Genomic DNA, 57,671 nt, shown 5'->3' on the forward strand with positions numbered 1-57,671 from the left:
ATGTCTGATTTTACCGAAGACTCCAACGAATTTTCTTTATCTTTGAAAGATGCAGATCCAGTAACTTTGAAATCTATCCTAGAGATTCATTGGGAGCGGATTTGTGGTCGTTTAAAAATAGAGGTGGGCGAGGTAGAGTATCGTACATGGTTACAACAAATTACGTTGGGTGGAATTGAAGAAGACGAATTAACCCTTTATTTGCCGACACGTTTTTTAAGGGACTGGGTGCGCTCACAATATAACAGCAAGCTAAATCAACTTTGGAGCAATGAATTATCCCAAATTCGTCGCGTTGAATTGGCATTAACACCACCTGGTAATACCATAAGTCAAACTCCTGTAGCTGATCCAAATGACACATTGACACAAGCCCCATTAAACGCAAATATTTCACCTCCACCAGCACAGAAAACAATAATTTCACAATCTCTTACGCCAACAATTGAGGTCAAAGAAGACGATAGTAAGTTACCTTTACAAACGCAGTTAGATCCTCGCTTCACATTTGATAATTTTATCGTCGGTAAGCCCAATGAATTTGCGTATGCTTGTTCCAGACGCGTTGCGGAACGTCCATCTAGCCCAGGATTTAATCCGTTATTCTTGTATGGTGGCGTTGGGCTGGGTAAAACGCATTTGATGCATGCTATTGGATTTGAGTTGGCAAAAGCTGGAAATATTTCTGTATCCTATATGTCTGCAGAAAAATTCATGTATCGGTTTATTGCCTCTATTCGCTCTCAATCAACGATCGAATTCAAGGAAGAACTTCGCTCTGTTGATGTGTTAATGATTGATGATTTGCAATTCCTGATTGGTAAAGATAATACGCAAGAAGAATTCTTTCACACATTCAACGCGCTTATCGATGCAGGGAGGCAAATTATTGTTTCTGCGGATAAATCCCCATCTGATCTTTCAGGGCTAGAAGACCGCCTTCGTACACGTCTTGGATGTGGGATGGTGGCTGATATTCACGCAACAACTTATGAGTTACGTATTTCAATTTTGGAAGCAAAAGCAGCCTCAGCCAATGTGGTCATTTCACCCAAAGTAATGGAGTTTCTGGCACATAAAATTACAACCAATGTTCGTGAGCTAGAAGGCGCTTTAAATCGCTTAATTGCACATGCTAATCTTTTTGGACGTCCTATTACTTTGGAAGCAACCCAAGAGGTTTTACATGATATTTTAAAATCGCATGAACGTCGAGTTACGATCGAAGAAATCCAAAGGAAAGTTGCAGAACATTGCAATATTCGCCAAACTGACATGACTTCTGCACGCAGGGCAAGGGCTGTTGCCAGACCAAGGCAAATTGCAATGTATTTAGCCAAACAATTAACCAGTCGTTCCTTGCCTGAGATTGGTCGTAAATTTGGAAATAGAGACCACACTACTGTTATGCACGCAATCAGCAGAATTTCTGAATTGATTGAAAAAGATAGTGCCTTTGCTGAAGATGTAGAGTTATTACGCAGAATGTTAGAGAGTTAATCATTTTTTAGTGGAAATGTGACTACATTCCTGATAGTAAGTATAGATTCACAGCATATATAAACATGTTTACATATTACAGATAGGTCATAGTCAATGAAGCTGAAGGTTGAGCGTACTATTTTACTTAAGGCACTGGCACATATTCAAAGTGTTGCAGAAAAACGCAATACAATCCCCATTCTTGCCAATGTTTTAATCGAAGCACAAAATGGGCACATGACACTAACTGCAACGGATATGGAAATTGCAATCGTTGAGAGCATTCCTGCCGAAGCCTTAGAAAATGGCTCTGTAACTGCACCAGCATCTGTTTTATATGAGATTGTCCGTAAGCTCCCTGATACCGCACAAATTGAATTAACCCATACCCATGAAGATATGCCTCTATCTTTGCGTGCAGGAAAATATGCAACCAGCCTTAATGTATTAAATGTTGATGAATTTCCATCTATGACTTCTGGAGATTTTCCACATCAATTCAATATTCCTACTGAAACGTTAAAAAAGCTGATTGAACAAACGCGCTTTGCGATTTCAACAGAAGAAACACGTTATTATCTCAATGGCATTTATTTGCATATTATGGAAACAAGTGAAGGATCAAAAAAACTATGTGCCGCTGCAACTGATGGGCATCGTTTAGCTAGAGTTGAAAGTGCCATGCCAGAAGGATCTGAAAATATTCCTGGTATTATTATTCCTCGTAAAACTGTTTATGAAGTCTATAAACTGCTTGAAGAGGCCAACGATATTATCAAACTCTCTGTTTCAGATACACGTATACAATTTAAATTTGGGGATATTACCTTAACCTCTAAATTAATCGATGGCACGTTCCCAGAATATGAACGGGTTATTCCTAAAAATAACACAAAGATCTTACGTGTTGGCAAACAAGATTTTGCAACAGCGGTTGCTCGCGTAGCTGCTATCAGCATGGAACGTTCCAAACCTGTCAAATTATCTTTAGATAATAATTCGTTAATTTTATCTGCAAGTAGTGTCGATCAAGGGAATGCAAAAGAAGAACTTGATGAAACACAAGTGCAATATGATGGTGGTCCGTTAGAAATTGGATTTCAAGCACGCTATTTGAACGATATTACCGATCAAATTGATAGCCAAGTGGAATTTATATTAGCGGATAACTCAGCACCAACTATTGTCAGAGACGTTGATGATATGTCTGCGTTATATGTTTTAATGCCAATGCGAGTATAATGTATAATTTTTTAATCAGATAAACGTTAAGGATGACCTTTCTTCTTCGTCTTACCTTAACCAACTTTCGAAACTATAAAAGATTGGTTTGGTCACCGGAATCCCAAAAAACCGTAGTTTACGGAGCGAATGCTAGTGGCAAAACCAATCTTTTAGAAGCCTTGTCCCTGTTGGTTCCAGGTCGAGGGCTCAGGAAAAGTCGCGTTGATGATTTCGCTATGACAGGGCGTCAAAATCAAGGATGGGGCGTTGTGGGGCAGTTTTCCCATCCTATAATGGATGATTTTGAAATTGCCACTGGGGGCGTTGCTAATTCAAATAAAAAACAATTTCGTTTAAATGGTCTTCCTGTCCGTAGCCAACATGAAATATCTCAATATTTGTCTGCTGTTTGGTTAACCCCACAAATGGATAGATTATTTTCCGAAAATGCAGGCGGGCGCAGGCGCTTTCTAGATCGTTTAATTATCAGTTTGGAACATTTTCATACTAAAGAAGTGTTCGCATATGAGAAGTCAATGAGTCAACGCAACAAACTCTTGGCGCTTAATAATTTCGATCCTGATTGGTTGAACGCTATTGAAGAATCAATGGCGAGGCATGCTGTAGCCATTACAGCCACCCGTAATTTATTTATTCAACAAATGAACGAAATGATGATTGTCGAAGGAAATTTTCCTGAGGCACTATTAAAGTTACATTGTTCAATCGCTGATCATTTATCCAAAGAACCCGCTTTGGTGGTCGAAGATTTTTTACGTCAACAATGGAAAAAAGATCGTGTATTAGACGCAGAACATAAATCTACACAGTTTGGTGTACATCGAACAGATGTGTTATTTATCGAAAAGAAAACTCAAATACCAGCTAATTTGGCAAGTACAGGTCAACAAAAAGCATTGCTGATTGGTATTATTCTTAAATTAACCGAACTTATCAAAAGTCAAAACATCAATTTACCAATCTTATTACTTGATGAACCTTTGGTTCATTTGGATGAAAATCACCGCAAAACATTGCTTGCAACCTTGTTAAATCTCGAGAGTTTCACGATATTAACCGGCACAGATCGTGCTTCTTTTGAACAATGTGCGGGAAAAGCCGAATTCTTAGAAATTAATCATGGAAATATCGTGTGAATATTTCCTTTTTCATAGAAAATCTGCTATGATTTTTGTAAATTTTCAGTTTCTCTATTTTATCTAATAAAGATAGCTACAGCGTTATCATCGGAGCCTTATCGATTATGGTCACCCCTCAAAACCTTTCACAAGATTTGTTCAACAATACAGCCAATAATGACGACTATGGTGCATCTTCTATTTCTGTTTTAAAGGGACTAGAAGCGGTCAAGAAAAGACCTGGTATGTATATTGGGGATACAGATGATGGATCTGGTCTGCATCATATGGTTTTTGAAATTGTTGATAATGCGGTTGATGAAGCACAAGCTGGCTTTGCAGATCAATGCACATTAACCTTAAATGCAGATGGCAGCATTACCGTTAGAGATAATGGACGCGGTATTCCAACAGATATTCATCAAGAAGAAGGCATCAGTGCTGCTGAGGTTGTTTTAACAAAGCTCCATGCAGGGGGTAAATTTAACCAAAATTCTTATAAAGTATCTGGTGGACTACACGGGGTTGGTGCAGCAGTTGTAAATGCTTTGTCTGAATGGATGGAAGTGCGTATCTGGCGGAATAGCAAAGAGCATTTTATCCGCTTCGAAAATGGAGACACAGTTTGTCCATTGAAAGAAATTGGACAAAGTGATGAAGCAACAGGTACAGAGGTTACTTTCAAAGCAAGCCAAGAGATTTTTACCCATGTTACTTTTGAATTGGGAATATTAACACGGCGTTTGCGCGAGCTAGCATTTTTAAATTCTGGTCTTAAGATTACCGTTACTGATGCGAGAGAAGAAGAAATCATAACAGAGAATTTTCACTATGATGGTGGGCTTGAGGAATTTGTTAAATGGATGACAAGATCAAAAAATAATCTCATTGAACCTATTAATGGTAATGTTTTTCACGAAAAAAGTAATATTAAAGTTGAATGCTCATTGGTATGGAATGATAGTTATACCGAAAATGTTATCTGTTTTACCAATAATATTCCTCAGAAAGATGGCGGAACACATCTTGCAGGATTCAGGCAAGCCCTAACGCGTGTGGTTACAAAATATGCTGAAGGAGTAATGAATAAAAAAGAAACTTTGGCGTTAACAGGCGATGATATGCGAGAAGGTTTGACAGCTATTCTGTCAGTCAAAGTACCTGATCCAAAATTTTCTTCTCAAACCAAAGATAAACTCGTTTCTTCTGAAGTCCAACCCGTTGTGCAAGGGTGTATTGCAGATTCATTAGGGCATTGGTTTGAAACTCATCCCAAAGAAGCAAAAATTATTGTTTCAAAAGCGCTTGACGCAGCCTCTGCGCGAGAAGCTGCACGTAAGGCAAGAGAATTAACACGCCGTAAAGGTGTATTGGATATTTCTTCTTTACCTGGAAAGCTTGCCGATTGCCAAGAAAGAGACCCTTCAAAATCCGAAATCTTTATTGTTGAGGGGGATTCTGCTGGTGGAACAGCTAAACAGGGTAGGGATCGCCGTTTTCAAGCCATTTTACCTTTAAAAGGTAAAATCCTTAATGTAGAGCGTGCTCGCTTTGATCGTATGCTTAATTCTGCTGAAATCGGCACCTTAATTACAGCTCTTGGCACTGGAATTGGTCGAGGAGAAATCGATCAAGGTGGTTTTTCAATTGATAAATTACGGTATCATAAAATCGTTATCATGACTGATGCTGATGTGGATGGCTCTCATATTCGCACATTGTTATTAACATTCTTCTTTCGTCAAATGCCTGAATTAATTGAAAAAGGATATATTTATATCGCTCAACCTCCTTTATATCGTGCAAAGAGAGGCAATGATGAACGTTATCTTAAAAATGACAAAGCGTTAGAGGAATATCTGCTCAGTAAAGCAATTCAAAATGCGTCTTTGACATTTTCCAATGGTAATAGTGTTTCTGGAGAGGCTTTGACTGCTGAAGTTCTTGAATACGCGAAAATAACTCAAAAACTTCAATCTTTGGAAAAATATGCTCCTTTATGGATTTTAGAACAAGCCGTTATCAGTAAATTTTTACATGCTGATCCCGTTGAATCTCAACCTTATTTAGTCGATTTTCAAAATAGATTAAATGCTCTTTCATTGCCTAACGAGCAAGGATGGAAAGTTATCAGTGATAACACGGGTATTAGTATAAGCCGCTCTGTCAGAGGTGTTGGTGAGAATTACTTTATTCCCGTGTCTGTGTTAAAGGGCAGAAACATTCAATCGATTAATGCACATCAAGACGCAATGGCTCGTAATTTTTACGATAATGCTATTTTAACCATTGATAATAAAGAAGAAAATATTAGTGGTCCAAGTGGTGTCTACGAAAAATTATTTAATTATGGTAAAAAGGGTTTGACTATTAATCGCTTTAAAGGTCTTGGTGAAATGAATGATGATCAATTATGGAGCACAACTTTAGACCCTGCAACGAGAACATTATTACAAGTTAAAGTAGGAGAAAGTGAAGAAGCCGATCAAGTTTTCACAACATTGATGGGTGATGTTGTTGAACCAAGAAAAGAATTTATTGTCAATAACGCGTTAAAAGTAGCAAATTTAGATATTTAAGTTTTTACATCACGTCACAAAATAGTAAAAAAAAGGATCAAACTTTTTAGTATATACAGTTTGATCCAAAAATATGGTTGATTAATTTTTAAATATCAACTGCCAATTCATTCTGTTAATTAGGTCAAAATAATTGGGCCACGAAACCATCAATGCAATGTTGATTATTTAAGTTAAGCAAATTTGTATTTAAAATATCAAATAGAAATAAATAATGTTAATTATCTTTATATAATATTTATTTAATTCTTTTTTTAAAAAATAAGGCTTGTAATTATTCATTTATTCTCCCATTAATTATTTAAATTCATACAAAATAAAAAAGGTTTATTAATGTTTTGCCCCTTTTGTGGAAATGAAGATACCATGGTAAAAGATAGCCGTTCTACAGAAGATGGGACAGCTATACGCAGAAGACGTGTTTGTACAAAATGTAACGAAAGATTTACAACGCTTGAACGTGTGCAAACGCGTGAATTGATGGTATTAAAACGAAGTGGGCAAAGGGTTCCTTTTGAAAAAGAAAAGTTAATTAGATCTATTGATCTTGCGACGCGTAAACGCCCAATATCTGCTGATCAAATTGATCAAATTGCAAATAAATTAGAAAAGCAATTTGTTGATTCTGGTGAAAATGTTATTACATCAGAAAGCATTGGTAAAACAACGATGGAACTTCTCAAGGATATCGATAAAGTGGCGTATGTTCGATTTGCCAGTGTTTATTCGGACTTTAAAAATGTCAAAGATTTTGCAGAAATTTTGCAAACAATGGAACTTTACGATAAATAGTTAATTACTATTGCATAAATAAAATGAATCATACTCTAGGTTAATAATGAATACTCAAACGGTAAAACGCCCCAGAACTTTAACTCGAATAGCAGCTGTTCAGGCTTTATTTCAGTGGGAACAAGGAACAGTCAAGGCGGCTAATTTAATTATTGAACAATTTTTACTGTATCGCATTGATCCACAATGTAACGAAGAAATTTACAATGATGGTAAGGCTTATATTCCTAATATCAATTTATTCAAAAATATAATTGAACAATTTGTGCATCAATATTCGGAAATTGATATTATCTTAACAAAATCACTCCCCAAAGATTGGTCATTAAACCGTCTTGACCCAATTATCAGAGCGATATTAAGAGCAGCAATCACAGAATTGTTAAATGATAACAATGATCCACCTACCAAAGTCATTATTAATGAATATATTGATGTAACCCGTGCTTTTTGTGATGGAGATGAACCCTCGTTAATCAACGGTATTCTAGATAATATTAGCCGTCAATTACGCCCACAAACAGCGACATTTCCCAAAGAATCCTGATATATACTCATGGAAAATTCTCTTGTTCCTGAATTTCAATTCATTCGTAAATATATTAAAAAGTTGGCAGGAAAGGGAGCTTTAGATTTAACAGATGATGCTGCATTGATATCTGTCAATCCAGCATATGAATTGGTATTAACTGCTGATGCTATGGTAGAGAATGTTCATTTTTTTACCAATGATCCTGTCGATCTTATCGCTCGTAAATTACTTCGTTGTAATTTGTCAGACCTTGCAGGAATGGGGGCAGAACCCGTTGGATATTTATTAACCGTATCTTTACCAAAACATTGCTTTAACGCAGAATGGTTCGAACAATTTACAAATGGTTTAGAAAAAGATCAAAAATTATTTAATATTTCATTATTAGGTGGCGATACCACATATAATCCATATAATATGGTCTTTTCATTGACTGCGCTTGGAAAAGTAAAAAAAAACAAAGCATTAAGACGAAATAATGCAAAACCAGGGGACGGTATTTGGGTTACTGGAACAATTGGCGACGCAGCCCTTGGTTTGTTGTCTTTGCAGAATAAAATTTCTGACTTTGATGGTTTTTTAACACGACGTTACCATTTGCCTCAACCAAGATTAGGGCTACAATTAACGGATATTGCAAATGCTGGAATGGATATATCCGATGGCTTAATCCAAGATTTGGGGCATTTAGCCAGAGAAAGTCAAATTGGAGCCGTGATATTTGCAGATCAAGTTCCATTATCATTACAAGCAAAAAAAATTGGAATTTCTTATTTAGAAAACTGTTTAACGGGTGGTGATGATTATGAACTGTTATTAACCATACCATCTGAAAAAGAACATCTAGCCAAAATCGAAAGTCAAAAAGCAAATATTCCATTAACGAAAATTGGTTATTGTACTGACCAAGCAAATTCGTTAATTTGTTATGATAAAAACAAAAACTGTATGACTTTTAAACAAACTGGATGGAGCCATATTTAATTAGAATATCTTGCCAATGTTTTAAATTAATATTAGTTGGCATAATATATATTATACGTTTTTGTTAATCATAAAAATATGATTCTTGATGCAATGACAATAATAATCAATCTATGTTAAACTCTGACATACACTCTAATTTATTTTCAAAGGAAATTTGATGACTTATCTTTATGATCGCGTATTGTTAACTAATGATGACGGTATCGAAGCTCCAGGAATAAAACTCCTTGAAAATATAGCCTCTAAAATTGCCAAAGAAGTTTGGGTTGTTGCACCGGAACGAGATCAAAGCGGAACCTCTCAATCAATATCGATCCACCACCCTCTTCGCGCGATTGAAAAAAGTGAGCGTCATTTTGCTGTTACTGGCACACCAGGAGATTGTGTGGTGATGGGATTAAGGCAATTAATGCCTCAAAAACCGGATCTTATTTTATCCGGCGTTAATCGTGGAAGTAATCTTGGTTTAGAAACTATTTTTTCTGGAACTGTTGGTGCCGCGATGACTGGATGTTTATTGAATATTCCATCAATTGCTTTTAGTCAAAATTTTAAAGATGGTCATGACATCTATTGGGAGACTGCCTATCATCATGGACCAGAAATATTACAAAAATTATCTCAAATATCTTGGCAACATCCCAGAACATGCTTAAATATCAACTTTCCAGACTGCCCTTATGATGAAGTAAAATCAATTGAATTTACAGAGCAAGGCATTGGTTATATTGAAGATATTAATATCGTTTCTAAAACAGATATGCGCCAAACACCTTATTATTGGTTAAATTTTGATCGACCTATCAAAGAAGATATGGAACGCACAGAAACACAAGCAATTAATAATAATTCTATTTCTATTACACCCCTCTCCTTTGAACGCACGCATATAGAACTCTTACAAAAACTCAAATCATAATATATAAAAATAAGGGGAAAATTATCCCCTTCTAATTAAAAGAATAACTTCAAAATAATATTCAGGATTATCTTCACCCAAAACGGACCAATATTCAATAATATCTTGGTGCTCTGCTTTATTATTTCGCAATAAACCTAAAACCTGTTGAATAATAGGTGTCTCTGGATCGATATGTTCTAATAAATAATCGTTAATAATATCCAACATTAAATCCATTAAGAAATGTCGCCATTAATCGAAAGGCTCGATTATGGATTACTCAATAATAAATTTATTCAACCATGCTTTTGTAAGAAATTCCTCTGGTAACTCATACGCCCAATCTTGAGTATACTCATTTCCTAAGGGTAAGTTCAAATCCTCACATAACTTTTCGATCACATTTTTCATTATTTTGTAGAGAGATTACCACTACCAAAAATATAATTGCTAATTTGCTGTTCAATACTGGTGTAAGGTAGTGTATTACTTACAAAACTATCGGGTTTTAAATATTCTTTTGATTTGCCAGGACGAACCATAATAGAACCACTATCCATCATCCCCACTGATCCAACACTAAAAATACTATCTTCTGGCAAATGAATAGCTTTATTAATTTCTAGCCTCACATCAGCCATAAAGGTTTTATTATTCAAGGTTATAGAACGTACAACCCCCACAGGAACCCCTGAAAGAATGACAGAGCTTCCAGGTTCTAGGGTGTTTGCAGAATAAAATTGTGCTGTAACAGGATATTTGTCCCCTTTTACGCCAAACATCGTCATCCTTGAATAAGAGTAAAAGCCAATAGCAACGACCAATACAAATCCACTTGCTATATATGCGCTAACTGCCTTGTTTTTCACTCAATTATTCCTATTTTCCTATAGAATTTTATAGTTAAGATTATATTCATATTTAATAAAATACGATATAGTCAATTTATTATTTATTCTTTTAGAATATTAATATAAAAAACACAAAAATAAAAATTTTTACAGCAAAAATTAGGTATCCATGTCGTTCTTTCAGGCTATTTTTATTGCAATTTTACAAGGCGCAACCGAGCTGTTCCCAGTCAGCAGCCTTGGTCACGCTGTTATTATCCCCGCTCTTTTAGGATGGGTTATCAGCCCACAAGATGCCACGTTTTTACCTTTTATTGTTATGTTACATTTTGGTACAATGTTTGCCTTATTGATATTCTTTTGGAAAGATTGGTATGCTTTGGGGCGTGGAGTCTTGGGAAAAGACGGTCAAGCTATTCGTGAACAAAGCATTTATATTGTTATGTTGCTTGTTATTGCTACATTGCCTGCAATTCTTATTGGTGCAATCTTAGAGAGCTTTATTCGACAGCTTTTTTCAACCCCAGGAATGGTCTCAATTTTTCTGATTTTAAATGGAGTTATGCTCTTTTCGACTGAAAAACTCAGAAATAGATCAGCACAAGAATCAAGCAATTCAATAGCAGAGTTAACCCCCAAAGACGCTTTGATTATTGGTTGCTTTCAATGTTTAGCGTTTTTCCCTGGTTTATCTCGTTCAGGTGCCACGATGGTTGGCGGAGTAATGCGCAAATTATCTTATGAGAATTCTGCTCGTTTCTCTTTTTTGCTTGCTTTACCTGTTATTTTTGCAGCAACTATTCATCAATCTTGGAAAATATATCACCATAATATCCCTATTGAAAATATGGGGGCGATATTTATTGCAACGATTGTTGGTGGGCTTACTGCTTTGATAAGCACGGCAATCCTAATGAAATATTTTCGAAATCATGAAACCATGGCTCTAACGCCTTTTAGTTTCTATTGTATTGCTTTAGGATGTGTCAGCTTGATTATTTTCCTATTTTAATTCAAACAAAAAGAGTTTTTATAAAAAGAAACTCTTAAGCAACGCTTTGAATTTAAATAAAATAATCACTTATTTTTTACACTAAAAATATTTTTTTTCAATATACTTATCTAGATAACATGGTAGGTATATATTATGCAAAATAACTCCCCTAATCATACACAAAATAATTTATCCTCTTCTTACAATATTATCATGGTTGGCTTTCTAGCTTCCTTGGCTGGGTTGATGTTCGGTCTTGATATTGGTGTCATGTCAGGAGCAAATGAATTTATTAAAAAAGAATTTTCAGCAACAGATCACAACATTGAAACCATCGTAAGCAGCATGATGTTTGGTGCTGCTTTGGGTGCATTAGGATGTGGTTGGGCATCTGCCAAATTTGGGCGTAACCGTTGTTTAATTCTTAGCGCATTAATCTTTATTATTTCCGCTATTGGTTGTGCGTTAGCCAAGAGTATTTTTGACCTCGTCGTGTGGCGTTTTATTTTAGGAATTGCCATTGGTATTGCGAGTACTACAGCCCCACTTTATATTGCTGAAATCGCACCCGAAGAAAAAAGAGGTTCAATGATTTCAACTTACCAGCTAATGGTTACCGTTGGGATATTTCTTGCTTTTATCTCAGATACTATTTTAGGATATTATGGTGCTTGGCGATGGATGCTAGGAATTATTGCTGTTCCAGCAATCTTATTCTTGATCGGATTATTTTCTTTGCCAGATAGCCCAAGATGGCTTGTTATGCGCAACAGAAAACAAGAAGCATTTAATATCTTATTAAGTTTACGTGATGGCGATAAACAAGCCGTTCACAATGAAGTCAAAGAAATTGAAGATCAAATTAAAAGCTCTAAAAAAGGCTTTAGTTTATTTATGAGCAATCGTAATTTCAGACGTTCTGTTGCTTTGGGAGTTACCCTTCAAATTGTCCAACAATTCACTGGTATGAATGTCGTTATGTACTATGCACCACGTATTTTCCAAGATATGGGATATACAGGCAGTGCCACATTATGGTTCACAGCACTTGTTGGTTTAGTCAATGTTGCAGCAACTTTTATTGCTATTGGGACTGTAGATAAATATGGGCGCAAACCCACGTTATATGCAGGTTTTACAGTAATGGCGATCGGGCTTGGTATTATCAGTTTTCTAATGAAAGACGGACATATTGCAAATCCAACCATGCAGATCTTTTGTGTTGCAATGCTTTTATTATTTATTGTTGGTTTTGCAATGTCTGCAGGTCCATTAATTTGGACATTATGTTCTGAGATCCAACCTTTACAAGGCAGAGATTTTGGTGTTGCGGCTTCTACTGTCACAAATTGGTTGGCCAATTTTGTTGTCGGTTATACTTTCTTAAGCCTTAATAATAGCCTTGGCTCTTCTAAAACCTTTCTTCTTTATATGGTTTTAAACATCATCTTTATTGGCGTAACTTTCTGGTTTGTTCCCGAAACCTCCAAAGTCAGTCTTGAAAAAATCGAAGAAAACTTGATGGAAGGCAAACCTTTACGGCAAATTGGACGTTAATTTTAAAACTATAAAAGCCGATCCAGAAATACTCTGAATCGGCTTTTTTTTTAATTAAGTTTCAAGCCTACTAAGCAAATATTTCATAAACTGCAACAGATACTGCAATAAGCCCCATAATCGTTACGAACACATTACTTGGTTTGCCTTTATATTTTGCCAATGCTGGCACTGTGTGAATAGCATACATAGGCATTAAAAATAAAAAAACCGCAAAGACTGGACCGCTAATTGATTCAATCAATGTTAAAACATTAGGATTATAAATTGAAACCAACCATGCAGTAATAAAAATAAAAATAATCGTACAAATATGTAATATTTTACCTTCTTGAATATCGATATTTACAAATTTACTTGTTTTAATAACAACACCATGAATGCCCTCTTTTGCACCCAAATAATGTCCTAAAAAAGATTTGCACATTGCAACAAATGCAACAATAGGCGCAACCCAGCTAAGAAAAGGGGTTTGAAAATGATTGGCTAGATAAGAAAGTATCGATACATTTTGGATTTTTGCCTCGTGTAAATTTTCTGGTGTTAAACATAGTGAACAACTAAATACAAAAAACAAAACAGTTACAACCATTAAAATATTACTATATTTGATGATTTGAGAGCATTTTTGTTCGGCAAGCCCTTCACCATATTCTTCAGTTTTTGCCACTGCCAAAGAGGATATAATTGGAAAATGATTGAAAGCATAAACTGTAACAGGAATTAACAACCATAACGTTAATAATAAGCCATTCCCCCCTTGATGCACAGTCCCTGAAAGGCTAACATTTTTGAAAATATCGCCTGTCCACTGGGGAATAAGCGACAATGAAATAATCATCAAAATTGCAATAAAAGGATAAACTAGTGCGGACATAATATTAACAATCAACATTTTACCACATTGAACAATCAACATTAAAAATGCCACCAATATAAATGCAATCAAAACTCTTGATGGAGGAGGAAAGTGAAGTTGATACTGAATAAAACTTTCAATTGTATTGGTTAAACTAACACTATACATCAGTAAAATTGGATAAAGTGCAAAACTATAAAGCAAGGTAATTAAATATCCTAGAAATTGACCGAATTGCTTCTCTACAACAATGGTAATATCTCTTCCCTTACCACTTAAAACAAATCGGCACAAAGCTCTATGGGAAAAAAAAGTCATTGGAAAAGCTAAAACAGACATAACCAACAAAGGAATTAAGCCCCCTGATGCAGCATTGATTGGCAAAAATAAAACTCCTGCACCAATCGCAGTTCCATACAAACTTAACATCCAAATTGTATCAGTAGAGCCCCATTTAGGCATAACACCAGAACTATTTTTTTCCATTAGAAATAATCACTTTGTTCATTATAATAAAATTATATTTTTCTTAAAAACGCGATAATATTATTTCAAATAAACAAGAATGAAAACTATTTATCTCAAGAAAATAGTAAAAAATATATTCACTGTGACTGACTTTATCTTATAATGAAAGCATTACATAAGGTTTTTGATATTCTTGATGTTGTATAATTTGCAAGTCAGCACCATACCAAGTTTTTAAAATTTCCTCGGTCAAAACTTCTTGTACATTTCCTTGAGCAACGATTACCCCTTTATTTAATAAATAGATCTGATCTGACCACAAAGAAGCAAGATTTAAATCATGTAAAATCATACACACAGACAAAGGAAACTGTTGGACTAGACTTTTCAACAATCGTAGCATTTGTTGTTGATGATATAAATCTAATGCAGAAGTTGGTTCATCTAAAAATAGCCAACCTGATGGACCTTGTTCCCTCCAAAGTTGCACCAATACTCGAGCTAATTGAATACGTTGTTGCTCACCTCCAGATAAAAAAGCATACTCTTTATTAATTAACTCTTGGCACTCTGTCATTTCGATCACATCATCAATCATTGCTTTATTAATTGGCTCCGTCCAAGGCGAACGCCCTAATTTGATAATATCAATCGCAGACAATGAGAACGTAATATGACTTTGCTGCTTCATCACAGCACGTGTCCTCGCCAATTCCTTTTTACGCCAATCATGTAGATTTTTACCTTTTAAACAACATTCCCCCATGGTTGGTAGGTAAAATCCCGTCAATACCTTAAACAAAGACGATTTCCCAGCACCATTTGGTCCAATTAAGGTCACAAACTGACCTTGATGAAGCGTAATAGAAACATCTGATAAAATAGATTGATTATTTTTAATCAAATGAATATTTTTGCCCTCAAGACAATAATCCAATTGATAGCTCATGATCTACGTTTCCATTGCTCTTTTAAAATTAACCAAAAAAACCAAGGACCACCCAATAAGCTGGTTAGTAATCCAACAGGCATTTCAGCAGGCTGCACCATCGTTCGTGCTATCGTATCCGCAACCAGTAATAAAATCGCACCGCTAAGGGCTGAAGCAGGCAATAATATTTTATGATTATTCCCAAATATCAAGCGCATGGCATTAGGTATAACCAGTCCTAAAAATCCAATAATTCCACTGATTGAAACAGCTGTTCCTACCAATAATGCACTAAGAATTAATAATTGTTTCTGAGTTTTATGCACATTAATCCCAAGATAATGGGCATCTTCTTCACCCAATTGTAGTAAATTAAGTTGTTTTGCATAACATTGAATTAAAATCACTGTTGGGACAATTAGACACAAAGCAATAATAATCAATGACCATTGTGTTTGCCCCAGACTACCCATACCCCATAATGAAAGCTGCCTTAATTGTTGGTCATTACTGACCCATGATAAAATACCAACAGCGGCCCCACTAAGTGCGTTAATTGCTATTCCTATCAATAACAAACTGGATAAATTCCCTTTGGTTAAACCACTTAATTGATAAATTAAAATAGTTACCACAAGGCTCCCTATAAAAGCAGCAACCACAGGCACCCATAATGATAAGAACGCAGGTAACCCCAAGGGAGTAACCAATGCGATTGCTACAGCCAATCCAGCCCCACTGCTGATCCCCAACAAACCAGGATCAGCCAGAGGATTACGAAATAGACCTTGCATCACAGTTCCAGATACAGATAAAGCAATCCCAATAACGACAGCCAACAAAACTCTAGGCAATCGTATATTCGTCCAGATTTGAAAGTCCAACTCTTTTGGATCGGCATTCCATAGTGAAGACCATGATAAATGCACAGCACCGATATTTGCTGCCCCTATTATTGATCCAAATAGGATCAATAATAGGATAGCAAGATAAACACTATACCGTTTATCCATGAGGTAATGCTTCAGCCTTTACACGTAACTCTTTGATCGCTTCGGGTGTTCTGAGCCCAAAGCCTAATAATGCCATTTGATCGATAATAATAAGATTATGATGTTTCCCCGCTGGAGTCATCGCAACACCAGGAAGTTTCCATAAATTATCCGCTCCACCAATTGTTTTAATAGCATCACTGTCGGTCATGATAATATCAGGAGCAGCAGCAATAATCCCTTCTTGTGACATGGGTTGATAATGAAGGCTATTGCCCATCCCATTTTGTAAACCCGCATCTTTAATCGCTGCATCAGCTGCTGTATCACGTCCTGCAACTAAGTTACTCATACCACCATGTGCCATGATATAAATGACCTTCACAGGCAACTGTTTTGAGGACAACGACGTGATGATTTGATTCATTTTATCCTGTAAATTCTTTGCTTCTTTTTCGCGATGTAATGCTTTGGCAATCACTTCGACTTTTTGAGGGATCACTTTTAATGAATGCTTTCCCGAAACATAAACCACAGGAATACCAACTTTCTTAATTTGCTCTAACACCGCAGAAGGCTGAGCAAGGTCACTAGTAATGACCATTGTTGGCTTCAAAGACAATATGCCTTCTGTATTCAATTGACGCATATAACCAATATCTTTGACATTTTTTACATTAGCAGGTTGGTTGCTGGTCGTATCGCGACCGACTAACTCATCCTGAGCACCCAAAGCATAAATAATTTCCGTAACATCTCCACCAATTGAAATAATTCTTTCTTTGGCTTGTGCAGAAACAGTTATAACGAGTAAAGATAACGTTGCAAAACAAAGATAAGCTAATTTCATGCTACTTTTTCTTTCATAGCAATCTCATTAATTTGATTACGCCAGACTTCTTGCTCCAAATCCCCTTCAGTTCTTTGTCCATAAAGTTGAGCAATTTGCGTGCCATCTTTGGCAAAAAGTTCAAGGCTGGTCACATAACCTTCTTTCGTTGGTTTACGAGTAACCCATGTTTCAGCAATGTGATCTTCCATTAAATGCATGGTAAATTTTGGATTAAAAATATTCAACCAATTATCTTTAGGCATTAATTTTTCAACCACACCTGTAAAGATTTGCACACAACCAGGATTTCCGATGAAAATCATGATTTCATTTTTATCATTTAACGCCATATCAAGAATTTGAGAAAGCGCATTATTCTCTACTTTACATGCCAGATTATTACTTACGGAAGAAAATGCTTGTTGGCGCGTCACATTATGACGTGTTAGCAAGCTAAAGAACTGATGAACATCCGTCATTGCACGCCATTCTTCTTCGATTTTCTTTGCATCGAAAAACGCATTTTTAGAGACATGTTCAGGTCGAGAAACAATAAAATCCTCTTTTGCTTCAACAGTAAATTTTTCGATCAAAGCATCCCATTCTTGGCGATTGGTATTATCAGTCATATAGATTTTTAAAATAGCATCGCCATACGCATCAAAAATCTGAATACTTTCTTTTTCTCCACGTCTGGTCATTTCCTTGATGTAAAAAGAGCTGACCCATTTACCTACAAAAAGACGTTGATCCAAAGCACGTGGGTTTAATACAAGCCCTCCATGATTGCCTAGCTTCACGTTATCATATTGTCCAGCCTGCTCATGAACAGCATATTCATTACGAACAATATTCATGGTTTCTCCAACTTTGTGAAGCTCTTTCAAAAAAGTTGCAAAATCCGTTGTAAATGCCCTGGCATCGGCACCAATGCGAGAATGGCACAATTCCGCTTCGCTGATGCCAATCATCCCAGCCAAATCGCGTGCAAATTTACCCGTATGTTCGGATTTAAGGGTTAAATAGCGTTGATAATATGCGTTCATTATAAACCGTCCTTAAGGTTGTCTTTTCAGGTTTGATATTCAATGAACGGTATATAAGCATAATTAAGAACGATTATCAATATCAAATGAAATTGATTCTTAATATCATACTATGCCTCTAACTTTTTAATTTAAATATAGAAATATTTTCTAATAAAAAGTAAAATACAAATAATCTATTTATTCTTAAAAGGTATATATAGAAATTTGTCGCGTTGTTTACAGTAATATTCCATATCACTGTAAACAACCCGATCAATTCCTACGGGTTATATATTATAACCCTCTTCATAAAACAGACTATATAAATAACTTATAAACAGCTGCGGAAATTGCAATACATCCCATTATCACAATAAAAACATTGCTTATTTTTCCTCTGTAACGTGCCAAAGAAGGAATAGTATGAATGGCATACATAGGCATAAGGAATAAAATCATTGCTAAAATTGGTCCACCAATCGATTCAATCATTCCTAAAACGCTTGGGTTCAATGCAGCAATTATCCACGCGGTAATAAACATAAAAATCAATGCACATTTATTTAATGTTTTTTCTTGAGCACTTTTACCAAAAAAATGCATTGACTTTAAAATGACACCATTAAAACCTTCTCTTGCCCCAAGATAATGCCCCAAAAAAGATTTAGAAATTGCAACAAACGCAACAATCGGTGCCACCCAATCTAAAAAAGGTGTTTTAAAATGATTAGCCAAATAAGAGAGAATAGAAATATTCTCAGCTTTTGCCTCTTGCAAATTAGCAGGACTTAAACATAACGCACAGCTAAACACAAAAAATAATACAGTAATAACCATCATAATATTACTATACTGAATAATTTTTGAACATTTTTGTTCTGCGAATTTTCCGTATTCTTTGCGCTTGGCAACCGCCAAGGAAGAAATAATAGGTGAGTGGTTAAAAGAGAAAACAGCCACAGGAATAATGAGCCATAACGTTACTAATAATCCACTCCCCCCACTTTTGGTTGCACCTGACAAATCAATATGTTGGAATATATCTACTGTCCATTGTGGAATTAAACATAAAGCAATTAACATTAATATAGCAATAAATGGATATACCAATATGGACATTACACGAACAATTAAGACTTCTCCGAATTGTACAATAATAATCAACATACTAATCAGCAAGAAAGAAACCAGAATTCTAGACGGTGGGGTCATGTGCAACTGATTTTGAATAAAGCTGATTACTGTATTAGTAATACCGACACTATAGACCAACAAAATAGGATAAATAGCAAAAAAATATAATAAAGTAATACAATACCCCATTCGCTTGCCAAATTTTTCTTCAACTACTGCAGTAATATCGTTATGCGCTGAATCCCCAGAAAGAACAAATCGACATAGGGCACGATGCGCAAAAAAAGTCATTGGAAATGCGAGGACAGCCAAAACAAGTAATGGAATCAATCCCCCAGCTGCTGCATTAATAGGTAAAAATAACACCCCTGCGCCAATCGCAGTTCCATAAAGGCTGAGCATCCAAACAGTGTCAGAAGAACTCCATTTGGGCATTTCACTAAAAATTTCTTTTTGCATATTTATTACTCAAAAATAATAATCAAATTTCGTATAATTTAGTTGAAAAACTTTAAGAATAAAATATAAATTGCTTTTCCCACATATAAATAGATAAAACAATTTCAACTGATGATTTTTATACAATACTTATATATAATAATTAGCGTTGTTTAATAGTATTATAATTAAGAATAGCAAGCCTGTTATATTCAATTCCATCCATATAGCAGCCTTGCTATCAAACAAAATTACATTGCACTATATTCGTTATAGCTTATTTTTTTTCTTGAATAATTTTACTATATAAATTAGCACTTTGCTTTAAAGTACGTTTTTGTGTGTTCCAATCCACATAAATTATACCAAACCTTGATTTATATCCACTAAACCATTCTAAATTATCGTGACTGGACCAAATCATATATCCATCAATATTTGACCCATTTTGCATAGATACTATCATTGCCTCAATATGAGCCTGAATATAGTTAGAACGTTTTGTATCCTCTATTTTTCCATTTACCAATTGATCTTCACCTGGAAAACCTGCGCCATTTTCTGTGATGATAATAGTAGGATTACCATATTCTGTTCGTATACGGTCCAAAAGTGCTGTCAGTTGATCGGGACGCACTGCGCCATTATAAGCAGCCTCTTGACCTTCGGGAATATAGCTTTCTGGATTATATCCAGAACCCTTACCATGACGAACAAAATTAGGCGCGTAATAGTTAATCCCTAAAAATTCAAAATGAGCGTTATAAATCGTTTTTGCATCTTCTGGTTGAACATCAATAGCTAAATTCATTTTGCTAGCAAGTGACACAATATCTTCTGGATACTGCCCTTTATAAATCGCATCTAAAAACCAACGATTTAACACACCATCAGCAATTATTGCATCGGCTTTATCAGCCTCTGTGGCATTAGTATCCGTCAACACAGGACTCAGAGGTAAAGCTAACCCCAAGCGACCTTTATACCCTGCTGCACGAAAAGATTCTTTTGCTTTTGCAGCTGCTAAGAGAATATGATTATAGCATTTAAGAGAAACTTCCATCGTCTCTGATGTTGCGATAATTGGTAATGAAGTATCCTCAAAATTACCCGCCAAATATCGTTTAGCAAGAATATTTTGGGCAACTTCAACAGTAGGTTCATTAATTAAAACAAAATCTTGTGCTAAATCTGAAAAATGAATAAATATTATATTTGCATAATAATTAAACCAATCAATAGAATCTCTATTTTCCCAACCACCATTATTTGCTAGCGCCAAAGGCATATCCCAATGATATAATGTGATGAGCGCACTGATCCCTGCTGCTTTTAAATCTTTGATGAGTTGACGGTAATGTTCAACGGCTTTCATATTTACAGGTCCTAGACCATCGGGAATAATACGAGGCCATGAAATCGAAAATCGATAGCAGTTAATCTTTAATTTTTTTAACAATTGAATATCTTGAAGATATTGATTCCGATCGTAAAAATTAATAGCAACATCACCTGTAACACCCAGCCCGCCAAGCTGTTTGTCATTTAAATAATAGTCCCAAATAGATTGGCCGCGCCCATCTTCGTTTACACACCCTTCAACTTGATACGCTGCAGAAGCTGTCCCCCATAAAAACCCTTTTTTAATTTTAAAATCAGAATTATTTAAACATCGCTTGGCATTAGCCATTGAATTAAATTCGTTTGTCATTTTAATTTCCTTTTGTTTACATAAAAATAAAGTAAATAAATGTAAGATATAATTTGTTTATGCTTTTACATTTTTAATTTAAAAATAATTTTATAATATTAAAATTTAATATACTTAATACAGAATAATAATTTTCTGTATTAAGTATATTATATCTTATATTTATTTGTTATTCTATAATTTAATTAAATAATCAAAATATTTTTATTATGGTGTTTTTTATACATTCAGCAAAAAAAATCCAGCACGCTTAAAAAGCAAACTGGATTTATAATATTTAAAAACTACACTAACTTTTTATTCAACAGTAACTGATTTGGCAAGATTTCGCGGTTGATCGACATCAGTCCCTTTTAACAATGCCGCTTCATAAGCCAACATTTGCACAGGAACCGTATAAAGCGGTGGAGTTACAAAGGAATGTACCGTAGGCAATATAACGATTTGTTCTGCAATTCCCTTAACACGTTCCGCACCTTTGGCATCTGTAAAGACTAAGATACGCCCCCCTCTAGCTTTAGCTTCTTGTAAATTGGACAATGTCTTTTCGAATAAAGAACCTGAAGGTAACAAAGAGATCACAGGCACGGTATTATCAATAAGCGCAATCGGACCATGCTTCATTTCACCAGCTGCGTACGCATCCGCATGAATATATGAAATCTCTTTGAGTTTCAAAGCGCCTTCCATAGCCACAGGAAACATAATCCCACGTCCTAGATAAATAACACTTTGAACTTGAGAAATAATATGCGCCATTTTTTGGATTTGCTCTTGCATTTGCAAGATCTCAGCCACACGGCTTGGTAAATCCAATAAAGCAGTCAGACATTCATCTGCATATTCAGATGTAATCGTGCCTCTTTCTTGTCCCATGACCAATGTTAAACATGCGAGCACAGTGAGCTGAGCCGTAAATGCTTTGGTCGATGCCACCGCAATTTCAACCCCAGCATCCATCCCAAGAACCAAATCACTTTCACGTGCCATAGAACTATGTTCGTTATTTAACACAGAGATAATATTTTGCCCTGCTTGTTTCAAAGCCCGTAATGCCGCAAGCGTATCCGCAGTTTCCCCTGATTGAGAAACCAATAAGCCCATTCCACCTTTATCAAAAGGTGGATTACGATAACGCATTTCGCTGGCTACATCCAAATCAATCGGTAAACGTGCTACTTCTTCCAACCAATAACGCCCAATAACCCCCGCATAAAACGCAGAACCACAAGCGGTAATAATCCCCCGCTTTAATGTTTTCAGATCAAAAGGCATGTCTGGAAGTTCAATTTTATGCGTCACAGGGTTAACAAAACGACGTAATGTTTGACCAATGACAACTGGATGTTCATGGAGTTCTTTCTCCATATAATGACGATAGCCATCTTTACCGATCGCCCCTGCCATTAACGCCGTGGTTTGCACAGGGCATTCAACAGTTTGACCATCCATATCAAAAAATTCTGCGCCTTTTCTCGATAAAACAGTCCAAACACCATCAGGCATATACGCAATTTTACGGGTCATCGGCGCAACAGCAAGACTATCTGAACCGAGATACATTTCGCCTTCTCCAAAACCCACTACTAAAGGCGCACCATGTCTGGCACCAATCATCATGTTTTCATCGCTTGCGAAAATCATTGCAATCGCATACGCACCTTCAAGCCTTTTTAATGTTTCATATGCAGCTTCTTTGGGTGTTTTTCCTTGCTTTAAATGATAATCAACCAATTGAACAATGGTTTCACTATCGGTTTCGCTATTAAAAACTTGTCCTAATTCAATTAATTCTTTTTTTAACGCTTCATGGTTTTCAATAATGCCATTATGCACCACCGCTACACGTTCAGTTGCATGAGGATGTGCATTATTTTCTGTTGGTGCGCCATGCGTTGCCCACCGTGTATGACCAATCACGGTATTTCCTGATAAAGGATTATTCTCTACTGCCTTGGCAAGATTATCCAATTTTCCCGAAGCACGCCTTTTATCAATATGGAGGTTCTGAGTTATTGCCACACCTGCTGAATCGTAACCACGATATTCTAAACGACGCAGAGCCTCGATAATGATAGGTACGGCAGGTTGTCTTCCTAAAATCCCAACAATTCCACACATAATTTGTATCTCCTATTTTCTTGATGCTCTATTCCGTTGTTTTATTTTTATTCACTTGACGTGCCCTGCCGAATGCCAAAGCGCGCTCTGGAACATTCTCAGTGATAACACTACCCGCTGCAATTAAACTTTTATTACCAATTTCTATAGGAGCTACCAAAATCGCATCTGAACCAACAAAGGCTTCTTCGCCAATAATTGTTTGATACTTATTTACACCATCATAATTACAAGTAATTGTTCCTGCACCAATATTTGTTTTACGACCTACAACCGTATCGCCTAAATAGGTGAGATGATTCACTTTGGCACCTTCTCCTAATATCGTAGCTTTTAATTCAACAAAATTACCAACATGAGCATCTTTGCCAACAATAGCATCTGGACGTAATCGTGCATAAGGACCAATCATTGCCCCTTCTTTAACTTCACATCCCTCAAGATGACTAAAAGAGCGGATTTGTACACCAGAATGCACATGAACCTTGGGTCCAAATACCACATGAGGGTAAATTAAAACGTCTTCTTCCAAAATTGTATCGGCAGAAAGGAACACCGTTTCAGGAGCAAGCATTGTTACCCCATTATCCATCGCTTTTTTGCGAAGCTGTTTTTGTACAATCTGTTCCGCAATCGCCAATTCTGATTTAGAATTAATACCACTTAACTCGGCTTCTGATGCACGAAGGGCTTTGATCCGCTTTCCTTCATTCACCGCAATACCAACAGCATCAACCAAATAATATTCTTTTTTACTGTTTTTATTTTCAATTTGACGCAACCAATATTTAAAAGAATTCACCTTGGCACACAGAACACCGGCATTACAAAGATGAATTTTCTTTTCTTCCTCAGTCGCATCCGCAGTTTCAACGATGCGACGCACCCAGCCTTTTTTCTCAATAACACGACCATAAGACTTTGGGTCATCACACTCCATTGCCATTAAAACCATATCAACATCACGTTGTTGTTGACATTCCAAAATCTTTTGCAAGGTTTCTTTACTGACCAAAGGATTATCAGCATATAAAATCGTAACTGTCCCTTTTCCGAAATATTCTTCTGCTTGAATAGCTGCATGGGCAGTCCCAAGACGGTGTTCTTGCACCACCACTTGATGTGGGGCCGCTAATTGTGCCACTTCGTCCATATTTGGTCCGACAACCACCACCACTTTATCAAAGACTTGTTCGACATTATCCAACAGATAACGCAACATCGGTTTGCCAGCCAAAGAATGCATTGCCTTAGGCTTGGTTGATCTCATACGGGTCCCCATCCCTGCGGCTAAAATAACTGCAACAGATTCTGGTAAAGTGTTTGTGGATTTACTCATAACTCGCCATAATAAAAAAATAGGAATATTCTTGTTATATTTATAACCAATTTTCCAACTTTAGAAAGGAAAAAACGATGAATTATAGTACCAATCCTGTGATTGTGTTTGATATGGATGGAACATTAATCGATAGTTTGCCTGATTTAGCCAATAGTGCACGTTATTTGATGCAATCTTATCAAGTGCCTTCTGTGACGGATGAAGATGTAAGGTTAATGGTTGGAGATGGTATCAAAGTCTTGGTCGAACGGTTATTATCCCATGCAGGAAACACAGCCAGCAAGATTGATATTCAAGAGGCAACCGATCGTTTTATTGCTTATTACGTCAATCATTCGACCGAGTATTCCAAACCATTTGATGGTGCTGTACAAACAATGGAAGAATTTAAGAAACGTGGTTGGAAAATAGCACTTTGCACAAATAAGATCACCAGCGCTGCAAAACTTATCCTCGAGCAACTTCAAATCGATCATTTTTTTGATGCTGTTGGCGGTGGGGATTTATTTGCTGATAAAAAACCACATGCGTGTCACTTAGAGGGCATCATGAGAATGTTAAACGCAGACCCAACAAAAACCGTGATGGTCGGGGATCATATCAACGACATCCTCGTTGCCAAGAATGCAAAAATTGCAGGCAGTATTTTCGCCGTGTGGGGTTATAGTAAGCCAGAGTTAGGACAGCAAGCTACACTTGTTGCGAATAGGTTGTTGGAGTTACCCGATGTGGCAGAGAAGGTAATTTCCTAAGTAGTTTTTAGGGTCTTGTCGCAAATTTAATTATGTATTTTAGTATGATGTAGAAATGGAGTGAGTATTTATATTTTAGGAACGATTTATGTCTATTGGTATCTATAGCAAGCTTATATTAAGACCTAGGAATGATTTTAAAGGTCGTCATTTTAATGGATTGATGATTATCCAAGCGGTAAACTGGTATTTACGCTATTGTCTTAGCTATCGAGATATTGAGAAATTATTCCTAAAACGTGGGATAAATACAGATCATAGCACGTTAAATCGTTGGGTATTACGCTATGCACCACTATTAGAAAAACGTTTGAGAAGCTATAGAAAGCCCCATTGTGGTGAGGTGAGGATTGATGAAACCTATATCAAAGTAAAAGGTCAGTGGAAGTATCTATATAGAGCCACTGATAAGAATGGAACTGCTATTGATTTCTTGTTAACAGCTAAAAGAAATATAAAAGCAGCACAACGTTTCTTTAGAAAGGCGTTTAAAAAAGATGGTCTGTTCGCTCCAACCCATATTGGCACAGATAAAGCATTACCGTTTCCAAAGACCATACAAACCATGAAGAATGAGCATATCCTTGCCAATCACTGCGTTCATGAAACAAAAAAATCCTTACAACAGGGAATAGAAAATGATCATTTCAGGTTAAAGAGGGGTATACCAAGAAATGGCTGTTTTCAATCTTTTCATACCGCAAGAAAAACACTCAAAGGATATGAGGCCATTCTCTGGATAAAAAAAGGACTGGGTTTTAAAGGAAAATGGACAATCAACGAACAAATAAAACTCATTCAAAGCATATTCGGTTTAAATAATAATATACCCGTCTAAATTAGCTAGCTTTATGGCTAATCACAGCACCATTCAATATTTGCGACAAGACCAAAAATACCATAGATATATCTCATCTTTATAATTCGATTGAATATAATTAATAAAATTATTACTAAATTTAAATCCTACTGGTAAATGTTTTTTAGTATTGATTAAATAAAATCAGAAAGTTCTTTATCTTCAAATAAAGGAAAATCTTGATCGATATTCTGAAATATATAGTAAACATGTTTTTCTTCATTATAATATTTCAAAGAATCAATAGGAACTTCTTCTACTGACCTTTCAAAATAATGTAAAAAACCATAAGATTCTTCAATTAGAATTTGCTCAGCGTTCGTAATAAACACAAATATTTTTCTTTTACAAATCCAATCTAAATCACAAATACATTCGCTAAGTGAATTGCCATTATTGCTAAAATAATAAGGGAATTGCAGTACAGCAGAGAGTTCATTTGCAAACCCTTGCCATGTTTTCATTCTATCACCACGACATACCAGACCTATACAGTCATGATAGTGATAATTGATTTGCAGTGTTAAATTAGATATTTCTTGTTCTGTTTTATTAGTTTTAAATAGGCGTTCATTTTCTTTAATCATTTCGTTTACTTCTTGTAATGTTATCTCATTTTTTGAAATGTGTTATAATGATCGTTCGTATAATAAGCTGAACCATCACTACCTGTTACAATTCTATCAGCATTTCTTCTAATACCAGAACCTTTTGGAGGGATAGGATCAGTATCCCATTCTTTATAAGAAATTCTATTACCATTTGCATCTTGTTCAGGTAATTTTTGTGCAGCAGGATTACTTGGATCATTATCATATGTTCTACCTCCCTTATATCCAGCAAAAGGACTTCCTTTCTCATCCGCACGGTTTAATACATCCTTTGCTTTTTGTGGAATATCAACCGTATTTTGTGAGGGATCTTTCGGAGCTTGAGGATTGTTTGATGTATTTTCCTTATCACTTTTATCCCCATCATTATCATCAGGTGGGGTAATATTTCCTCCTGAGCTTCCTCCACTAACTGAGGTTTGGTCTTTCTTTTTAGTGGCATTAGCAGCAGCTTGTTCATTGGCATTATCTTGATTTACAGCATCAAGCACAGCACCAATAATCGTTGAAACAATCGCTGAAACCGTTCCTTTTACTGTGCCAGCTGCAGCTCCAGGAATGGCGCCAACACCTTCACCTGCAACCGCTCCAACAACAGCACCCTGTGCTGCTCCTTTCCCTGCCTCTGATGGGATCTTACCTACTGCTTCCAAAGCTGTATTATAACTATTATTAACTAATATTTTGCCTGTTCCACCAAACGTCCAGTTATATTGCTGAAGCGTTGAGGCAATATCAGCTCCATTCAAAGCACCAGAACCACCATCAATGGCAGATCCAGCTGCTGCACCACCAGCATTCGCAACAATATTAGCGCCAATATTCGTAAAAAACTCGGCGAGTTTTTTATCACCACCCGCAAGAGCTACTGCATTATCGGCAATAAACTGCCCTGTTTTGCTGCTACTGTTGCAGTACCTGCCGCTGAACTGGCAGCCGCACTACCGACGTTTCCGCCAGTAACACCACCAACAGCGGCGGAGCCAGTGGCTTCGAGGAGAATGCGTCTCCAATCGTTGGAGAGTTTTGTTTCATCAAACCCTTTTACGCCACTATTATGTAACGCATCGGACACTTGCCCCATGACTTCGCCGACGAGCTGCATGCCAAGTTGGCTGTTTTGCAGTTGGTTGGCAAGTTTATCGGCGTTAAATTTATTCTCTAAATGACCATTGGCGTTATTCACATCTGTGGTATAGCCACCCTCTGTGCTGCCAGCATTGACATTGATATTCCCAGAGATCGCAGACTGGCTGGTTGATGTTTCGTCATGCTTGCGATTGCCACCAGCAATCAAACCAGAGTTCTGCGCAAGATTCCCAGCAATCACGCCCAATGGTCCCAAGGAGCTCCCCAAAGCCCCCGTGCCAACACTCAGTCCACCCCCCGTAGCCGTCGCATCCCATTTCGATTGGTTCTCTTGAGTTTCCGCAATCAATTTCCCCGTGTCAAAATGGTTCTTGGACGCATCTGCGGTGCTGCTAATCACCCCAGCCTTTAAATGCGTCGTGTCACCCACGTGAATATCAACACCACCATCCCCTCCGTAAATGCCAGAAAGATCCTTGCCAGTGCTTTGATAATGATCCTTGATATTCTGATTGCCATAGCTGCCACCAGCACTCCAGTTGCTACCCGCTTTGACACTCAACCCCGCTTGACTGCTGCTGTCATAATGTGAGGTGTCTTGGGGGCTGGTAATATCCAAATTCCCCGTATCAACCGTAACTTGGTTCCCAGAAACAATCCCACCATTAATCGTCGTCTTGCCAGGGGCGGTAATCGTCACTTTGTCCGTCGCAGAAACCGTCGTATTTACCCCAGTCGAACTGTCACCATTCGCATGTTGTTTCGACCCATTGGCATTCGCAGCAACCCCAGTAATTCTCATCTGGCACGATGACTCGAATAGTATCTTCTGTTTTGGATAGTGGTTTAGCACTACCTAATTTATTATCGATAGGAATATAAAATACATCAGGGCCGCAAGCAGTTAGCCCTAAACATAAAGTTAGTACAGCTATTAAAGAATAGTTTTTCATTTTTTATCCCCTGTTTGTTCTGGAATGCTTTTCTTATTAGCAGCTTTAGCTTTTGGATCTTCTTTCTTTTTTAACGCAGGCGGCTTCATGGTTAAGCCTGTTAGCCCGCCTGTGGCAGTATCAATGGCGATATTGCCCCCTGTTAATATGCCAGCCAAAGCCCCCATGCCACCAATAATCCCATCTTTAATGATACTCGATCCCAGCTTATTCAAATCCGTTTGGTCGTCGTATTTCGGAGTTTAGTTTGTAGGAGAATCTGTGACTTTGGTTACTTCGAAAAAAGGCTGACTGATTTGAAAGACCCGTTTTTTACCTAATAAGGTCGGATATTGATACAGAACTGATGATGCCAGATGATCTGCTATATAAGCAGGATCACGAGCATTGGTATCCATTGTACCATAACCCTCAAAAATCGTTTCATAGTCAGAGGGATTGTCTTGTGAATATGTGCAAAAATTCATACTTAAAGACGAGTTATTACAGGTAAAAAGGGGATTATCTTTGCCAATAGGTCTGACGATTTTAATTTTGTAATAGATGAGGTTCATGGTTACGGTTTGTCCTTGTGTATCCCACATATTGGGTTGCCCCGTGGTGGGATCTGTAGAAATCGGAACCTGCCATGTATAAGTCTTATCATACGTCTTTAATACTCCAGAATCAACCATCGCTATCACATTGGGTTTTCCACCTTTTGTCATTACTTCTTGTGAATTACCTTGACTATCTAACCAACTTATAGGTTTAGATGCCCCCCCCCTGACAATCGACCTGTATCCGTTAATTGATATCCTAAAGCTTGAAGATTTTCTTCAGTACTAAGCTTTGCCAAACCTATATAAAGAGCAGTATCTGTTGCTTTTGACCAATCGGAATCATCACTGCGAGCTTTAGCAACATATTGAGTAATTCTCTCTGGCACGATGACTCGAATAGTATCTTCTGTTTTGGATAGTGGTTTAGCACTACCTAATTTATTATCGATAGGAATATAAAATACATCAGGGCCGCAAGCAGTTAGCCCTAAACATAAAGTTAGTACAGCTATTAAAGAATAGTTTTTCATTTTTTATCCCCTGTTTGTTCTGGAATGTTTTTCTTATCAGCAGCTTTAGCTTTGGGATCTTCTTTCTGTTTTAAAGCAGGAGGTTTCATGGTTAATCCTGTTAGTCCGCCTGTGGCAGTATCAATGGCGATATTGCCCCCTGTTAATATGCCAGCCAAAGCCCCCATGCCACCAATAATCCCATCTTTAATGATACTCGACCCCAGCTTATTCAAATCCGTTTGGTCGTCGTATTTCGGTTCTTTATTTGTATTTTCCTTATTTTTTTCATTTGTTTTATTCATGTTAGTTGTAGCATCTTCAGTTAGTCCTGTCTTATTCCCTATATTAGATTCATCTTTTTTATAATTAGGACTTTTAGGATCGAGAGGATTTTTATCTTTACCAAGGGGTCTGTCTGTTGGAAAAACGTTATTATAGATGGCATTTCCAACCAATCCCCCAGCCACACCTGCGGTTGTGGTTCCGACATTCCCACCCCCAATAATGGCACCCCCAATGGCAGATAATCCCCCAGCCAATGCAGAGGCATTATCCTTGTTCACCAAGGAAAAATCGTCGTTCTGATCAACAGCCTTGTTTAAACTGGTATTCAGATCTTTATCCCCTTGGGTTGCCGTATTAATCGTTGTATGAAGGTCATCCTTTTGTTTCTTCTCAGCATTATTATTCGCCGTTACCACGGTATTTATCCCTAGGTTCGCATAATTATTCATGACCTCGGTCGCCTTGTTTTGCAAGGCAAAGTTGCTATTGATTTCAGCAGCATTAAACTGATCTTTGATATAGCCATTGGCCGCGTCTGGATCACGCGATACTATACCCGTTGTTGATCCACTATTAATCGTGATATTCCCCCCAATAACAGAACTGGTTACAGAATGTTCATCATGGGAAATACTGTTTCCTGTAAAGCCCGTCGCCGCCGTACCCAAAACATTTCCTGGAATACCCATAACCTCTTGACCATTTTGGGTTCCAATCGCGTTAATACCGTGTTTATTACTAACGGTTTCGGTTCCTTTGATGTTCAAACCACTCCATTCTGAATGATTATCCAATGAATTGGCAACCAAGCTGCCTGTCGTAATTTGGTTTTTTGACGCATCCGCTGCACTGGTGATCGACCCCCCATTCAATGTCGTTGTGCCAGATACATTCACGTCCAATCCCCCTTTACCTGCTGAAATCCCAGATTGTGTTTTCTCTGTTGACTTGTAATCATTATGCATATTTTGATATAAACCAAAAGGTGAACTGTTTGAATAAGGAACCTCTGGTGCATCACCTTTGCTCCACCCAAAGCCAGAACCAATAGGCGTAGATGCACTGATCCCAACATTAAATTGATCGCTGTCAAATTTATTAGTATTTTGTGGTGTCGTAATATTCAAATTCCCTGTGTTAATCGTAATTGACCCATCACTAATCGTGCCATCAGCATTCTTGTTCGTAATTTGCGCACCATTGAGGTTTAAACTACCGTTTTGATTGTTTATCGTAACAGAATTCGTTCCGTTCACAACCGTATCAATTGCTGTTTTGCTGGAAGATTTAGAATTGCCAAACCCAAAGGATACATTTCCTGTTAATCCAAAACTGCCCCCTTTTGCCCCTAATGAAGTTGTCGCACCTACTCCAAATTTGTTACTGGAGGATGTTGATTTACTTTCACTCGTTTTGTAACCTGCATTTAAGTTAATATCCCCCCCTGCGTTAAAAATCACATCATTCCCACTGATATTCGAACCCGTGGCGTTAATATCATTTTTGGCATTAATATTCACTTTGCCGCCAGCAGTAACATTTGATCCAACATCTGTCGTCGTTTGTGTGATTGTATGCGATTTATTTGATTCATGACCAATCGTTGCCGTAGCACCAATCAAACTATAATCAACCCCTTTTGAACCATTCGCACCTAATAATCCCGCTTTTCCCATACCAGCATTTAAACCAGCATACCCTAGATTTGCAGCATTTAACATTTGCATATTCGAATCTGTGGCATTCGCAGCAGAAAATCCACTTTGTGCAGCAGAACTCAATATACCCGACGCCCCCACGGTTAATCCTGTGAATGAATCTTTGTGAGATTTATCATTATTAGATGTATTTGTGACGGTATTAAAATTAATACTATCCCCAGTCATATTCACATCTTGTTTTGCAATAATATTTGAACCATTGATATTAATATCACCATTGGCACTCATATTCACACCGCCACCCGTAGAGGCAATCGTGCTGCCTGTATGGGTTACTGAACTGGAAGTATTTTTGGTCGTGGATTTTTTCGTGCCAACTTGGGCGCTTAACCCTGTTTCATTGCCAAAGAACCCCGTCTTGCTTGTATGATGATAAGCATAATTATCAGACGTAGAGGTCAACGCATTCTCAGTAATACCCCCCTCTTTGGCAATCACATTCACATCATTCTTAGCAACCAAACCCCCAGCAATACTGATATTCTTTTTTGCCACCACATCCAATTGTCCACCAGACGTAATTGTAGAGCCAACCTCGTTCGTATAGGAATTGGTGCTTTGGAAAGAACTATGATTAAACGCCCCAGATTTATTGCCTTTGATGTCAGAGAAGCCACTGTCGGTCACGGCGTTTAGACCGATATTTCCCGCTGACGCTAAAGAGACATTCCCCCCCGCATTTAACGTGCTGCCAGAGAAATCTAAATCCCCGACAGTCGATTGCAAGGACGCATTGCCGCCTGCTTTGATCGTCGTGCCGTAATTTTTAATTTGACTGCCATTAAACGCCAACGTGCCATCAGACGCATGCGTCACACTCGATGCACCCGCATTTAACTCTATCGAACCAATATTAATAGACCCTGCTTGCATCGCCAAATCAGAGCCAGATTGAATGGTGCCACCATGGGTTATAATGCTGTCACTGGCTTTAATCCCAAGCGTGTCAGAGGCAATAATCTGCCCTTGCGATCCAAGGTAGGATCCCTTACCCCCATTCACAAGATAATCATTCACCGTATCCGCATTAATCACAGAGCCATTCTGTGCATTTAAAGAGATTTTCCCTCCTTTAATCGTCCCACCAATATTGCTGATATCTCCATTCGTAGCGGTTAGCGCAATCGAGTTTGTTCCTTGCATCAACCCAGAATTATAAATTGAACCCGCTGTGATACTAACGTCTTTCCCTTTGATCGCAGCACCCGCCAAAACATCCGTTTTAGGAGAAAGATAAAGCTTAGGCACTAAAACAGTTTGTCCATCAACGACTTGAGGCACATACCAAACAATATCTTCATCTAATGCTGCTTGTTGTTCTGAGGTCAAGGCTGTGCCAAATTGTAAACCCAATTTATCCTTCTGATGGCTCGCATTATCCAACATCGTTTTCATCGCATCAGAAGCCGTTTTATACGTCCCACCAGGATAACTTTGACCCGTCGCTTGTATATATTGTTCCCATCAGAAATAAAAAAGGGTAGACGGTTAATCTATCCTTGTTGTAGCTTTATTTCTTATCTGTTGGTTTCAGAGCATTGGGGTCAGTAACGTAAATCGGGGTATAGCCCGTATTCGTGAAATATACCCATTTCTTACCCATCATATTCGGGTAATTATAAAATACCGCCGTCGTTAAATGATCAACATTTGTAATATAATTAACATTATCTGTTGTTATTGTAACATAACTAGAAAAAATAGTTTTGTAATTACTTGGATTGGCTGGAGCTATACATACTTTCATACGATCGTTACTACTTAGACATTTAAAAAGGGGATTATCTTTTCCTTCTGGACGCACCAATTTTACTTTATAATAATAGGTTTTATAGTTAATGGTTACCCCTTGTTTTTCTGATAAAGTTGTTCGTCCCATATCATCCGTAAATACAGGTGCATCCCATGTATGGGTTTCACTTTCTTCAGATCCTTCTATTGGTGCAGAATCAACCAATGCAATTACCGTTGGATGACCGTCATTCTTAGGATTATAACCTGTATCAACGACAGTATATCCTAAACTTTGTAAACGTTCTGCAGTTTCATCTCGAGCTGATAATAAGCCGACCCCTAAATCTGTCCATTTCCAACCAGTTTTACCACCATTTTCACCATACATATTAGAAAGTATTATTGGATAGTTATTAGGTATAACCACTCGAATAACATCATCTTTTGACAAAGGTTTGGCATCGCCTAGCTGATTATCAACAGGAATGTAATATTCTTTATTATAAATCGCACAACCACTAACCATCAAACCTAAACCCAAGCCCAATAATAATTGTCCAATATTTTTAATCATTTATTAATCCTTTCCTATCCCTACTTTGATACATTACGAAACGCATTATTTAACGCATTTGCATAATCATTATCTGAATTATAATTACTTTTATTGGCAATTACTTCTTTAACTTTATTTGCCTGAGCTGGCGTTATCGTGTGTTCTGACTTATCACTTGGGTTTAAAGTTTGATATAAAGCAGTCATAAATGCACTCTCACTTTTATAATTATCTCGGTTTGTTACAACCGTAATTGCTGCATGAGAATTATTAAGCAAGTTTTGATCTCTTATCGGTTGTTGTTTTGCTTCCGCAGCCACAACATCAGGGTCTTTTACTTCAGGGCGAGATTGTGCCATCGAACTAGTTGTAGAATTTACAACATCAACAACCATATTTCCACTATTAGACGTAATCGCACCCGCAGCAGCTCCAGCACCGCCCGTCAATAAACCCTGCACAATGCTATTCACAATACTATTTTCCAGCAGAAATAAAAAAGGATAGACGGTTAATCTATCCTTGTTATAGCTTTATTTCTTATCTGTTGGTTTTGGGGCATTGGGGTCAGTAACGTAAATCGGGGTATAGCCCGTATTCGTGAAATATACCCATTTCTTACCCATCATATTCGGATAATTATAAAATACCGCAGTGGTTAGATGAGCAAGGTTCATTGATGGACTTTTACTATCTGTTAATATCGTTGCATATCCGGTAAAAATCGTTTTGTAATTACTTGGGTTTTCAGGTCCTATACAAACTCCTGTCGGATCCTGACTACTATTACATTTTAAAAGAGGATTATCTTTTCCCTCAGGTCTAACTAGTTTTACTTTATAATAATAAGTTTTATAGTTAATGGTTACCCCTTGTTTTTCTGATAAAGTTGTTCGTCCCATATCATCCGTAAAGACAGGCGCATCCCATGTATGAGTTTCACTTTCTTCAGATCCCTCTATTGGTGCAGAATCAACCAATGCAATCACCGTCGGATGACCGTCATTTTTAGGATGATACCCTGTATCTACAACAGCATATCCCAAATTTTGTAAACGATCTGCCGTTTCATCTCGAGCTGCTGAAAAGTATCCCCAATTTGTCCATCCTGGCTGTTGAGGGGGGGGGGACATCTAAATAATTATGGGTTATCACTACACGAATAATATCATCTTTGGATAAAGGTGATGCATCGCCTGCTTGATTATCAACAGGAATGTAATATTCACTATTGTAAATAGCACATCCACTCATCATCAAACTTAAACTTAGCCCAAAAACTAACTTACAAATTTGGTTAATCATTTTCTAATCCCTTCTCAATCATTACTTAGACACATTACGAAACGCATTATTTAACGCATTCGCAAAAGCCGTATTATCTGCTTCTCCTTTAGCATTTTTATAATCTCCTTGATGTGCAAGCACATTATTAACTTTGCTGACTTGTTCAGTCGTCAACGATTTAGTTAATGATTTATTAGGATTTAAGGTCTTGTCGCAAATATTGAATGGTGCTGTGATTAGCCATAAAGCTAGCTAATTTAGACGGGTATATTATTATTTAGACCGAATATGCTTTGAATGAGCTTTATTTGTTCGTTGATTGTCCATTTTCCTTTAAAACCCAGTCCTTTTTTAATCCAGAGAATGGCCTCATATCCGTTGAGTGTTTTTCTTGCTGTATGAAAAGACTGAAAGCAACCATTCTTTGGGATAATTCTCTTTACTCTAAAATGATCATTTTCTATTCCCTGTTGTAAAGATTTCTTTGTTTCATGAACGCAGTGATTGGGAAGGATATACTCATTCTTCATGGTTTGTATGGTCTTTGGAAAAGGAGATGCTTTATCTGTTCCAATATAGGTTGGAGCGAATAGACCATCTTTTTTAAACGCCTTTCTAAAGAAAGGTTGTGCTGCTTTGATATTTCTTTTAGCTGTTAATAAGAAATCAATAGCAGTTCCATTCTTATCAATGGCTCTATATAGATACTTCCACTGACCTTTTACTTTGATATAGGTTTCATCAATCCTCACCTCACCACAATGAGGTTTTCTATAGCTTCTCAAACGTTTTTCTAATAGTGGTGCATAGCGTAATACCCAACGGTTTAACGTGCTATGATCAACGCTTACTCCACGCTCTAAAAACAATTCCTCAATGTCTCGATAGCTAAGACAATAGCGTAAATACCAGTTTACCGCTTGGATAATCATCAACCCACTAAAGTGGCGACCTTTAAAATCATCCTTAGATCTTAATATAAGCTTGCTATAGATACCAATAGACATAAATCGTTCCTAAAATATAAATACTCACTCCATTTCTACATCATACTAAAATACATAATTAAATTTGCGACAAGACCAGATAAAAACCTTATAGGTCAATTAATTGGTAAAGATAGCAAAACACTAATCTTGCATCAAAAAAGTGACTTAGCCCTTGCTGATGGTGTTGCTAAATCCCAAAAAGAAAAAGGGCTAAAGGACAGTAGTTTGCAAATTTATTATGGCGAAAAAGAAGATAAAGCTAAAACCTACTTCTATAGCCAAGCTAAAGAAGAAGAACAAATTAAACAGCGAATTGAGGCAAAATCAGAAAGAGTAGCGGTTGAAGGTACAGTCAAAGATTTAAACTCAATCGCCATGAGCTATGCACAAAAAAACATAAAAGACCCTGCGGAAATGGGAAAGTTTATTGCTCACTTTGGTAATGTACTGGAAACATTCCAACAACAAAGAACCCCTCAACAGCAACAGCAACAAAAAACACAACAGCCTGAGCAACAAGCAAAAGAACAGACACAAGTTCAAACTCAAACCAAGGCAAAAGCAACTCCTACCAAAGAAGCGAAACAACAGCAACAAGGAGATATGGAACGCTAAGTTACTGACGATAAAACAGTATCTTTTTTATTCATAACTTCGTACGTACGAAGTTTATTAAAGATACTGTTTATTTTTTAAATCTTAATATTATTTAAGGCATATGTGAGTTCCTACTAATAGAAAACCACATATTGAGTAATGATTAAAATAAAAGTTTCAGAACAATTTAAGAGTGGAAATTTAGTATATATTACTATATATTACTTGGTAATACATGGTAATATTAAGGAGTCAATAATGGCTACTACAATTAAAATAGATGATAATTTAAAAGATAGAGTCCATAACCTAGCTACTTCACAAAATAAAACAGCTCATTCTTTAATGAAAGAAGCTATTATGCAATATGTTGAGAAGGAAGAAACACGGGAAAAGTTTAAACAAGAAGCATTAGCTTCATGGAAAGAATATTGTGAAACTGGACTACATCTTACTAATGAAGAAACGATTAATTGGCTAGATACATGGGGAACCGACATTGAACAAGAAGCTCCTATATGTCACGAGTAATTATTACTAGTAATGCTTTTAAAGGTTTAGAAAAATGCAGAATTTTTTTAGCCGAAAAATCGCCTTATTCTACGAAAAAAGCAGCTAATGTTATAAAAAAGTATTTTTTAACACTTGAAAAAGCACCCCATATTGGCAGGCCATACCCTGAACGATCTGAGCTACGTGAGTTAGTTATTCGTTTTGGCGTATCGGGATATATCGCACTGTATCGTTATATCCCTCAAGAAGATATAGTTTATATTTTAGCCTTTAAATATCAAAAAGAAGAAGATTATTAAAGATCGATCATATCACTCAAGTGGTGGCCATTGTTGAGCATAATGTAAAAAGTTAAGTATTTCTATTCTATCATTTTGAATACGATAAACTAATATAAAAGGCGTTTTATCAATAACAAGTTCTCTAGTACCCTTAACACGCCCGTTACGCCCCATTTGTGTATAATTTTCTAATAATTCAGTGGCTTTAATTACCCTATCAAGAATGTTCAAAGCAGAATATGGGTTTTGTTGAGCAATATAATCAATAGCTTCTTGCTGTTGATTAATGGCTCTTTTTAACCACATAATTTTCATGGATTATTTATCCTAGATAAAATCTTTTGCCTTTCTTGTTCCATTTGTAATCGCACCTCTTCATTGGAACCCCATTCACTTTTAGGGCTATCAGCTTCTTGAAGTGATAATTTCACTTCATTTTCAAACCAACGGTTATATTCGGCCTTTTGGTGCGTTTCTTTTAACGCCTTTTTACGGTCAAGCCTCGTACGTGTTGGTTGTGTTTCCTTATTCCAATGATTGAGCCTAAATGAACCATTAGATAAACCAAGTTCATTTAGTAAAGAAAAGGCGATAACTGGGTTAGCAAAAACGCGAGGCTCGTTAGGATTACGCGCGGTTGTTAATGTTTCTTCTTCACCTGATTTGGTAGCAATGGTAATGATAAACCCATTTACTTCCCCTGTTAAAAAAACATTAGCTACTGCCCCTTCTTTGGCAATAGTTTTTAGTTTTTCTAAATTCATAATGTTACCTCTAATGACTAACAATTAATTGTTTCTACATTTAATAATTGAATGTTATTACACCTAACAATTATGTGTCAATGGCAAATGATATATGAATGAATGATTTGTTTGGTTTTTATAATTAATAAACTAGCGTTAGAATGATCTAACGCTATATATTTACTATAATATAAAACGATTAATTACATATTCTGGTTCACCGTCTAATTCATTATTAACTTTAGTACATAAGCCTTTTTGACCTAAGATGAACTCCTCTTTCAGTTTTTCAATACGCTCTTTATCTTCAATAGGAGCGTTTTCAATATCAGAAATGTCGTAAAACATTATCTCTGTAGTACAATACCAGTTTGAGGGTCTATAAAAACAGGGTGTTCCCAACTATCTATATATATCCACTCTAAACGATTAACAATTTCTGCGACTTTCGCTTTTTTAACGTGAATTAATTTTTCATTATCTTGATTTGTATTTGTCATCATAAACTCCATAATTTATTTATGGACTAAGCATTTAATTAACTGAGTTCTTAGCCCTGATTGGCAAGTCACACAGGGATAATTGAAAACAAAGGCGCATAGCGCAACGTTTACCCTTGTTTTGAATTAGACTTGTGTTACGTTAAGCCAATGGGCGAGAACGGATTGATTAAGGGCTATTAGCCTATTATTTATGGATAAGTTTGTGCGACATACGAAGTAGATTATAAATATTATGCTTAAAAAGATTCGTACGTACGAAGTTTTATTCGTATAATTTTTTCAATAACACATCTAATCTTAATAAACTTTGAATATCACTAGGTAAGCCTTCAAAATAAGCTAATGTCAAATAAAAGTTTTCTAAATCGTTTTCATTATAAGAAAAAATCATACACAGTATAAAAGCAACTTCATGATTTGATCGCATACGAGTAATTATATTATCTTCATCTAGTAAGGGCATAAAATTATCAAGATGAATTAAAGGAAGCATGATTTTTCCACCATTAGGCAGATGATGTAATTTATAAACTTGATAATTATCTTTATGCTCGAAATTTATATCAGTCCATTTATAAAAACTATCAACAAAAGCTTGTTCTTTAGCTGTATAAGCCCTGTCAACAGTTAAAACATCATCTAATCTTATAGAAATCATAATTAATATCCTTAAATCTATCAAAAGCCCTTATTGGTTGGAGAAAAACAAGCAAAAGAAGCAAAGTCCAATCAAGGGTGCGAAGTATGAGCAACGAAGTCTCCCTTGAATGGACCTTGCCTTTTGCTAAAATTGTAAAAACCAATAGGGATTTGATAGATAGTATAAAGGAAAATTATTTATAATATGTGCTGTTAGTGTTAAATAAACGCATAATAATAAAGCTAAGAATATTCATTTAATACCAAGATTGTATCCTGGTATTAAATGAATATAAAATTAAATCAGATTAAATTGTAAGCCATTATCTACAACAAGCCCTGCATAATTATAAAGTGGCTCTGTAAAATCAAAACTCATAATCTCACAAAGTTGTTTTGTATTATTCCAAAGTTCAGTAGCGTAACCTGTATCTATTGAACAGCAATAATATTGATAGTTAAATTGTGTTTTATTAAAAAATCGTTATATTTTTTACTAAACCTATCAACATATTCTCTTGAACCTGAATATTTAAAAGGTGCGCTATTTTGTGAAAGAATAAATGCTCCTTCTTTGGCAATTTTTGAAGCCAGTAATAAACATTGAAACTCAAAGTCTAATTTCATTGTGTTATTCGATGATTTAAATTTTCCGTAAGGTGGATTAGAGATCGCTAGATCGAATACCCCTAATTCATCATAATTAACATCAAAAATATCAGCTAAAATCCAGTTAGCTTCAGGAACTACTTTTTTACCAACTTCAACATATTCTCGATTTATTTCAATGCAAGTAATTTCATTACTAACTCCGTATGAATAACGATTTTGATAATGATATGCCAGTCTTCCAATTCCTGCACATAAATCAATGATACGGCCATTATCACAGTTATTTATTACTCTAAAATCTCTAGCTAAGGTGAGTGGGGTAAAAAATGCGCCAATTAGTTTATGATGTTGATTAATCCCTTCATTGTAATGTTCAAGAATAAAGTAACGATCGTCTTCATTTAATGCCTTATCAGAATAGACTAAATCTAATGCTTGATTATGTAATTTAATCGCTTGCTTATTAATACTCATTTTATCACTCCATCATGTCATTTAACAAAAAAGCCTGTGTTATGAGTTCAACAAGCGCATGATGAGTTAGAAACAAGGCTTCGAAGTATCCGAACCAAAGGCTAGGCCTTGTTTCTAATGATGGAATGTGCTGAACTCAATATCAACACAGGCTTTGTTAAAGTGGCCTGATAAATGATGTGGTAAAGCGTTTAAAAAGTAAGAAACACACTGTCTAATGATTGGTTGGTTAGATAAAACGCTACAATTTCTGCGCGGATAATTAACGCTCTATATCTGGCTCTTGTTTTGGTTTATCGAGCGTTTTAACCGTTTTACTTTGTTGTTTTGTAGGTTGAGTTTTATTAAGAGTTTGTGTGGGGTCTATTCTTTCAATCGGTTTATCTAGTTTAACCAAATTATCCCTAATCAATTTCGTTAATGGGGCATAGTCCATATCTTCCGCAGAAATGCTCGCCTCTATCATAGCTTCTTTGGCATGTCCCATTTTTTTTAAATCAATTTCATAACCATTTACTTTGGCTAAATCATTAATAAACAAGCGTTGTGTGCGACCGTTTCCCTCTCTAAAAGGATGTATCATATTAATTTCACCCATATAATAAGCTGCCCTTTCTGCAAACTTATCAGGACTTGAGCCCCGCAGATAATTTTCTTTTTTTAATTCGTTTGATAATTTATTAAATGAGCTTTCTATAAACTCATTATGAGCAAAAGCCGTATCTCCTTTAGAAATATTTACTTTGCGAACTTCTCCAGCCCAAGGATAAACATCTTGAAAGATTGTTTTATGAATAGCTCTGCTATGTGCAAGATCAAAATTACCATAAACCTTATCTAATTTGGCTAACTTTTCTATTCGATAACCGCTATATTCTATTTCAATCTGACTTAATTGTTCTTGCGTAGTCGCTTTAACTTTATTTTTTAAGATTCCTGTTTTTTTATCAATATATGGATCGTCCATGTTCCATCACTTTAGAAAATACTATTTATTAGAAATTATTTTATCCACTCTTGCTTGTATTCTTGCAAAACGTTCTTCATCAGTTATTTCACCATTAATATACAGCTTTGCGTCATCAAGATGTTCTTTAGAATGCTCTAAGCCTTCTAAACGTAGATTACCCACAGACATTTCATGAGCTTTTAAACGGCGTTGCTTTTCTTTTTCTGATATTTTATTCATCATTTTTATTTCCTTAATGTAACACTTATTTATACCGTATATTTTACCATTAATCCATTGATTAATAGCGTTATTTACATAGAAAAAGCATTGTGTTTTAATTAAATCTTTAGCTAATCATCAAATTTCCGATCAAAATACGTTATAGAAATATAATCCTCTCTATTTCTGCAATATAGAAGAACACCAGTTTGTGCATCCCAACAGGGTTCTTCTGAAGGTTCATAAGGGTAGTATTGTTCATAGTCATGAACATCCTTTTTTAGTGTTATTATTTTTACTTTGGGAAAGTCTGGTTTTAAACCCTTTTTTAAAGCCCTGAATTGAGCTTCTACATTAGAACCAAGCCCGACCTTGGCTATATCCATAATAAATTCTTGTTGTGCTTCTTCCTTAGTTGAAAATAACCGAGATTTTTCTGGAGGATAATCCACTTCCGCCCATACACATAGTACGTAGTAATTTTTGTATTGATTATATAAATCACTCATATTGACACCTCTATTAACTCTTTGAAGCCTTGATTGGCTAGGCGTTTATCAGCAAAAGAGAATAAGATTAAATCAAGGGTGCGAAGAATGAAGCAACGAAGTTTCCCTTGAATTAATCGTTTTTTTTGCTAAACGTCAAAAAAAACCAGAAAGGATTTAAAGAGTTAATGAGATATGACCAATAATGTAATACGATAAAATCTAACACTATGTTATGATTTGATAGATTTAAAATAATGTTTATAGTTATACCTAATAAAATTATTTAAGAGTATGTAAATGAGTAGATATTTAATAACATTTGATATGGATACAGATTGTTTAGAAGAACACTATCATTCTAATAATGCTAATAACGCCTATAGCGATATTAAAAGGATTTTACAAAAACATCATTTTCAAAACATACAAGGTAGTGTGTATCTAGGTGATGAAAATGTTAGTGAAGCGCATGGCACTATAGCTATTCAAGAATTAACTCTAAAATATGATTGGTTTTATAGCTGTGTATCCAACATTAAATTCTATAGGATAGAAAGTGATTTAAATGCTCAATTTATCGCTGATGGTGTACATCAAGCTAAACAAGCCTTTTTATCAAGAATAGAAGGATTAAAACAAAGCCTCGTTGAAAGTGGATTAGATGAAGCGCAAATTACTAAAATATTAGAGAAACAAATGCTTCAACTAGATCAACTAAATCAATTGGAATATCAAAAAAAATAACTCTTTTAATTCAATACCAAGATCATATCCTGGTATTGAATTACATAACTAAAAATGATTAATTGCGTAGCCTGTATGAGTTGCGAATAACAATCTCTCACCTGTTTTAAATTGCTCTTTAAGTTCTGTAAGTAAAGCAATATCTTCTACACTTGAAAAATCAGTGTCATATCTTCTTTTATATAAAAACTTTACACAAAAATAATAATGATTGAATTGTTTATCAAAGAATACAGGTCTCCAGTATTCATCAACAGCAACCCATTCAAGCCTATCAATAAGCTCATGAATAACCTCTTTCCTTAATTGATCTAACTCTGAATACACACTTGGAATATCATTATTCATAATTTCTCTCACTAACTATTTTGCCGTTATTGGCTACGAGATAAAAAGCAAAAGAAGCAAAGACCCAATCAAGGATGCGAAGCAACGAAGTTTGCCTTGAATGGGTCCTGCCTTTTGCTAAAACTCAAATAAAGCCAATAAGGGTCAATGAGTATGGAGAGAACATAAAGTTAATGAGTTATACGGAGTTAAATATTATCTTCATTGAAAAAAACTTCGTACGTACGAAATTATATGAACTATAAAAAAGGTGAGTATATTGATTACCCTACAAGTGACCCTATAAAAATAGATAAAACGCTACAATTTCTGCGTGGATAATTAACGCTCTATATCTGGCTCTTGTTTTGGTTTATCAAGTGTTTTAACCGTTTTACTTTGTTGTTTTGTAGGTTGCGCTTTATTTAGCGATTGCGTAGGGTCTATGCGCTCTAAGGGTTTATCCAATTTAACCAAGTTATTTTTAATGAGGTTAGATAATGGACTAAAATCTTTATTCAAACAAGCAATACTTGCTTCTCTCATATCTTTTGAACTTACTTTATCAAACTCAATTTTATAACCATTAACTTTAGCTAAATCATTGATAAACATGCGCTGAGTACGCCCGTTTCCCTCTCTAAAAGGATGTATTGCATTTATTAAGCCCATATATAAGCTCGCACTCTTTGCAAACTTATCAGGACTAGAACCTTGCAGATAATTTTGTTTTTTAATTTCGTTTGAAAGAATATCAAATGCGACTTCAATTTTCTGATTAGGATAAAATAGAGTATCTTCTTTTTGAATATCAACCGTTCTTATCTCACCAGCCCAAGGATAAACATCTTGAAAAAGTGTTTTGTGGAGTTCCTTTGCATAGTTAAGATCAAAATTACTATGTATCACGGTGCGTTCATTTAATTTTTGTGCGCGGATGTCAGTCCATCCTAATTCAAACGCTTCTAATTGCTTCTGCGTAGTAGCTTGAATATTATTTTTTAACAGACCTGTTTTTTTATCAATATATGGATCGTCCATGTTCCATTACTTTAGAAAAATTTAAAACATAATACTAAGTATTTCTCAATGGATTTCCATTATAATGAGGAATTATTTTCTTAAGTCTTGCTTCCATTCTATCTATACGTTCTTCTTCGGTTATTTCTCCTTTGGCATAAGCGATACCATCTTCTATTTGTTCTTTACAAGGCTCTAGCCCATCCAAACGCAAATCAGCAATAGACATTTTATGAGCATCTAAACGATGTGCTATTTCTTTTTCTGATAATTTAACTTTAGTCATTTTTATTTCCTTAATGTAACATCTATTAATACTATATATTTTACCATTAATCCATTGATTTATGGTGTTATTTACATAGAAAATGCTATATTTTCGTTCAAATGATAAGATACACAAAAAAGGTCTCTAATCATGCTTTCTCTATTTTGGTAGTAAGGAAAATATCCCCATTCTTCACCTCTTATATAGTCACTATCTCGATAATCGTTATACGTTTCATAGTGTTTAATATAGTCTTTTAATGTGGTAATTGAGACAGTGTAATCATTATTCTCATATAGCTCTAAAAGATACTTATATTGTTCTTCTATGTCATTATCTAACAAACTTGCATCACATATTTCTTTTATAAAATATATTTTTGCTTCGATTTTGCTATTAAATAAACATTCAACGGGTAATCCATATTCATCCTTATGAGTTATATGCAAGCTATATTTATTCTTTAGTCGATCATATAAATCACTCATATTGTAATCTCCATTAACTTATTAAAGCCTTGATTGGCTTGGCGTTTATCAGCAAAAGAGAATAAGGTTAAATCAAGGGTGCGAAGCAACGAAGTTTCCCTTGATTTAATCGGCTCTTTTGCTAAACGTCACAAAAAGCCAATAAGGGCAAAATAGATCGTAAGAGGTTTATGCAATCACATGATATAAGATGACATAATCAAAAAGGATAATAATGACGGCCATTAAATAAATATCTATTTTGGGTATACTCAAAATAGACTATTGAAATTCATCTATTTTAGAATAAATATATAATCTATAATAGACTGTCTATTTTAAGTAGTCTATAATAGATTTTTTAAAGGTATTTTTAAATAATGTTTATTCGAGCATATTTGAGGGCTTCAACAAAAGATCAAAATGCAGATCGTGCAAAAGGCATGCTTAGACAGTTTATAGAAGAGCGAGATCATAAAATCGCTAGCTACTATATTGAAAATGCCAGCGGTACCCAATTAAATCGTATAGAGCTAACAAGACTATTAAATGATAGTCAAGCAAATGATATTTTATTAATCGAACAAATAGATCGCCTAACACGATTAAACGATGATGATTGGACACAACTCAAAAAACAAATAAGTAATCTTAATTTAAAAATTGTAAGTCTTGACATACCTACCTCATGGCAGGCTCTAGATAAAAATATCACTAATAATGATCCAATTGCTAAGGCAATTTTGAATGCTGTAAACAACATGTTTATTGATTTGATGGCTGCTATGTCTCGAAAAGATTGGATAACAAGAAAAGAGCGACAAAGACAAGGAATTGAACGTGGTATAAAAAATGGCAAATATAAGGGTAAACAACCAGATTTAGAGCGTCATCAACAAGTAATTTCTTTAAAAAAACGTGGGTTGACCCTAAAGGAAATATGCCAAACTACAGGATATTGCTATTCAAATGTATGTAAAATACTGGCTCATTATAAGAAAGACCTATTCGTAATAAAAAAATAAGAAACAAAAAAGATTTGATATCAAAGAGAAAAAGAGTTTTCTAATTTTATTGAAAAACACCTCAATAATTGAGAAAGTTGTATTTTAGAAAAAATTAGATTTTAAAAAGTGCGTAACACGATACTATTTATACAATTGGGTCGTTTATTTTTAATACTAAGGGCAAAAACACCCCATTCTACTTTTGCTTGATAATAAACAGGAATATTATCAAGATCTGCTTGGGTCAGTTTATCATCATGAAAAGGGATAATAGGATCAGTGGGCATATGGATATTGAACTTATTTTGTGTTTCATCGGCTTGGACGCATTGATCTTCAGATAAATTTAAAGAAATAAAATTAATAACATCGGGATTTTTATAGGCCGAACGAATATCAATATGATCTATCACGATATTATCTGTGGTACGAACAGAATTTACTTTGTAAAAAACAACAGAACCATGACTAGTCACTTTGACACTATTTTGAAAGATTTGCTGTATTGTCTTCAAATCAGTTGGCATAGGTTTTGGCAAAATATCAATTAGCTGTAACCAAGTATAAGAAAGGTATGGGAGTGTATGCATTTTTTCATCCAGAGTGTATGTATTTAACATTATTAATATTTTATAAATAGTAAATATTATTTTCTTTTTGAAATGGGTGGCAACACAATGCCTGAAGAAGTAGATTTTATTGTTGAGGATTTAGGTAGTGGCCTTGCTGAGAGGGTTGGTCTATGACCTGCTGGAGGGCGTGGTTGTAGTAATTTTGCTTCCTCGGAGGTAAGAGATGATTTTTCTATAGTTTCTTTTGTAGCCTGCTTTTGTCTTTGTATAATATGTTGATCTATTTCATCATCTATTTTATTATATACACCATTATTTTCTTTAAACTCATCCTGTATTATTTTTTGTTGAGATTTTATATTATCTATTTCACAATTTATATTCTCCATTTCTTCTTGATTCTTTTCAATTTGAGCGTTTTTTGTTTGTAATTCAGATGATATAGCTCCTATTTGATTTTTTATATTCTCCATTTCTTCTTGATTCTTTTTAATTTGAGCTTTTATTTTTTCTTGATTTTCTTGATTTTCTTTATTTGCATTAGCCAATTTTGCTCTTAATAAATTATTTTCATTTATTAATGAATAATAGTTTTGTTTGAATGAATCGCTTTGTGATATTAATGTTGTCCTTTGCTCTCTTAAAGCATTATTTTGATTGACAAAGTCCTCAAATTCAGCAAGTTTTTTTCCTCTCTCCTGTTCTTTTTCTTCATATAGATTTTGATAATGTGATTTTTTTCTATAATATCTTCTATAATCATCAGTATAAGTTGTCCCATCTATTTTACTTCCAGATGGTTGTGATTGTGTATATTCTTTACTAAGTTTTTTGGCAAGTTGTCGGCGATCCTTATTACTAACTTCATTATGCTCTTTTGATAATTTTTCTAGCAACTCTGCTATTTTTTTATTTTCTGCTCCACTTACGCCAATATCTATACGGTTTTCAGATGTTGCGCTTAAAATTTCTTGTTTTATTATTGCATTATTGATAACAGCATCCCCTTCACTACCATATTTTTCATATTGATATTTTATAAAATCTTCCTCAGTTTGGCTTAAGAAAACAAATTCTTTTGCATTTGGATTCATACCAGCAATAGCATGCCCCATTTCATGTGCTAGCGTTTGAACAGCGAGTTCTTTTGTAGCCATATGAGATGTACTTAAATGAATAATTTTTTCTGTTGAATTACAATAACACCCCCCCTCTTTAACAATTAGTATTTTCCATCCACTATTTTTTAATTCTTCAATCTGTTTTTTTGCTGTCTCTGATTTATTTATTAAAGCGAATGCATCTGAACCAATAGCCTTTTGTAAGTCCGTAAAAGGATGATCACCAACTTCACCGACATGATTTTCACCACCTTCACCTTTTCCAGCCATATAATCAATTTGTTGTGGAATTTGAGCTGTTGCAGAAGCCGCAGCAATTGATCCCCCTCCACCTTCATCAACAACCTCTTCCATTTGAGAAGCAATAAGTTTTGCCCCGCAAGCGGTTGAGTGTCCATTTAAAGCAACAGGAATGCCATTGACTGTTAATCCATTATATCCTTGTATAATAGGAAATGCCCCTTTGCACAAAGGGCAAACCGTCATATGTCCAACCCCAGCCACAGGAATTCCCTGGATTGTATAATCCGTAAATCCATTAATAACTTTACCACCATGTGTGGTCATATCTCCAAGGCGGATTAATGGTTTTGCCATTTTAAAAACCTGTCAATATTAATGTTACAAATATTTCATTATCATAAAAAAACAATATAAAAAAAGCCATTATTAAGATGTAACTGTAATTATTACACCTTAATATGTTCTACTTAACTATTAAACGACATCATAATTCCCTCTTCATCATTATACTCCAATGAAACAGAGGATATTTTTTTCTTGTCAGCCAGTTGCTGTAATAGGTTTTGGGATAAAATAGGCAGGATTTGTTGATCTAACAGGCTATCGATATTCCTTGCCCCTGTATCTGGTAACAAGCAAGCTTCTACAATCATATCATATAGGCTATCTTGAATAACGCATTCTATTTTATAGTGGGTCATCAAACGTTTAATGACCTCTTTAAATTTAATTTCAACAATTTGTCGCATTGCCATAGCAGATAACGGACGATAAATAATTGTTTGAAAACGAGCCAATAATGCTGCTTGGAAATGATTTTTTAAAATAGGACGGATTAATTCGTGTAATTCAGAGATGGTTGCTTCTGGTTGTTCATCAAGCAGTGTCATCATATGTTCACTGCCTAAATTAGAAGTCATGAGAATAACACAGTTCCTAAAATCAACTTCACGTCCTTCACCATCCCTCATAAAACCACGATCAAAGACTTGATAAAAAAGATTTAGAACATCCTTATGCGCTTTTTCAACTTCATCCAACAAAACAATACTATAAGGATTTTTACGAACTGCTTCTGTTAAAACTCCTCCTTGACCATATCCCACATAACCTGGAGGGGAACCCTTTAATTGTGATACAGTGTGAGCTTCTTGGTATTCTGACAGATTAATTGTAATCAGTGATTTTTCACCTGCAAATAACATATTAGATAATGTCAAAGCAGTCTCTGTCTTACCAACGCCACTGGGACCAACAAGTAAAAATACCCCTAATGGACCTTTATCAGAAGTTAGTCCTGTTTTTGCAGCACGAATTTTTTTGGCTATCTCATTCAAAGCGTGCTCTTGGCCTATTATAGATTTCCCAAGAGTAGCTTCTAGCTCCAACAGATTGGTTTGCTCATCCTTTAAAAGGCTGCTTAGGGGAATGCCAGTCCAATCCGCAATGACTGTAGCAACCATATATTCTGTTACATCAAGAGAAATTAAAGGATTATCATTTTGAACTGTTATAAGTTTTTGTTGAAGATGAATAATTTCTTGTTTATCTGTATTCGTTTCGCTCATTTCTTGCATTAAGCTTTGAATTTTTTGTTCAATTATATTCTGATCTTCAGTAGATTTTTTGTCGCCGTTAATACTTTCCCCTTGTAAAGAAAAAATTTCTTGTTTTTTACTTTCATGAGTTATTTTCTTTTGGCGTAAGTTAATAATCTTTTGAATAGTTTCTTTTTCTTTTTCAAACTGAGAGATCAGATCTTTTAACTGATCTTGTAATAATCTTTTTTGTTGATTTATTTCTCCTAAACGTTCGTGACAAGTCTCAGAAGAAAATTGAAAATCATTCTCAATAGCTTTATATTCCAAATCATAAGCTGCAATTTTAGCTTTGATTTGCACAATAATCTCAGGAAGCGTATCTAAGCTCATACGCACCCTAGCACTGGCTGTATCCAGCAAATCAACGGCCTTGTCTGGAAGTTGCCGACCTGTCAAATAACGTCTTGATAAAGTAACCGCAGCTTTAACAGCTGGGTCTTGAATATGAACATTGTGATATTTCATATAATGTTCTTTTAATCCACGTAGCATTAGACAAGCTTGCTCGTCGTTTGGTTCGTCTACTTTAACAATCTGAAAGCGTCTTTCTAAAGCAGCATCTTTTTCAAAATATTGCTTATATTCTGACCATGTTGTTGCAGCAATTGTTCTCAGCTCACCCCTTGCCAAAGCAGGTTTTAATAAATTAGCAGCATCAGAGCCACCAGCTTGGTTTCCTGCACCAATAATTGTGTGCGCTTCATCAATAAATAATAGAACAGGGTTAGATGAACGCTGAACAGCTTCAATAATATTTTTTAATCGTTGTTCAAATTCACCTTTAACACCAGCGCCTGCTTGTAATAATCCAATATCAAGTGTTCGTAAACTTACATTTTTTAAAGCTGTTGGAACATTTCCTTCTGCAATTCGTAGAGCCAAACCTTCAACAAGAGCTGTTTTACCAACACCGGGCTCTCCTACCAAAATAGGATTATTTTTACGTCTACGCGTTAAAATATCAACCATTTGGCGAATTTCATTATCTCTGCCAAAAATAGGATCTATTTTTCCCTCTTTGGCATTTCTTGTGACATCGGTTGTAAATTTATCTAAAATTTGTTGGTAAGCATCATCTTCAGAGGTTTTTGTTTTACTCGTTGTTTTTTTTGTTTTCTCTAATGTCTCTGTAGGAGAAGAAACAGAATTCAGTGCAGCTTTATTTTGTATCTCATCACGTTCATCAGAATGCTCATCCAACAAGGGGCGTAAACGTTGTAATTGTATCGCCCTTAAGCTTAATAAAGGCCATGTTCCAGAAGCTCTTAACCATTCAGGTTGATTCATTAAGGCCTGCAAAATATGGCAAGAACGAATACTCTCGGTATTTTCTTCTAATGAAGCAATAAGCCACGATGCCTGTAATAATGATATAAATTCTTTGGATAATTGAGGACGTGTTTGGATTGAATGTGATAAACCATCAAGATAAGAAAGAAGATTTCTCCATAACTCTTCTAAATCCCATTCATAACGCCTAGCAATAACCGTAATATCGCCTTCACCTTCTTCTAATAATTTTAATAACCAATGCTCTATTGTAATTTCTGCATGAGCTCTTGTTTGACAAAGAGATGCCGCTGCCTCTAGGGCTTTGGCACAATATGGATTTAAACGGCGTAATAAAGAAGCTGTAGAGTTGTCCATTTAATAATCTCTCATCATTATAAAATGTTATTAAAAATTCATAAGTTTTTTGAGGGTATAAAAGTGCTGTTATATTAAAAAAATAATATAACAGCACTTTAATCATTCATAATTTAAATTATGTAATGATTATTAAGATTGTGGACGCTCATCCCAATCATCAGAGTGAATAATATTTCCGTCTTTAAACGTCCAAGTAATTTTTTTATAACGGAGTTCGATTTCTTCCAAATGGTTATGTTTTTCTTTGGAAGGATCTTTAATATCATACATTAATGGAGATACACGAACCAATTTTACCGTCTCTAATTTAGTGTTGAAATATTCAACTTCTTGACCTGCATCATTAATACGATACCATTTAAACTCAGCTGATTTTAAAGTTTGACCTGTAGTAACAGCTTTGTATAAATATGGCGTAGAAGAATCAACTTCTTTTCTAAAAATAACAGGTTTATGAGTACGAGTGCCTGTTAATTTACCTGTATTATTATCGGTTGGAATATATACATTGTGATCAAAAGCAACAACTTCAATACTGCCCTCACGTTTTTGAACGTTAACTGATCCTTTAATATCAGCTCCACCATCATCTTTTAGCCATAAATATAAAGGTATAGCCATTTTATTACTCCTTAATTCACTATATAGTTATTTGTCACCTTGATTAAGTGACGCTTTTTGATCGCTTGATCCTCTAGATATTACTCGACATGCAGACGATTTATCTGGGATCAAGCGAACTTCAACTCTGCGATTAGCTGCTCGCCCCGCATCAGTTGAATTATCGGCAATAGGCTGTTTGGAACCTTCACCTTGAACGGCAAAGCAAGTAGATGGAATATCACTATTTTGTACCATCCAATTTTGAACAGCCTCTGCTCTTTCTCTTGATAACTGTTGGTTTAATTCTTCATTACCTGTGGAATCTGTATGTCCAGTAATAAGAATTAACCATCCTGGTTTCGCTTTTATTTGTAATAATGCTTTAATTAATATTTTTGTTGATCCAGGTTTTAAAACTGATTTTCCAACATCAAATAGTGCCATACTATCAAAATTAATAAGTCCTTCTGGTTTAGGAGACACTGATGATGGAACAAATTTAGGAGGGTTATAACTGTTAATAGCCTTCAACAAGGGAGGCATAATTGCCTCACCCATATATAAACCCATATCTAAATATAAAGGAGTACCATCCCGATAATACTGATCTAAAAGTGCTGCATCTTTTTGTAATTGAATAAAAGCATCTTTTTTATCCCCCTCTTTAGCATCAGGTATTTGATAAAAACGATTAATATCGTGACTAATAGATCTTAATAAATGTTTATTATTAATGTATGCCCCTAAAAAAGAGCTTCCTAAGAAAATACAAGCCAATCCTATAGCATACGTAATAGCCTTGGTAATAGGATGATAGCCTGATTGATGGGGCAATAAACGAATCATAAAATTTGGCAACAAAATCGTATTCTCTTTATCGACAGATCGATCAACTCTAGGAAGGCTAATTGTTTCTTTTACCCATTGTTCCCATAAATTATTATCTTTAACCTCTACAGAGGTAAAAATCATTCCTATTGAAGTAGGTGGAACATACATATAGTCTGGTTCGTTATTAATATATTCTTGAACAACATTGTGGTTGAACCATTGTAGCCAAGCATTAATATGTAAGATTTGAAATAGTCTTTTTCTTTTTTCTGAATCTTGGCCATTTAAAATCCAATCTTTATAATGAACTGGTGTTTGACCGTTTGTCCAAACAGTTAATTTTTTATCAAGAGCAACCATTTCAAACCAAGGACTTTGAACACCATCTAAACATGTTACAACTAAAGAGCTAATATTGGATTTAGTAAGTTTTTTAACACGACTTATTTGATAAAAATATTCATGTAATTGCCCCATAAGAGCAGCCTTGTCACTTTGCTGCTCAGCAAGAGTAATCATTAATGTGCTAATTTGATTATGCCAACTTGGCCGTTCTATTAAAAGAGCTTCTACGACATCATCAATTTCATTAAGATTGTTTACAAAAATATAAAATCCATGGTCTGTTTGTCGAGTACGATCGCTAATATCAAATAGGCTTTGTTCACTATTTTTATAAGCTAGTATAATGGGTTGACGATAGGCTGGAGATGGCAGTTTATCAATGATATCATTCAGTTTGTTACTACTTTGTAAGTTGCGCGAAATTTTTCCTAACTTAATCCAAGATATAATCGCAACAACTAAACAAAAAATTAATAACGCAGCCAACAGCACTTTATTATTGATAACAAAAATAAAGCAAAAAATACTTATCAACAAACAAGCTAGAAGCCATAATATACGTTTTAAGGTGGTACTCACCTTTAAGCTCCTAATTCTTAATAACAGGCAGCCATTGATGTAGCAGCTGCTCTAAGTGAGAGTTTAATCCTATCCATAGGAATGTTACGATAATAATTGAAACAATAATCCATAAATAAAAAGATCGTAAATATTTGAAAACAGGAGATTTATAACGGGTGTTGATTAGTATCGGCTGTGCCTGAGAATCAAAAACACCCACTTTATTCGTTAATGTTTTTGTTAAATTTGTTAAATCCTGTTTTGGTAAATGTTTATAACGGCCTTGGTAACCCAAAGCTAAAACTCGTTGAAAACAGGTTAAAACTATTAAATTAGGTGCGGGCTGGTTCAATACAGCTTTAATACGTTCAAAAAGGATTTCTCCTGCATTCATTGTATTAAAAAATTTTACCTGTAGTGGCGTTTGAACCCAAGCATTATAACCACTATCCATTTCTGTTCTGTCTAAAACAGCTTCGTCTAACAACGCACATTGCGCATAGGTAATATGCTCAATATTTTCTTCACTTTGCTTTTGTTCTTGCAGCTTTTTTTTAACAGTATCCACCATCGCGATAGCTTTTTCATACAACTTATCGCCATCTTCAATTTTTATACCATTTTTTAAAGAAGCAACCAATAACCACGTATCTAGCATTAAACTATCAAGAGCAATATCATTTTTCATGATCGTAACACCGCAAATAACTCAAGTTTTACATCAGGAATAGTGCCAGGAACATAAAAAATACAAAGCCCAGCATCTAACATTGCCCGAGCAGCACTATTATCTAAATCAATTGAAAAATATTGATTTTCTAAACGCAAAGGAATAGCAGCAGGAACATGCCTTAACGCAGTAATCGGCACACCATTTACTGCAACATTCACAATATTATTAACATCATCTGGAGCACCAACTTTACAAACCAAAGGAAATTGTGTTTGTAAAATGCTAGGTGCAAGAGATGATCTAACAGAAAGGTAAAAATCAACATTTTCTCTTAAACGAGGATCATGAAGATTTCCCTTCCAGAAATTATTATTTGTTTTTTCAAGGTCAATAACAATAACTCTTGAAGGCAAGCTTGCCTCTAGTAAATCGCTAATTAAACGCATTAAAGGTGGAAAAACCTCATGTAATTTATCATGCTGATATCGAGGAATAGAGTTAATATCATGTTCAAGAGAAAACGTCAGAAGTGATCCCGCAAGCCTAGTTAACTCACGATAAATAATCTCTGGATGAATGTTTGGAAAAGACCCAAAGAAACTTAAAATAGGCTCATAGCTATTTAAGGCATTTAATAACCAAAATAAAGAAACATCCGCAACGGCAAAATCTGCCATACGCTGATTATTTTCCCTACGCATTCCCATTAAACGTGCCCTTTTAGCACGCAATTGAATTGTTAAGATTTCCAGTTGTTCTATTAGTGTAGGCTGTGCTGAAAAAGATAATAACGGAGGAATAAATCGCTCATCAAGTATCCAAGACTGACCATCACGAACCAAGCGCGCTACAGGATAAGTAAGATACTCATCATTTGTATCGATATTAAACCTAAAGGTTAATGAGTATCGTTCAACAGCTACAGACTCTTGCTCGCTTCCAAAAATATCTTGAACAGATACCCATTCTTGTTGATAGCGCACAGGACGTTGAATGACTTCATCTTCTTTACTATAATTACCACCATTAGCATGCTCAAGTGGAAGTGCTAGTAAAACATCAACTTGTTGCAAATCAATCGGTAATACTTTATCCAAATCGCAAGCAGGAGGAAGACTATCCGCACGATCTGTATCGATAAAGCACCCATCCTGCATTCGCGCGCGCAGATGTTGAACCTTTAAACGATTTACTCGCAAAGCGTCTTTATCAAATTCTATTTGATGAACACCCCAAGGATGAACACAACCAATATGCGCAATGCAATTATTGGTTAATGCTTCCCATCGAGCTTGTTGTTGGAATTGTTGAGGAGACAAAAAAGCCCCCTCAACCCATAACGGTCTTGAAATTTTCATAAAAGATTAAACGTTTATTGTTTTGCTTTTGGCATTTGAGATACTAAAGAAAGATTAATATTCATGCCTTCCACTTGGAAATGAGGAACAGCATATAACTTAACCTTAAAGAACCCTGGATTATCTTCTATATCCTCTACAATCACTTTGGCTTCACGCAAAGGATGAGATGCTTGTAGATCATCCGTAGGATCAGTCATCTCAGTAACCAAGGTATTTATCCATCTGTTCAACTCTAACTCTAACAAACGTCTGTCTTTGGTCATCCCAATATTTTCACGTTGTAATATTTTTAAATAATGGGCAATACGGGAGAGCAAGAATATATAAGGGAGACGAGAGTTAATGCGACTATTTGCTGTTGCTTCTTTTGTATCATATAAAGCTGGCTTTTGAGTTGAATTCGCTGAGAAGAAACAAGCATAGTCACGGTTCTTATAATAAGAAAGCGGAATAAATCCAAGATTGGCAAATTCAAACTCTCTTGTTTCAGGAATCATAACTTCTGAAGGGATTTTAACCTGACTTCCTGTACCAAGATCATATAGATGAATAGGAAGATCTGTTACAGCACCACCAGCTTGTGGACCACGAATTTGTACGCACCAACCATTTCTTACAAAACTTTTCATCATATTTGCTGCAAAAGCATAAGAAGCATTTGTCCACAAATAACGATTATGATCCGGTCCCTTTACCTCTTCAACATAGTTAAAACTACGAACAGGAACTGTATCTGGACCATAAGGTAGGCGTGCTAGTACTCTTGGCATCGTTAAGCCAATATAACGAGAATCATCCGTATTTCTAAAAGCTTTCCATTTAATATATTCAGCACGATCAAAATAATTGCCAATATCTTTAATGGCAGCAACTTCTTCCATTGTTTCTTTGCCAAAAAAAGCTGGTCCTGTAGAAGCAATAAAAGGCATATGAGAGGCTGCGGCCACTTTAGAGATATTTTTTAATAAAGCAATACTTTGTGGAGAACGATCGAATTCATAGTTTGCAATAGTTGCTGCAATGGGTTCTCCACCTGGGGTATCATATTCTTGGATATAAGTATGATAATAAAATCCACTTTGAATAATTTCTGGAGCATCTTCAAAATCTCTACGCAGATCTTCCATAGAAACATCTAGTAGCTCAAGTTTAACATTTTGACGAAAATCTGTTTGATCAACCAAAGATTTTAAACCGCGCCATGTCGATTCAACTTTTTGAAATTCTTCATGATGCATAATTGCATCAAGTTGTTTACTTAATTGTTGATCAATAGCACTAATATGATGATCAAGAAGTGTTTTGTCCAAACGATCCACTTTCTCAGAAGATTGTTTTAACAATTTCATAAATACACTAACTGCTGCTGTTACACGTTCATCAGCACTAACGTCAGCAAGAACATCAGTGTTTTCAAAAGCATCAATTTCTTTTAGATGATCAACAGGTTTTAAATTAATTTTTTC

At 35.6% G+C, this 57,671-nt stretch carries 61 protein-coding genes (1 of these 61 running past the window's edge); 17 read left to right on the forward strand and 44 right to left on the reverse strand.

Annotated features, from left to right (window positions below):
- The 8 genes from dnaA (at position 1) to surE (ending at position 9,654) form a co-directional block, all read left to right on the forward strand.
- Entirely contained in the window at positions 1-1,500 is a 1,500-nt protein-coding gene (gene dnaA / locus QJV33_RS00005) for a chromosomal replication initiator protein DnaA (protein WP_281461376.1), read from the forward strand.
- A gap of 96 nt (positions 1,501-1,596) precedes the next feature.
- Positions 1,597-2,724, forward strand: a complete 1,128-nt coding sequence (gene dnaN / locus QJV33_RS00010; protein ID WP_281461377.1) for a DNA polymerase III subunit beta — start codon at positions 1,597-1,599, stop codon at positions 2,722-2,724.
- 32 nt (positions 2,725-2,756) lie between these two features.
- Positions 2,757-3,863 (forward strand): DNA replication/repair protein RecF, encoded by a 1,107-nt coding sequence (gene recF / locus QJV33_RS00015; protein ID WP_281461378.1) that lies wholly within the window; start codon positions 2,757-2,759, stop codon positions 3,861-3,863.
- Between the two features lie 107 nt (positions 3,864-3,970).
- Positions 3,971-6,424, forward strand: a complete 2,454-nt coding sequence (gene gyrB / locus QJV33_RS00020) for a DNA topoisomerase (ATP-hydrolyzing) subunit B (RefSeq protein ID WP_281461379.1) — start codon at positions 3,971-3,973, stop codon at positions 6,422-6,424.
- Between the two features lie 333 nt (positions 6,425-6,757).
- The gene (nrdR, locus tag QJV33_RS00025; protein ID WP_281461380.1) at positions 6,758-7,216 is read left to right on the forward strand and encodes a transcriptional regulator NrdR; all 459 of its coding nucleotides are present in this window, start codon (positions 6,758-6,760) and stop codon (positions 7,214-7,216) included.
- 46 nt (positions 7,217-7,262) lie between these two features.
- Complete coding sequence (nusB, locus tag QJV33_RS00030; RefSeq protein WP_281461381.1) at positions 7,263-7,763, forward strand: transcription antitermination factor NusB; 501 nt, start codon at positions 7,263-7,265, stop codon at positions 7,761-7,763.
- A gap of 9 nt (positions 7,764-7,772) precedes the next feature.
- Positions 7,773-8,732, forward strand: coding sequence for a thiamine-phosphate kinase (gene thiL / locus QJV33_RS00035; RefSeq protein ID WP_281461382.1), 960 nt, complete (start codon positions 7,773-7,775; stop codon positions 8,730-8,732).
- Between the two features lie 160 nt (positions 8,733-8,892).
- Positions 8,893-9,654 (forward strand): 5'/3'-nucleotidase SurE, encoded by a 762-nt coding sequence (surE, locus tag QJV33_RS00040; RefSeq protein WP_281461383.1) that lies wholly within the window; start codon positions 8,893-8,895, stop codon positions 9,652-9,654.
- Between the two features lie 21 nt (positions 9,655-9,675).
- Here surE and QJV33_RS00045 read toward each other — a convergent pair whose 3' ends face one another.
- Together QJV33_RS00045 and QJV33_RS00050 are read right to left on the reverse strand one after the other, a co-directional pair.
- Entirely contained in the window at positions 9,676-9,873 is a 198-nt protein-coding gene (locus QJV33_RS00045) for a hypothetical protein (protein WP_281461384.1), read from the reverse strand.
- 173 nt (positions 9,874-10,046) lie between these two features.
- Entirely contained in the window at positions 10,047-10,505 is a 459-nt protein-coding gene (locus tag QJV33_RS00050; protein ID WP_281461385.1) for an MlaD family protein, read from the reverse strand.
- Positions 10,506-10,656: 151 nt separating this feature from the next.
- Between QJV33_RS00050 and QJV33_RS00055 the strand changes: the two genes are divergently transcribed.
- Complete coding sequence (locus QJV33_RS00055) at positions 10,657-11,499, forward strand: undecaprenyl-diphosphate phosphatase (RefSeq protein WP_281461386.1); 843 nt, start codon at positions 10,657-10,659, stop codon at positions 11,497-11,499.
- 135 nt (positions 11,500-11,634) lie between these two features.
- Entirely contained in the window at positions 11,635-13,038 is a 1,404-nt protein-coding gene (locus tag QJV33_RS00060; protein ID WP_281461387.1) for a sugar porter family MFS transporter, read from the forward strand.
- 70 nt (positions 13,039-13,108) lie between these two features.
- Here the strand turns inward: QJV33_RS00060 and QJV33_RS00065 are convergent, their stop codons facing one another.
- The 9 genes from QJV33_RS00065 to glmU all read right to left on the reverse strand — a co-directional run bounded on the left by QJV33_RS00065 (position 13,109) and on the right by glmU (position 24,891).
- Positions 13,109-14,383: an aromatic amino acid transport family protein gene (locus QJV33_RS00065; protein WP_281461388.1), complete on the reverse strand. Its 1,275-nt coding sequence runs from the start codon at positions 14,381-14,383 to the stop codon at positions 13,109-13,111.
- Positions 14,384-14,522: 139 nt separating this feature from the next.
- On the reverse strand, positions 14,523-15,314 hold the full coding sequence (locus QJV33_RS00070; protein ID WP_281461389.1) for a heme ABC transporter ATP-binding protein: 792 nt from the start codon (positions 15,312-15,314) through the stop codon (positions 14,523-14,525).
- Positions 15,311-16,309 carry a FecCD family ABC transporter permease gene (locus QJV33_RS00075; protein ID WP_281461390.1) on the reverse strand — a complete coding sequence of 333 codons (999 nt, stop codon included), beginning with the start codon at positions 16,307-16,309 and terminating at the stop codon, positions 15,311-15,313. Before QJV33_RS00075 ends, QJV33_RS00070 begins: the two co-directional genes overlap by 4 nt.
- Positions 16,302-17,138, reverse strand: a complete 837-nt coding sequence (locus tag QJV33_RS00080) for a heme/hemin ABC transporter substrate-binding protein (RefSeq protein WP_281461391.1) — start codon at positions 17,136-17,138, stop codon at positions 16,302-16,304. The genes QJV33_RS00075 and QJV33_RS00080 overlap by 8 nt, the downstream gene beginning before the upstream one ends.
- Entirely contained in the window at positions 17,135-18,166 is a 1,032-nt protein-coding gene (locus QJV33_RS00085; RefSeq protein WP_281461392.1) for a hemin-degrading factor, read from the reverse strand. Before QJV33_RS00085 ends, QJV33_RS00080 begins: the two co-directional genes overlap by 4 nt.
- A gap of 300 nt (positions 18,167-18,466) precedes the next feature.
- Positions 18,467-19,741, reverse strand: a complete 1,275-nt coding sequence (locus QJV33_RS00090) for a serine/threonine transporter (RefSeq protein ID WP_281461393.1) — start codon at positions 19,739-19,741, stop codon at positions 18,467-18,469.
- Positions 19,742-19,997: 256 nt separating this feature from the next.
- Positions 19,998-21,431, reverse strand: coding sequence for a glycoside hydrolase family 1 protein (locus tag QJV33_RS00095; RefSeq protein WP_281461394.1), 1,434 nt, complete (start codon positions 21,429-21,431; stop codon positions 19,998-20,000).
- 297 nt (positions 21,432-21,728) lie between these two features.
- Positions 21,729-23,552, reverse strand: coding sequence for a glutamine--fructose-6-phosphate transaminase (isomerizing) (gene glmS / locus QJV33_RS00100; RefSeq protein ID WP_281461395.1), 1,824 nt, complete (start codon positions 23,550-23,552; stop codon positions 21,729-21,731).
- A 28-nt stretch (positions 23,553-23,580) separates the two neighbouring features.
- A complete protein-coding gene (gene glmU, locus QJV33_RS00105; RefSeq protein WP_281461396.1) occupies positions 23,581-24,891 on the reverse strand; it encodes a bifunctional UDP-N-acetylglucosamine diphosphorylase/glucosamine-1-phosphate N-acetyltransferase GlmU in 1,311 nt (436 codons plus the stop codon).
- A gap of 77 nt (positions 24,892-24,968) precedes the next feature.
- Here glmU and QJV33_RS00110 point away from each other — a divergent pair, with 77 nt between their 5' ends.
- Both QJV33_RS00110 and QJV33_RS00115 read left to right on the forward strand, forming a co-directional pair.
- Positions 24,969-25,646, forward strand: coding sequence for an HAD family hydrolase (locus QJV33_RS00110; protein ID WP_281461397.1), 678 nt, complete (start codon positions 24,969-24,971; stop codon positions 25,644-25,646).
- Between the two features lie 88 nt (positions 25,647-25,734).
- A complete protein-coding gene (locus QJV33_RS00115; RefSeq protein WP_281461398.1) occupies positions 25,735-26,484 on the forward strand; it encodes an IS6 family transposase in 750 nt (249 codons plus the stop codon).
- 155 nt (positions 26,485-26,639) lie between these two features.
- On the opposite strand, the gene QJV33_RS00120 is transcribed toward QJV33_RS00115, so the two are convergent.
- The 12 genes from QJV33_RS00120 to QJV33_RS00175 all read right to left on the reverse strand — a co-directional run bounded on the left by QJV33_RS00120 (position 26,640) and on the right by QJV33_RS00175 (position 36,802).
- On the reverse strand, positions 26,640-27,092 hold the full coding sequence (locus QJV33_RS00120; protein ID WP_281461399.1) for a barstar family protein: 453 nt from the start codon (positions 27,090-27,092) through the stop codon (positions 26,640-26,642).
- A 20-nt stretch (positions 27,093-27,112) separates the two neighbouring features.
- Entirely contained in the window at positions 27,113-27,865 is a 753-nt protein-coding gene (locus QJV33_RS00125; RefSeq protein ID WP_281461400.1) for a ribonuclease domain-containing protein, read from the reverse strand.
- 116 nt (positions 27,866-27,981) lie between these two features.
- On the reverse strand, positions 27,982-29,007 hold the full coding sequence (locus tag QJV33_RS00130) for a hemagglutinin repeat-containing protein (RefSeq protein ID WP_281461401.1): 1,026 nt from the start codon (positions 29,005-29,007) through the stop codon (positions 27,982-27,984).
- A 147-nt stretch (positions 29,008-29,154) separates the two neighbouring features.
- Positions 29,155-29,373 carry a hypothetical protein gene (locus QJV33_RS00135; RefSeq protein WP_281461402.1) on the reverse strand — a complete coding sequence of 73 codons (219 nt, stop codon included), beginning with the start codon at positions 29,371-29,373 and terminating at the stop codon, positions 29,155-29,157.
- Between the two features lie 27 nt (positions 29,374-29,400).
- The gene (locus tag QJV33_RS00140) at positions 29,401-29,865 is read right to left on the reverse strand and encodes a hypothetical protein (RefSeq protein WP_281461403.1); all 465 of its coding nucleotides are present in this window, start codon (positions 29,863-29,865) and stop codon (positions 29,401-29,403) included.
- 35 nt (positions 29,866-29,900) lie between these two features.
- Positions 29,901-30,230, reverse strand: coding sequence for a hypothetical protein (locus QJV33_RS00145; protein ID WP_281461404.1), 330 nt, complete (start codon positions 30,228-30,230; stop codon positions 29,901-29,903).
- Complete coding sequence (locus QJV33_RS00150; RefSeq protein WP_281461405.1) at positions 30,227-33,613, reverse strand: beta strand repeat-containing protein; 3,387 nt, start codon at positions 33,611-33,613, stop codon at positions 30,227-30,229. The genes QJV33_RS00145 and QJV33_RS00150 overlap by 4 nt, the downstream gene beginning before the upstream one ends.
- A 115-nt stretch (positions 33,614-33,728) precedes the next feature.
- Complete coding sequence (locus QJV33_RS00155) at positions 33,729-34,526, reverse strand: hypothetical protein (RefSeq protein WP_281461406.1); 798 nt, start codon at positions 34,524-34,526, stop codon at positions 33,729-33,731.
- Positions 34,527-34,546: 20 nt separating this feature from the next.
- On the reverse strand, positions 34,547-34,981 hold the full coding sequence (locus tag QJV33_RS00160; protein ID WP_281461407.1) for a hypothetical protein: 435 nt from the start codon (positions 34,979-34,981) through the stop codon (positions 34,547-34,549).
- Positions 34,982-35,041: 60 nt separating this feature from the next.
- Positions 35,042-35,641: a hypothetical protein gene (locus QJV33_RS00165; RefSeq protein ID WP_281461408.1), complete on the reverse strand. Its 600-nt coding sequence runs from the start codon at positions 35,639-35,641 to the stop codon at positions 35,042-35,044.
- Positions 35,642-35,834: 193 nt separating this feature from the next.
- Positions 35,835-35,969, reverse strand: a complete 135-nt coding sequence (locus QJV33_RS00170) for a hypothetical protein (RefSeq protein WP_281461409.1) — start codon at positions 35,967-35,969, stop codon at positions 35,835-35,837.
- Between the two features lie 83 nt (positions 35,970-36,052).
- Positions 36,053-36,802 (reverse strand): IS6 family transposase, encoded by a 750-nt coding sequence (locus QJV33_RS00175; protein WP_281461410.1) that lies wholly within the window; start codon positions 36,800-36,802, stop codon positions 36,053-36,055.
- Positions 36,803-36,931: 129 nt separating this feature from the next.
- Between QJV33_RS00175 and QJV33_RS00180 the strand changes: the two genes are divergently transcribed.
- The 3 genes from QJV33_RS00180 to QJV33_RS00190 all read left to right on the forward strand — a co-directional run bounded on the left by QJV33_RS00180 (position 36,932) and on the right by QJV33_RS00190 (position 38,193).
- Positions 36,932-37,399, forward strand: a complete 468-nt coding sequence (locus tag QJV33_RS00180) for a hypothetical protein (RefSeq protein WP_281461411.1) — start codon at positions 36,932-36,934, stop codon at positions 37,397-37,399.
- Between the two features lie 240 nt (positions 37,400-37,639).
- On the forward strand, positions 37,640-37,912 hold the full coding sequence (locus QJV33_RS00185) for a CopG family ribbon-helix-helix protein (protein WP_281461412.1): 273 nt from the start codon (positions 37,640-37,642) through the stop codon (positions 37,910-37,912).
- On the forward strand, positions 37,900-38,193 hold the full coding sequence (locus QJV33_RS00190) for a type II toxin-antitoxin system RelE/ParE family toxin (RefSeq protein WP_281461413.1): 294 nt from the start codon (positions 37,900-37,902) through the stop codon (positions 38,191-38,193). Before QJV33_RS00185 ends, QJV33_RS00190 begins: the two co-directional genes overlap by 13 nt.
- A 12-nt stretch (positions 38,194-38,205) precedes the next feature.
- Here the strand turns inward: QJV33_RS00190 and QJV33_RS00195 are convergent, their stop codons facing one another.
- The 9 genes from QJV33_RS00195 to QJV33_RS00235 form a co-directional block, all read right to left on the reverse strand.
- Complete coding sequence (locus tag QJV33_RS00195) at positions 38,206-38,490, reverse strand: type II toxin-antitoxin system RelE/ParE family toxin (protein WP_281461414.1); 285 nt, start codon at positions 38,488-38,490, stop codon at positions 38,206-38,208.
- A complete protein-coding gene (locus QJV33_RS00200; RefSeq protein WP_281461415.1) occupies positions 38,487-38,939 on the reverse strand; it encodes a hypothetical protein in 453 nt (150 codons plus the stop codon). Before QJV33_RS00200 ends, QJV33_RS00195 begins: the two co-directional genes overlap by 4 nt.
- A gap of 165 nt (positions 38,940-39,104) precedes the next feature.
- Complete coding sequence (locus tag QJV33_RS00205) at positions 39,105-39,269, reverse strand: hypothetical protein (protein ID WP_281461416.1); 165 nt, start codon at positions 39,267-39,269, stop codon at positions 39,105-39,107.
- Entirely contained in the window at positions 39,269-39,421 is a 153-nt protein-coding gene (locus tag QJV33_RS00210) for a hypothetical protein (RefSeq protein WP_281461417.1), read from the reverse strand. Before QJV33_RS00210 ends, QJV33_RS00205 begins: the two co-directional genes overlap by 1 nt.
- 265 nt (positions 39,422-39,686) lie before the next feature.
- Positions 39,687-40,082, reverse strand: a complete 396-nt coding sequence (locus QJV33_RS00215; RefSeq protein ID WP_281461418.1) for a hypothetical protein — start codon at positions 40,080-40,082, stop codon at positions 39,687-39,689.
- Positions 40,083-40,495: 413 nt separating this feature from the next.
- The gene (locus QJV33_RS00220; protein ID WP_281461419.1) at positions 40,496-41,149 is read right to left on the reverse strand and encodes a methyltransferase; all 654 of its coding nucleotides are present in this window, start codon (positions 41,147-41,149) and stop codon (positions 40,496-40,498) included.
- A gap of 262 nt (positions 41,150-41,411) precedes the next feature.
- Positions 41,412-42,116, reverse strand: coding sequence for a Fic/DOC family protein (locus QJV33_RS00225; protein WP_281461420.1), 705 nt, complete (start codon positions 42,114-42,116; stop codon positions 41,412-41,414).
- Positions 42,117-42,137: 21 nt separating this feature from the next.
- Positions 42,138-42,341, reverse strand: a complete 204-nt coding sequence (locus QJV33_RS00230) for an antitoxin VbhA family protein (RefSeq protein ID WP_281461421.1) — start codon at positions 42,339-42,341, stop codon at positions 42,138-42,140.
- Positions 42,342-42,451: 110 nt separating this feature from the next.
- Positions 42,452-42,829: a hypothetical protein gene (locus tag QJV33_RS00235; RefSeq protein ID WP_281461422.1), complete on the reverse strand. Its 378-nt coding sequence runs from the start codon at positions 42,827-42,829 to the stop codon at positions 42,452-42,454.
- A 279-nt stretch (positions 42,830-43,108) separates the two neighbouring features.
- Here QJV33_RS00235 and QJV33_RS00240 point away from each other — a divergent pair, with 279 nt between their 5' ends.
- Positions 43,109-43,555 (forward strand): hypothetical protein, encoded by a 447-nt coding sequence (locus QJV33_RS00240; RefSeq protein ID WP_281461423.1) that lies wholly within the window; start codon positions 43,109-43,111, stop codon positions 43,553-43,555.
- Positions 43,556-43,603: 48 nt separating this feature from the next.
- On the opposite strand, the gene QJV33_RS00245 is transcribed toward QJV33_RS00240, so the two are convergent.
- From QJV33_RS00245 to QJV33_RS00260, 4 genes are all read right to left on the reverse strand, one after another.
- Positions 43,604-43,903, reverse strand: coding sequence for a hypothetical protein (locus QJV33_RS00245; protein WP_281461424.1), 300 nt, complete (start codon positions 43,901-43,903; stop codon positions 43,604-43,606).
- Between the two features lie 321 nt (positions 43,904-44,224).
- Positions 44,225-44,923, reverse strand: coding sequence for a Fic/DOC family protein (locus tag QJV33_RS00250; protein ID WP_281461425.1), 699 nt, complete (start codon positions 44,921-44,923; stop codon positions 44,225-44,227).
- A gap of 34 nt (positions 44,924-44,957) precedes the next feature.
- Positions 44,958-45,188, reverse strand: a complete 231-nt coding sequence (locus QJV33_RS00255) for an antitoxin VbhA family protein (RefSeq protein WP_281461426.1) — start codon at positions 45,186-45,188, stop codon at positions 44,958-44,960.
- Between the two features lie 71 nt (positions 45,189-45,259).
- A complete protein-coding gene (locus QJV33_RS00260; protein ID WP_281461427.1) occupies positions 45,260-45,658 on the reverse strand; it encodes a hypothetical protein in 399 nt (132 codons plus the stop codon).
- Between the two features lie 359 nt (positions 45,659-46,017).
- On the opposite strand from QJV33_RS00260, the gene QJV33_RS00265 reads away from it, so the two are divergent.
- Complete coding sequence (locus QJV33_RS00265; protein WP_281461428.1) at positions 46,018-46,662, forward strand: recombinase family protein; 645 nt, start codon at positions 46,018-46,020, stop codon at positions 46,660-46,662.
- Between the two features lie 101 nt (positions 46,663-46,763).
- On the opposite strand, the gene QJV33_RS00270 is transcribed toward QJV33_RS00265, so the two are convergent.
- The 8 genes from QJV33_RS00270 to tssC form a co-directional block, all read right to left on the reverse strand.
- The gene (locus QJV33_RS00270) at positions 46,764-47,234 is read right to left on the reverse strand and encodes a hypothetical protein (protein WP_281461429.1); all 471 of its coding nucleotides are present in this window, start codon (positions 47,232-47,234) and stop codon (positions 46,764-46,766) included.
- Positions 47,235-47,290: 56 nt separating this feature from the next.
- Positions 47,291-48,934, reverse strand: a complete 1,644-nt coding sequence (locus tag QJV33_RS00275) for a PAAR domain-containing protein (RefSeq protein WP_281461430.1) — start codon at positions 48,932-48,934, stop codon at positions 47,291-47,293.
- 113 nt (positions 48,935-49,047) lie between these two features.
- The gene (tssH, locus tag QJV33_RS00280; RefSeq protein WP_281461431.1) at positions 49,048-51,828 is read right to left on the reverse strand and encodes a type VI secretion system ATPase TssH; all 2,781 of its coding nucleotides are present in this window, start codon (positions 51,826-51,828) and stop codon (positions 49,048-49,050) included.
- A gap of 132 nt (positions 51,829-51,960) precedes the next feature.
- Positions 51,961-52,452 carry an Hcp family type VI secretion system effector gene (locus QJV33_RS00285; RefSeq protein ID WP_281461432.1) on the reverse strand — a complete coding sequence of 164 codons (492 nt, stop codon included), beginning with the start codon at positions 52,450-52,452 and terminating at the stop codon, positions 51,961-51,963.
- A 27-nt stretch (positions 52,453-52,479) separates the two neighbouring features.
- Positions 52,480-54,189 carry an OmpA family protein gene (locus tag QJV33_RS00290; RefSeq protein ID WP_281461433.1) on the reverse strand — a complete coding sequence of 570 codons (1,710 nt, stop codon included), beginning with the start codon at positions 54,187-54,189 and terminating at the stop codon, positions 52,480-52,482.
- 10 nt (positions 54,190-54,199) lie between these two features.
- Positions 54,200-54,859 (reverse strand): type VI secretion system protein TssL, short form, encoded by a 660-nt coding sequence (tssL, locus tag QJV33_RS00295; RefSeq protein ID WP_281461434.1) that lies wholly within the window; start codon positions 54,857-54,859, stop codon positions 54,200-54,202.
- A complete protein-coding gene (gene tssK / locus QJV33_RS00300; RefSeq protein ID WP_281461435.1) occupies positions 54,856-56,202 on the reverse strand; it encodes a type VI secretion system baseplate subunit TssK in 1,347 nt (448 codons plus the stop codon). The genes tssL and tssK overlap by 4 nt, the downstream gene beginning before the upstream one ends.
- A gap of 14 nt (positions 56,203-56,216) precedes the next feature.
- Positions 56,217-57,671 carry the 3' portion of a type VI secretion system contractile sheath large subunit gene (gene tssC / locus QJV33_RS00305; protein ID WP_281461436.1) on the reverse strand. Its footprint extends 93 nt past the window's final position, so 1,455 of the gene's 1,548 nt are visible here — the last part of the coding sequence; its start codon lies beyond the right edge, outside the window; the stop codon is at positions 56,217-56,219.

Source organism: Commensalibacter nepenthis, from assembly GCF_029953305.1.
GTDB classification, from domain to species: Bacteria; Pseudomonadota; Alphaproteobacteria; order Acetobacterales; family Acetobacteraceae; genus Commensalibacter; species Commensalibacter nepenthis.

Coding starts and splice junctions, on each gene's coding strand:
- QJV33_RS00230 (WP_281461421.1), bottom strand. CDS start 42,341: ATGATGAATAAAATATCAGAAAAAGAAAAGCAACGCCGTTTAAAAGCT.
- QJV33_RS00185 (WP_281461412.1), top strand. CDS start 37,640: ATGGCTACTACAATTAAAATAGATGATAATTTAAAAGATAGAGTCCAT.
- QJV33_RS00090 (WP_281461393.1), bottom strand. CDS start 19,741: ATGCAAAAAGAAATTTTTAGTGAAATGCCCAAATGGAGTTCTTCTGAC.
- glmS (WP_281461395.1), bottom strand. CDS start 23,552: ATGTGTGGAATTGTTGGGATTTTAGGAAGACAACCTGCCGTACCTATC.
- QJV33_RS00260 (WP_281461427.1), bottom strand. CDS start 45,658: ATGAGTGATTTATATGATCGACTAAAGAATAAATATAGCTTGCATATA.
- QJV33_RS00215 (WP_281461418.1), bottom strand. CDS start 40,082: ATGATTTCTATAAGATTAGATGATGTTTTAACTGTTGACAGGGCTTAT.
- QJV33_RS00195 (WP_281461414.1), bottom strand. CDS start 38,490: ATGAAAATTATGTGGTTAAAAAGAGCCATTAATCAACAGCAAGAAGCT.
- QJV33_RS00150 (WP_281461405.1), bottom strand. CDS start 33,613: ATGAAAACGATGTTGGATAATGCGAGCCATCAGAAGGATAAATTGGGT.
- QJV33_RS00285 (WP_281461432.1), bottom strand. CDS start 52,452: ATGGCTATACCTTTATATTTATGGCTAAAAGATGATGGTGGAGCTGAT.
- dnaN (WP_281461377.1), top strand. CDS start 1,597: ATGAAGCTGAAGGTTGAGCGTACTATTTTACTTAAGGCACTGGCACAT.
- thiL (WP_281461382.1), top strand. CDS start 7,773: ATGGAAAATTCTCTTGTTCCTGAATTTCAATTCATTCGTAAATATATT.
- QJV33_RS00220 (WP_281461419.1), bottom strand. CDS start 41,149: ATGAGTATTAATAAGCAAGCGATTAAATTACATAATCAAGCATTAGAT.
- QJV33_RS00065 (WP_281461388.1), bottom strand. CDS start 14,383: ATGGAAAAAAATAGTTCTGGTGTTATGCCTAAATGGGGCTCTACTGAT.
- QJV33_RS00240 (WP_281461423.1), top strand. CDS start 43,109: ATGAGTAGATATTTAATAACATTTGATATGGATACAGATTGTTTAGAA.
- QJV33_RS00205 (WP_281461416.1), bottom strand. CDS start 39,269: ATGTTTTACGACATTTCTGATATTGAAAACGCTCCTATTGAAGATAAA.
- QJV33_RS00200 (WP_281461415.1), bottom strand. CDS start 38,939: ATGAATTTAGAAAAACTAAAAACTATTGCCAAAGAAGGGGCAGTAGCT.
- tssH (WP_281461431.1), bottom strand. CDS start 51,828: ATGGACAACTCTACAGCTTCTTTATTACGCCGTTTAAATCCATATTGT.
- tssL (WP_281461434.1), bottom strand. CDS start 54,859: ATGAAAAATGATATTGCTCTTGATAGTTTAATGCTAGATACGTGGTTA.
- QJV33_RS00045 (WP_281461384.1), bottom strand. CDS start 9,873: ATGGATTTAATGTTGGATATTATTAACGATTATTTATTAGAACATATC.
- QJV33_RS00080 (WP_281461391.1), bottom strand. CDS start 17,138: ATGAAATTAGCTTATCTTTGTTTTGCAACGTTATCTTTACTCGTTATA.
- QJV33_RS00190 (WP_281461413.1), top strand. CDS start 37,900: ATGTCACGAGTAATTATTACTAGTAATGCTTTTAAAGGTTTAGAAAAA.
- QJV33_RS00070 (WP_281461389.1), bottom strand. CDS start 15,314: ATGAGCTATCAATTGGATTATTGTCTTGAGGGCAAAAATATTCATTTG.
- QJV33_RS00140 (WP_281461403.1), bottom strand. CDS start 29,865: ATGACAAAAGGTGGAAAACCCAATGTGATAGCGATGGTTGATTCTGGA.
- nrdR (WP_281461380.1), top strand. CDS start 6,758: ATGTTTTGCCCCTTTTGTGGAAATGAAGATACCATGGTAAAAGATAGC.
- dnaA (WP_281461376.1), top strand. CDS start 1: ATGTCTGATTTTACCGAAGACTCCAACGAATTTTCTTTATCTTTGAAA.
- QJV33_RS00225 (WP_281461420.1), bottom strand. CDS start 42,116: ATGGACGATCCATATATTGATAAAAAAACAGGAATCTTAAAAAATAAA.
- QJV33_RS00250 (WP_281461425.1), bottom strand. CDS start 44,923: ATGGACGATCCATATATTGATAAAAAAACAGGTCTGTTAAAAAATAAT.
- QJV33_RS00255 (WP_281461426.1), bottom strand. CDS start 45,188: ATGACTAAAGTTAAATTATCAGAAAAAGAAATAGCACATCGTTTAGAT.
- nusB (WP_281461381.1), top strand. CDS start 7,263: ATGAATACTCAAACGGTAAAACGCCCCAGAACTTTAACTCGAATAGCA.
- QJV33_RS00275 (WP_281461430.1), bottom strand. CDS start 48,934: ATGGCAAAACCATTAATCCGCCTTGGAGATATGACCACACATGGTGGT.
- QJV33_RS00060 (WP_281461387.1), top strand. CDS start 11,635: ATGCAAAATAACTCCCCTAATCATACACAAAATAATTTATCCTCTTCT.
- gyrB (WP_281461379.1), top strand. CDS start 3,971: ATGGTCACCCCTCAAAACCTTTCACAAGATTTGTTCAACAATACAGCC.
- QJV33_RS00235 (WP_281461422.1), bottom strand. CDS start 42,829: ATGAGTGATTTATATAATCAATACAAAAATTACTACGTACTATGTGTA.
- QJV33_RS00270 (WP_281461429.1), bottom strand. CDS start 47,234: ATGCATACACTCCCATACCTTTCTTATACTTGGTTACAGCTAATTGAT.
- QJV33_RS00210 (WP_281461417.1), bottom strand. CDS start 39,421: ATGACAAATACAAATCAAGATAATGAAAAATTAATTCACGTTAAAAAA.
- QJV33_RS00145 (WP_281461404.1), bottom strand. CDS start 30,230: ATGAAAAACTATTCTTTAATAGCTGTACTAACTTTATGTTTAGGGCTA.
- QJV33_RS00110 (WP_281461397.1), top strand. CDS start 24,969: ATGAATTATAGTACCAATCCTGTGATTGTGTTTGATATGGATGGAACA.
- QJV33_RS00130 (WP_281461401.1), bottom strand. CDS start 29,007: ATGAGAATTACTGGGGTTGCTGCGAATGCCAATGGGTCGAAACAACAT.
- QJV33_RS00055 (WP_281461386.1), top strand. CDS start 10,657: ATGTCGTTCTTTCAGGCTATTTTTATTGCAATTTTACAAGGCGCAACC.
- QJV33_RS00265 (WP_281461428.1), top strand. CDS start 46,018: ATGTTTATTCGAGCATATTTGAGGGCTTCAACAAAAGATCAAAATGCA.
- QJV33_RS00115 (WP_281461398.1), top strand. CDS start 25,735: ATGTCTATTGGTATCTATAGCAAGCTTATATTAAGACCTAGGAATGAT.
- QJV33_RS00155 (WP_281461406.1), bottom strand. CDS start 34,526: ATGATTAAAAATATTGGACAATTATTATTGGGCTTGGGTTTAGGTTTG.
- surE (WP_281461383.1), top strand. CDS start 8,893: ATGACTTATCTTTATGATCGCGTATTGTTAACTAATGATGACGGTATC.
- QJV33_RS00095 (WP_281461394.1), bottom strand. CDS start 21,431: ATGACAAACGAATTTAATTCAATGGCTAATGCCAAGCGATGTTTAAAT.
- QJV33_RS00165 (WP_281461408.1), bottom strand. CDS start 35,641: ATGTCCCCCCCCCCTCAACAGCCAGGATGGACAAATTGGGGATACTTT.
- recF (WP_281461378.1), top strand. CDS start 2,757: ATGACCTTTCTTCTTCGTCTTACCTTAACCAACTTTCGAAACTATAAA.
- QJV33_RS00120 (WP_281461399.1), bottom strand. CDS start 27,092: ATGATTAAAGAAAATGAACGCCTATTTAAAACTAATAAAACAGAACAA.
- QJV33_RS00175 (WP_281461410.1), bottom strand. CDS start 36,802: ATGTCTATTGGTATCTATAGCAAGCTTATATTAAGATCTAAGGATGAT.
- QJV33_RS00085 (WP_281461392.1), bottom strand. CDS start 18,166: ATGAACGCATATTATCAACGCTATTTAACCCTTAAATCCGAACATACG.
- QJV33_RS00245 (WP_281461424.1), bottom strand. CDS start 43,903: ATGAATAATGATATTCCAAGTGTGTATTCAGAGTTAGATCAATTAAGG.
- QJV33_RS00075 (WP_281461390.1), bottom strand. CDS start 16,309: ATGGATAAACGGTATAGTGTTTATCTTGCTATCCTATTATTGATCCTA.
- tssK (WP_281461435.1), bottom strand. CDS start 56,202: ATGAAAATTTCAAGACCGTTATGGGTTGAGGGGGCTTTTTTGTCTCCT.
- glmU (WP_281461396.1), bottom strand. CDS start 24,891: ATGAGTAAATCCACAAACACTTTACCAGAATCTGTTGCAGTTATTTTA.